The 55,828-nt window shown below is 60.0% G+C and carries 60 protein-coding genes (2 of these 60 running past the window's edge); 30 read left to right on the forward strand and 30 right to left on the reverse strand.

The window, feature by feature from the left end; all coding sequences use genetic code 11:
* The 10 genes from gcvT to FHW37_RS11150 all read left to right on the forward strand — a co-directional run.
* A protein-coding gene (gene gcvT, locus FHW37_RS11105) for a glycine cleavage system aminomethyltransferase GcvT (protein WP_145636221.1) crosses the window boundary here: on the forward strand, positions 1-377 show its 3' end. The gene continues 760 nt to the left of window position 1, outside the view; 377 of the gene's 1,137 nt are visible here — the last part of the coding sequence; its start codon lies off the left edge, out of view; it ends in the stop codon at positions 375-377.
* A 22-nt stretch (positions 378-399) separates the two neighbouring features.
* The gene (gene gcvH, locus FHW37_RS11110) at positions 400-762 is read left to right on the forward strand and encodes a glycine cleavage system protein GcvH (protein WP_145636223.1); all 363 of its coding nucleotides are present in this window, start codon (positions 400-402) and stop codon (positions 760-762) included.
* Entirely contained in the window at positions 762-3,626 is a 2,865-nt protein-coding gene (gene gcvP / locus FHW37_RS11115) for an aminomethyl-transferring glycine dehydrogenase (RefSeq protein ID WP_145636224.1), read from the forward strand. The genes gcvH and gcvP overlap by 1 nt, the downstream gene beginning before the upstream one ends.
* Positions 3,627-3,856: 230 nt before the next feature.
* Positions 3,857-4,066 (forward strand): cold-shock protein, encoded by a 210-nt coding sequence (locus FHW37_RS11120; RefSeq protein WP_145636226.1) that lies wholly within the window; start codon positions 3,857-3,859, stop codon positions 4,064-4,066.
* Positions 4,067-4,266: 200 nt separating this feature from the next.
* The gene (gene rpsU / locus FHW37_RS11125) at positions 4,267-4,512 is read left to right on the forward strand and encodes a 30S ribosomal protein S21 (protein WP_145636229.1); all 246 of its coding nucleotides are present in this window, start codon (positions 4,267-4,269) and stop codon (positions 4,510-4,512) included.
* Between the two features lie 67 nt (positions 4,513-4,579).
* Positions 4,580-4,783 carry a hypothetical protein gene (locus tag FHW37_RS11130; protein ID WP_145636230.1) on the forward strand — a complete coding sequence of 68 codons (204 nt, stop codon included), beginning with the start codon at positions 4,580-4,582 and terminating at the stop codon, positions 4,781-4,783.
* Positions 4,784-5,272: 489 nt separating this feature from the next.
* Complete coding sequence (locus FHW37_RS11135; RefSeq protein WP_145636232.1) at positions 5,273-5,515, forward strand: hypothetical protein; 243 nt, start codon at positions 5,273-5,275, stop codon at positions 5,513-5,515.
* Positions 5,516-5,678: 163 nt separating this feature from the next.
* Positions 5,679-5,846, forward strand: a complete 168-nt coding sequence (locus FHW37_RS11140) for a Thivi_2564 family membrane protein (RefSeq protein WP_145636233.1) — start codon at positions 5,679-5,681, stop codon at positions 5,844-5,846.
* Positions 5,847-6,016: 170 nt separating this feature from the next.
* On the forward strand, positions 6,017-6,943 hold the full coding sequence (locus FHW37_RS11145; protein WP_145636234.1) for a DMT family transporter: 927 nt from the start codon (positions 6,017-6,019) through the stop codon (positions 6,941-6,943).
* A 114-nt stretch (positions 6,944-7,057) separates the two neighbouring features.
* Positions 7,058-7,366, forward strand: a complete 309-nt coding sequence (locus tag FHW37_RS11150) for a flagellar basal body protein (RefSeq protein ID WP_145636235.1) — start codon at positions 7,058-7,060, stop codon at positions 7,364-7,366.
* A gap of 24 nt (positions 7,367-7,390) precedes the next feature.
* Here FHW37_RS11150 and dusA read toward each other — a convergent pair whose 3' ends face one another.
* Positions 7,391-8,437, reverse strand: a complete 1,047-nt coding sequence (dusA, locus tag FHW37_RS11155; RefSeq protein WP_145636236.1) for a tRNA dihydrouridine(20/20a) synthase DusA — start codon at positions 8,435-8,437, stop codon at positions 7,391-7,393.
* Between the two features lie 144 nt (positions 8,438-8,581).
* Between dusA and FHW37_RS11160 the strand changes: the two genes are divergently transcribed.
* Together FHW37_RS11160 and FHW37_RS11165 are read left to right on the forward strand one after the other, a co-directional pair.
* Positions 8,582-9,268, forward strand: a complete 687-nt coding sequence (locus FHW37_RS11160; RefSeq protein ID WP_145636239.1) for a fumarylacetoacetate hydrolase family protein — start codon at positions 8,582-8,584, stop codon at positions 9,266-9,268.
* Between the two features lie 23 nt (positions 9,269-9,291).
* On the forward strand, positions 9,292-9,819 hold the full coding sequence (locus FHW37_RS11165; protein ID WP_145636241.1) for a gamma carbonic anhydrase family protein: 528 nt from the start codon (positions 9,292-9,294) through the stop codon (positions 9,817-9,819).
* Positions 9,820-9,869: 50 nt separating this feature from the next.
* Here FHW37_RS11165 and FHW37_RS11170 read toward each other — a convergent pair whose 3' ends face one another.
* The 3 genes from FHW37_RS11170 to FHW37_RS11180 are packed head-to-tail and all read right to left on the reverse strand — an operon-like array spanning position 9,870 to position 12,059.
* A complete protein-coding gene (locus FHW37_RS11170) occupies positions 9,870-10,292 on the reverse strand; it encodes a Fur family transcriptional regulator (RefSeq protein WP_145636242.1) in 423 nt (140 codons plus the stop codon).
* Positions 10,289-11,116: a zinc ABC transporter permease subunit ZnuB gene (znuB, locus tag FHW37_RS11175; protein ID WP_145636244.1), complete on the reverse strand. Its 828-nt coding sequence runs from the start codon at positions 11,114-11,116 to the stop codon at positions 10,289-10,291. Before znuB ends, FHW37_RS11170 begins: the two co-directional genes overlap by 4 nt.
* Positions 11,109-12,059, reverse strand: a complete 951-nt coding sequence (locus FHW37_RS11180; protein ID WP_210249295.1) for an ATP-binding cassette domain-containing protein — start codon at positions 12,057-12,059, stop codon at positions 11,109-11,111. Before FHW37_RS11180 ends, znuB begins: the two co-directional genes overlap by 8 nt.
* A gap of 102 nt (positions 12,060-12,161) precedes the next feature.
* Here FHW37_RS11180 and znuA point away from each other — a divergent pair, with 102 nt between their 5' ends.
* Complete coding sequence (znuA, locus tag FHW37_RS11185) at positions 12,162-13,127, forward strand: zinc ABC transporter substrate-binding protein ZnuA (RefSeq protein WP_145636248.1); 966 nt, start codon at positions 12,162-12,164, stop codon at positions 13,125-13,127.
* A 71-nt stretch (positions 13,128-13,198) separates the two neighbouring features.
* Here the strand turns inward: znuA and FHW37_RS11190 are convergent, their stop codons facing one another.
* From FHW37_RS11190 to FHW37_RS11235, 10 genes are all read right to left on the reverse strand, one after another.
* Positions 13,199-13,516 (reverse strand): RcnB family protein, encoded by a 318-nt coding sequence (locus FHW37_RS11190; protein WP_145636251.1) that lies wholly within the window; start codon positions 13,514-13,516, stop codon positions 13,199-13,201.
* 153 nt (positions 13,517-13,669) lie between these two features.
* A complete protein-coding gene (locus FHW37_RS11195) occupies positions 13,670-15,280 on the reverse strand; it encodes a glycoside hydrolase family 43 protein (protein WP_145636253.1) in 1,611 nt (536 codons plus the stop codon).
* Between the two features lie 252 nt (positions 15,281-15,532).
* Positions 15,533-16,582: an L-glyceraldehyde 3-phosphate reductase gene (gene mgrA, locus FHW37_RS11200; protein WP_145636255.1), complete on the reverse strand. Its 1,050-nt coding sequence runs from the start codon at positions 16,580-16,582 to the stop codon at positions 15,533-15,535.
* A gap of 159 nt (positions 16,583-16,741) precedes the next feature.
* Positions 16,742-17,875, reverse strand: coding sequence for a Gfo/Idh/MocA family protein (locus FHW37_RS11205; protein WP_145636257.1), 1,134 nt, complete (start codon positions 17,873-17,875; stop codon positions 16,742-16,744).
* 30 nt (positions 17,876-17,905) lie between these two features.
* Positions 17,906-18,667, reverse strand: a complete 762-nt coding sequence (locus FHW37_RS11210) for a sugar phosphate isomerase/epimerase family protein (RefSeq protein ID WP_145636259.1) — start codon at positions 18,665-18,667, stop codon at positions 17,906-17,908.
* Positions 18,668-18,693: 26 nt separating this feature from the next.
* Positions 18,694-21,126 (reverse strand): beta-mannosidase, encoded by a 2,433-nt coding sequence (locus FHW37_RS11215; protein WP_145636261.1) that lies wholly within the window; start codon positions 21,124-21,126, stop codon positions 18,694-18,696.
* 16 nt (positions 21,127-21,142) lie between these two features.
* Positions 21,143-22,258, reverse strand: a complete 1,116-nt coding sequence (locus FHW37_RS11220) for an ABC transporter ATP-binding protein (RefSeq protein WP_145636263.1) — start codon at positions 22,256-22,258, stop codon at positions 21,143-21,145.
* Between the two features lie 6 nt (positions 22,259-22,264).
* Positions 22,265-23,227, reverse strand: coding sequence for a carbohydrate ABC transporter permease (locus FHW37_RS11225; protein WP_145636266.1), 963 nt, complete (start codon positions 23,225-23,227; stop codon positions 22,265-22,267).
* Positions 23,220-24,122: a carbohydrate ABC transporter permease gene (locus tag FHW37_RS11230; RefSeq protein ID WP_145636268.1), complete on the reverse strand. Its 903-nt coding sequence runs from the start codon at positions 24,120-24,122 to the stop codon at positions 23,220-23,222. Before FHW37_RS11230 ends, FHW37_RS11225 begins: the two co-directional genes overlap by 8 nt.
* Positions 24,123-24,214: 92 nt before the next feature.
* Positions 24,215-25,444: an ABC transporter substrate-binding protein gene (locus FHW37_RS11235; RefSeq protein ID WP_145636270.1), complete on the reverse strand. Its 1,230-nt coding sequence runs from the start codon at positions 25,442-25,444 to the stop codon at positions 24,215-24,217.
* Positions 25,445-25,811: 367 nt separating this feature from the next.
* Between FHW37_RS11235 and FHW37_RS11240 the strand changes: the two genes are divergently transcribed.
* Entirely contained in the window at positions 25,812-26,849 is a 1,038-nt protein-coding gene (locus FHW37_RS11240) for a LacI family transcriptional regulator (RefSeq protein ID WP_145636273.1), read from the forward strand.
* Between the two features lie 64 nt (positions 26,850-26,913).
* Here the strand turns inward: FHW37_RS11240 and gndA are convergent, their stop codons facing one another.
* The gene (gene gndA, locus FHW37_RS11245) at positions 26,914-28,344 is read right to left on the reverse strand and encodes an NADP-dependent phosphogluconate dehydrogenase (protein WP_145636275.1); all 1,431 of its coding nucleotides are present in this window, start codon (positions 28,342-28,344) and stop codon (positions 26,914-26,916) included.
* Positions 28,345-28,580: 236 nt separating this feature from the next.
* Between gndA and FHW37_RS11250 the strand changes: the two genes are divergently transcribed.
* Positions 28,581-28,985, forward strand: a complete 405-nt coding sequence (locus tag FHW37_RS11250; protein WP_145636276.1) for an SRPBCC family protein — start codon at positions 28,581-28,583, stop codon at positions 28,983-28,985.
* 3 nt (positions 28,986-28,988) lie between these two features.
* Here FHW37_RS11250 and FHW37_RS11255 read toward each other — a convergent pair whose 3' ends face one another.
* The 8 genes from FHW37_RS11255 to FHW37_RS11290 all read right to left on the reverse strand — a co-directional run bounded on the left by FHW37_RS11255 (position 28,989) and on the right by FHW37_RS11290 (position 36,335).
* Positions 28,989-29,696 (reverse strand): PAS domain-containing protein, encoded by a 708-nt coding sequence (locus FHW37_RS11255; protein WP_145636278.1) that lies wholly within the window; start codon positions 29,694-29,696, stop codon positions 28,989-28,991.
* 179 nt (positions 29,697-29,875) lie between these two features.
* Positions 29,876-30,811, reverse strand: coding sequence for a lipid A biosynthesis lauroyl acyltransferase (locus tag FHW37_RS11260; protein WP_145636281.1), 936 nt, complete (start codon positions 30,809-30,811; stop codon positions 29,876-29,878).
* A gap of 9 nt (positions 30,812-30,820) precedes the next feature.
* The gene (locus FHW37_RS11265; protein ID WP_145636283.1) at positions 30,821-31,849 is read right to left on the reverse strand and encodes a zinc-binding dehydrogenase; all 1,029 of its coding nucleotides are present in this window, start codon (positions 31,847-31,849) and stop codon (positions 30,821-30,823) included.
* 61 nt (positions 31,850-31,910) lie between these two features.
* Positions 31,911-33,197 (reverse strand): beta-ketoacyl-ACP synthase, encoded by a 1,287-nt coding sequence (locus tag FHW37_RS11270; protein ID WP_145636285.1) that lies wholly within the window; start codon positions 33,195-33,197, stop codon positions 31,911-31,913.
* 11 nt (positions 33,198-33,208) lie between these two features.
* Positions 33,209-34,411: a beta-ketoacyl-ACP synthase gene (locus FHW37_RS11275; RefSeq protein WP_145636287.1), complete on the reverse strand. Its 1,203-nt coding sequence runs from the start codon at positions 34,409-34,411 to the stop codon at positions 33,209-33,211.
* Positions 34,412-34,452: 41 nt separating this feature from the next.
* The gene (locus FHW37_RS11280; protein ID WP_145636289.1) at positions 34,453-34,926 is read right to left on the reverse strand and encodes a 3-hydroxyacyl-ACP dehydratase FabZ family protein; all 474 of its coding nucleotides are present in this window, start codon (positions 34,924-34,926) and stop codon (positions 34,453-34,455) included.
* Between the two features lie 18 nt (positions 34,927-34,944).
* Complete coding sequence (locus FHW37_RS11285; RefSeq protein ID WP_003502893.1) at positions 34,945-35,223, reverse strand: acyl carrier protein; 279 nt, start codon at positions 35,221-35,223, stop codon at positions 34,945-34,947.
* Positions 35,224-35,366: 143 nt separating this feature from the next.
* Positions 35,367-36,335 (reverse strand): nucleoside hydrolase, encoded by a 969-nt coding sequence (locus FHW37_RS11290; RefSeq protein WP_145636291.1) that lies wholly within the window; start codon positions 36,333-36,335, stop codon positions 35,367-35,369.
* Positions 36,336-36,574: 239 nt separating this feature from the next.
* On the opposite strand from FHW37_RS11290, the gene FHW37_RS11295 reads away from it, so the two are divergent.
* A complete protein-coding gene (locus tag FHW37_RS11295) occupies positions 36,575-37,360 on the forward strand; it encodes a TSUP family transporter (protein WP_145636294.1) in 786 nt (261 codons plus the stop codon).
* A gap of 33 nt (positions 37,361-37,393) precedes the next feature.
* On the opposite strand, the gene cobU is transcribed toward FHW37_RS11295, so the two are convergent.
* On the reverse strand, positions 37,394-37,915 hold the full coding sequence (cobU, locus tag FHW37_RS11300; RefSeq protein ID WP_145636296.1) for a bifunctional adenosylcobinamide kinase/adenosylcobinamide-phosphate guanylyltransferase: 522 nt from the start codon (positions 37,913-37,915) through the stop codon (positions 37,394-37,396).
* A gap of 299 nt (positions 37,916-38,214) precedes the next feature.
* Between cobU and FHW37_RS33535 the strand changes: the two genes are divergently transcribed.
* The 6 genes from FHW37_RS33535 to FHW37_RS11325 all read left to right on the forward strand — a co-directional run bounded on the left by FHW37_RS33535 (position 38,215) and on the right by FHW37_RS11325 (position 43,970).
* Positions 38,215-38,358 (forward strand): hypothetical protein, encoded by a 144-nt coding sequence (locus tag FHW37_RS33535; protein ID WP_186458226.1) that lies wholly within the window; start codon positions 38,215-38,217, stop codon positions 38,356-38,358.
* An 818-nt stretch (positions 38,359-39,176) separates the two neighbouring features.
* Entirely contained in the window at positions 39,177-40,175 is a 999-nt protein-coding gene (locus FHW37_RS11305) for an ABC transporter substrate-binding protein (protein ID WP_145636298.1), read from the forward strand.
* Positions 40,176-40,492: 317 nt separating this feature from the next.
* Positions 40,493-41,401 carry an ABC transporter permease gene (locus tag FHW37_RS11310; protein WP_145636300.1) on the forward strand — a complete coding sequence of 303 codons (909 nt, stop codon included), beginning with the start codon at positions 40,493-40,495 and terminating at the stop codon, positions 41,399-41,401.
* Positions 41,394-42,446 (forward strand): quaternary amine ABC transporter ATP-binding protein, encoded by a 1,053-nt coding sequence (locus FHW37_RS11315; protein ID WP_145636302.1) that lies wholly within the window; start codon positions 41,394-41,396, stop codon positions 42,444-42,446. Before FHW37_RS11310 ends, FHW37_RS11315 begins: the two co-directional genes overlap by 8 nt.
* Before the next feature lie 136 nt (positions 42,447-42,582).
* Positions 42,583-43,596, forward strand: a complete 1,014-nt coding sequence (gene bmt, locus FHW37_RS11320; RefSeq protein ID WP_145636304.1) for a betaine--homocysteine S-methyltransferase — start codon at positions 42,583-42,585, stop codon at positions 43,594-43,596.
* 23 nt (positions 43,597-43,619) lie between these two features.
* Entirely contained in the window at positions 43,620-43,970 is a 351-nt protein-coding gene (locus FHW37_RS11325; protein ID WP_145636306.1) for a hypothetical protein, read from the forward strand.
* A gap of 4 nt (positions 43,971-43,974) precedes the next feature.
* On the opposite strand, the gene FHW37_RS11330 is transcribed toward FHW37_RS11325, so the two are convergent.
* Together FHW37_RS11330 and FHW37_RS11335 are read right to left on the reverse strand one after the other, a co-directional pair.
* Positions 43,975-44,652: a 4Fe-4S dicluster domain-containing protein gene (locus tag FHW37_RS11330; RefSeq protein WP_145636309.1), complete on the reverse strand. Its 678-nt coding sequence runs from the start codon at positions 44,650-44,652 to the stop codon at positions 43,975-43,977.
* Between the two features lie 133 nt (positions 44,653-44,785).
* Complete coding sequence (locus tag FHW37_RS11335) at positions 44,786-46,360, reverse strand: trimethylamine methyltransferase family protein (RefSeq protein ID WP_145637979.1); 1,575 nt, start codon at positions 46,358-46,360, stop codon at positions 44,786-44,788.
* Between the two features lie 285 nt (positions 46,361-46,645).
* On the opposite strand from FHW37_RS11335, the gene FHW37_RS11340 reads away from it, so the two are divergent.
* Positions 46,646-47,347 (forward strand): corrinoid protein, encoded by a 702-nt coding sequence (locus FHW37_RS11340; RefSeq protein WP_145636311.1) that lies wholly within the window; start codon positions 46,646-46,648, stop codon positions 47,345-47,347.
* A gap of 53 nt (positions 47,348-47,400) precedes the next feature.
* On the opposite strand, the gene FHW37_RS11345 is transcribed toward FHW37_RS11340, so the two are convergent.
* Positions 47,401-47,559 (reverse strand): entericidin, encoded by a 159-nt coding sequence (locus FHW37_RS11345; protein WP_145636313.1) that lies wholly within the window; start codon positions 47,557-47,559, stop codon positions 47,401-47,403.
* A 14-nt stretch (positions 47,560-47,573) separates the two neighbouring features.
* Here FHW37_RS11345 and FHW37_RS11350 point away from each other — a divergent pair, with 14 nt between their 5' ends.
* From FHW37_RS11350 to FHW37_RS11370, 5 genes are all read left to right on the forward strand, one after another.
* Positions 47,574-48,215 carry a DUF1638 domain-containing protein gene (locus tag FHW37_RS11350; protein ID WP_145636315.1) on the forward strand — a complete coding sequence of 214 codons (642 nt, stop codon included), beginning with the start codon at positions 47,574-47,576 and terminating at the stop codon, positions 48,213-48,215.
* A gap of 55 nt (positions 48,216-48,270) precedes the next feature.
* The gene (locus FHW37_RS11355; protein WP_145636317.1) at positions 48,271-49,047 is read left to right on the forward strand and encodes a formyl transferase; all 777 of its coding nucleotides are present in this window, start codon (positions 48,271-48,273) and stop codon (positions 49,045-49,047) included.
* A 91-nt stretch (positions 49,048-49,138) separates the two neighbouring features.
* Positions 49,139-49,441 (forward strand): virulence factor, encoded by a 303-nt coding sequence (locus FHW37_RS11360; protein WP_145637980.1) that lies wholly within the window; start codon positions 49,139-49,141, stop codon positions 49,439-49,441.
* A 65-nt stretch (positions 49,442-49,506) separates the two neighbouring features.
* Complete coding sequence (locus FHW37_RS11365; protein ID WP_145636319.1) at positions 49,507-50,469, forward strand: methyltetrahydrofolate cobalamin methyltransferase; 963 nt, start codon at positions 49,507-49,509, stop codon at positions 50,467-50,469.
* Positions 50,470-50,480: 11 nt separating this feature from the next.
* Positions 50,481-52,517 carry an ASKHA domain-containing protein gene (locus FHW37_RS11370; protein ID WP_145636321.1) on the forward strand — a complete coding sequence of 679 codons (2,037 nt, stop codon included), beginning with the start codon at positions 50,481-50,483 and terminating at the stop codon, positions 52,515-52,517.
* Between the two features lie 3 nt (positions 52,518-52,520).
* On the opposite strand, the gene FHW37_RS11375 is transcribed toward FHW37_RS11370, so the two are convergent.
* Positions 52,521-53,459 carry a LysR family transcriptional regulator gene (locus FHW37_RS11375; RefSeq protein WP_432442847.1) on the reverse strand — a complete coding sequence of 313 codons (939 nt, stop codon included), beginning with the start codon at positions 53,457-53,459 and terminating at the stop codon, positions 52,521-52,523.
* A 174-nt stretch (positions 53,460-53,633) separates the two neighbouring features.
* On the opposite strand from FHW37_RS11375, the gene FHW37_RS11380 reads away from it, so the two are divergent.
* Complete coding sequence (locus FHW37_RS11380; protein WP_145636326.1) at positions 53,634-53,840, forward strand: hypothetical protein; 207 nt, start codon at positions 53,634-53,636, stop codon at positions 53,838-53,840.
* Positions 53,841-54,053: 213 nt separating this feature from the next.
* Entirely contained in the window at positions 54,054-55,082 is a 1,029-nt protein-coding gene (locus tag FHW37_RS11385; RefSeq protein ID WP_145636328.1) for a GlxA family transcriptional regulator, read from the forward strand.
* Positions 55,083-55,139: 57 nt separating this feature from the next.
* Here FHW37_RS11385 and FHW37_RS11390 read toward each other — a convergent pair whose 3' ends face one another.
* Both FHW37_RS11390 and FHW37_RS11395 read right to left on the reverse strand, forming a co-directional pair.
* Positions 55,140-55,748 (reverse strand): GGDEF domain-containing protein, encoded by a 609-nt coding sequence (locus tag FHW37_RS11390; protein WP_145636330.1) that lies wholly within the window; start codon positions 55,746-55,748, stop codon positions 55,140-55,142.
* Between the two features lie 18 nt (positions 55,749-55,766).
* Positions 55,767-55,828, reverse strand: partial view of a response regulator gene (locus FHW37_RS11395; RefSeq protein ID WP_145636332.1) — the final stretch only. It continues 787 nt past the right edge of the window; 62 of the gene's 849 nt are visible here — the last part of the coding sequence; its start codon lies off the right edge, out of view; the stop codon is at positions 55,767-55,769.

Here is a 55,828-nt window from a genome sequence, read left to right on the forward strand (position 1 = left end):
TCGAAGCCTCGCTCGAATGGGCCCTGCAGAAGGCCCGCAAGGCTGGCGGTGACCGCGAAGGCGGCTTTCCGGGTGCGGCCCGCATTCTCGGCGAACTCGCGAACGGCACGACCCGCCGCCGCGTCGGCCTGAAGCCGGAAGGCAAGGCACCGGTGCGTTCGCATGCAAAGCTTTATGCCGATGCGGAAGGTAAGAGTGAACTCGGCGAAGTCACCTCCGGCACGTTCGGACCAACCGTCGAGGGCCCGGTTGCCATGGGCTACCTGCCCGTCAGCCACGCCGCCGCCGGTACTCAGGTCTTTGCGGAAGTGCGCGGAAAATATCTGCCTATGACCGTCGCGGCCCTGCCCTTCATCACCCCCACCTACAAACGCTAAAAAGCCCTCCGGAGAGAACAAGATGTTGAAATTCACCGCTGAACACGAATGGCTCAAGCTTGAAGACGGTATCGCCACCGTCGGCATTACCCAGCACGCCGCCGACCAGCTCGGCGATCTGGTTTTCGTCGAACTGCCGGAAATCGGTGCAGAGCTGACCAAGGACGGCAATGCCGCCACCGTCGAAAGCGTCAAGGCCGCGTCGGATGTCTACGCGCCGCTCGATGGCGAAGTCACCGAAGTCAACCAGGCGATCGTCGATGACCCGTCGCTCGTCAATTCCGATCCGCAGGGTGCCGCCTGGTTCTTCAAGCTGAAGCTGAAGAATGCCGCAGACGCCGACAGCCTGATGGACGAAGCCGCCTACAAGGACCTGATTGCCTGATGTCCGACCAAACCGATTTCCACTTCACGGATTACAATCCGTACGACTTTGCCAACCGTCGCCATATCGGCCCCTCGCCGGCAGAAATGGCCGACATGCTCAAGGTCATCGGCTACAAGTCGCTCGATGCCCTGATCGACGCCACGGTTCCCTCCTCAATCCGCCAGCAGAACCCGCTGACCTGGGGTGCGGCGCTGACCGAACGCGAGGCGCTCGACAAGCTGCGCGAGACGGCCAACAAGAACCAGACGCTCGTTTCGCTGATCGGCCAGGGGTATTACGGTACCGTGACGCCGCCGGTCATCCAGCGCAATATTCTGGAAAACCCGGCCTGGTACACGGCCTACACGCCCTACCAGCCGGAAATCAGCCAGGGCCGCCTCGAAGCCCTCCTGAACTTCCAGACGATGATTTCCGACCTGACCGGCCTCGACGTCGCGAACGCCTCGCTTCTCGACGAAGCGACGGCCGCCGCCGAAGCCATGGCGCTCTGCCAGCGTCAGGCAAAGTCCAAGGCAACCGCCTTCTTCGTCGATGCAGCCTGCCATCCGCAGACGATTGCCCTCATCGAAACCCGCGCCGCACCGCTCGGCTGGACCGTCGTCATCGGCGATCCGATGACCGATCTCGATCCGGTCGACGTTTTTGGCGCGATCTTCCAGTATCCGGGCACCCATGGCGAAGTCCGTGACTTTACCGGCTTGATTTCCCGCCTGCACCAGACCGGCGCCGTCGCAGCCGTCGCGGCTGACCTTCTCGCTCTGACGCTCCTGAAATCGCCCGGCGAAATGGGCGCCGATATCGCCATCGGCTCATCGCAGCGTTTTGGCGTCCCCGTCGGTTACGGTGGCCCGCATGCCGCTTACATGGCCGTCAAGGATGCCCACAAGCGCGCCATGCCCGGCCGCCTCGTCGGCGTCTCTGTCGATGCCCGCGGCAACCGCGCCTATCGCCTGTCGCTGCAGACCCGCGAACAGCATATCCGCCGCGAAAAGGCGACGTCGAACATCTGCACCGCGCAGGTCCTGCTTGCCGTCATGGCCTCGATGTACGGCGTCTTCCACGGCCCGCAGGGCCTGAAGGCAATTGCCCAGGCCGTCCACAAGAAGGCCGTGCTGATGGCCAAGGGCCTGGAAAAGCTCGGTTACAAGATTGAGCCGGACACGTTCTTCGACACGTTCACCGTCGAAGTCGGCCATATGCAGGGGCTCATTCTTCGCGCAGCCGTCGCCGAAGGCGTCAACCTGCGCAAGATCGGCGAAACGAAGATCGGCATGTCGCTGGACGAACGTACCCGTCCGGTGACACTCGAGGCCGTTTGGCGCGCCTTCGGTGGTGACTTCAAGGTTTCAGACTTTGCCGTCGAATACCGCCTACCGAACGCGCTGCTGCGGAAATCGGAATATATGACCCATCCGATCTTCCATATGAACCGCGCCGAAAGCGAGATGACCCGTTACATCCGCCGCCTGTCCGACCGCGACCTCGCGCTCGACCGGGCGATGATCCCGCTCGGCTCCTGCACGATGAAGCTCAATGCCACGGCGGAAATGCTGCCGATCACCTGGCCGGAATTTTCGGATATCCATCCGTTCGTTCCCGCCGATCAGGCGCTTGGCTACAAGGAAATGATCGACGACCTGTCGCAAAAACTTTGCCAGGTCACCGGTTACGACGCCTTCTCTATGCAGCCGAATTCGGGTGCACAGGGCGAATATGCGGGCCTGCTGACCATCCGCAATTACCACATCGCCAATGGCGATGCGCATCGCGACGTCTGCCTCATCCCGACCTCGGCGCACGGCACCAACCCGGCCTCGGCACAGATGGTCGGCATGAAGGTCGTGGTCGTGAAGGTCCGTGACAACGGCGATATCGATCTGGAAGATTTCCGCGCCAAGGCAGAACAGCATGCGGCAAACCTCTCCTGCTGCATGATCACCTATCCTTCGACGCATGGCGTGTTCGAGGAAACGGTGAAGGAGATCTGCGACATCACCCACAAGCATGGTGGTCAGGTCTATCTCGACGGCGCCAACATGAACGCCATGGTCGGCCTGTCTCGTCCCGGTGACATCGGCTCCGACGTGTCGCACTTGAACCTGCACAAGACCTTCTGCATCCCGCATGGCGGCGGCGGTCCCGGCATGGGCCCGATCGGTGTCAAAGCGCATCTGGCAGCGCATCTTCCTGGCCATCCCCAGTGGGACGGTCGTGAAGGCGCGGTTTCGGCAGCTCCGTTCGGTTCGCCGTCGATCCTGCCGATCTCCTGGTCCTATTGCCTGATGATGGGCGGCGAAGGCCTGACGCAGGCGACCAAGGTGGCGATCCTCAACGCCAACTATATCGCGGCCCGCCTCAAGGGTGCCTACGACGTGCTCTACAAGTCGGAAGCTGGTCGCGTCGCGCATGAATGCATTATCGACACGCGCCCGCTCAATGCTTCGGCCGGCGTTACGGTCGATGACGTTGCAAAACGCCTGATCGATTGCGGTTTCCACGCCCCGACCATGAGCTGGCCGGTTGCCGGCACGCTGATGATCGAGCCGACCGAATCGGAGACCAAGGCCGAGCTGGATCGCTTCTGCGAGGCAATGCTGGCGATCCGCGAGGAAGCCCGCGCCATCGAGGATGGCCGGATGGACAAGACCAACAATCCGCTGAAGAACGCTCCCCACACGGTGGAAGATCTCGTCGGCGAATGGGATCGTCCTTACTCCCGCGAGCAGGCCTGCTACCCGCCGGGCGCCTTCCGCGTCGACAAATACTGGTCGCCGGTCAACCGTGTCGACAATGTCTATGGCGACCGTAACCTCGTCTGCTCCTGCCCGCCGCTTGAGGACTATGCCGAAGCAGCCGAGTAAGATTTTTCGCCTTTAAGTTGAGGGTCGCCCCATCGGGCGGCCCTTTATCGACCTTGGGTTTGGTTTATTTCTCCGCGACCCTTGTCTTGTCTCTAATTTTCACTATGTTCAAACTATCGAACTTTGCTTGCGACTTTTGTACGCGCCTACGGCTCTTTCAGATCTCCTCTCAACGTCGATCTACGTCGGTTCGTTTGACCGGCACCTAACACGATTGAAAGGAAATCGTCATGAACACGGGTATTGTAAAGTGGTTCAACGGAACCAAGGGCTTTGGCTTCATCCAGCCGGATAACGGCGGCCAGGACGTATTCGTCCACATTTCGGCTGTTGAACGCGCTGGCATGCGCAGCCTGGCCGAAGGCCAGAAGGTCACGTTCGACATCGTGCAGGACAAGCGTTCCGGCAAGAGCGCTGCTGACAACCTGCAGGCCGCTTAAGGTTTTGTCATTGCCGGACGTCACCACGGAGGTACTGGGACGTTTCAGGCGATGATGATGGAAGGTCGGGTCGAAGCCCGGCCTTTTGTTTTTACCCTTCACTCCGAAGGCTTATGTCGGTAAACCGCTTTAACGCGCATCCGACGCCCCTTGCGTCGCCGTGATCGATCCGGCCGCGTCCAACCATTTAAGGAGATATTTTGCAGGTACTAGTCAGAGATAACAACGTCGAACAGGCACTCCGCGTTCTCAAGAAGAAGCTTCAGAGAGAAGGCGTATTCCGTGAAATGAAGGCGCGCAGCGCCTATGAAAAGCCGTCGGAAAAGCGCGCCCGCGAAAAGGCCGACGCAATCCGCCGCGCCCGCAAGCTCGCACGCAAGCAGATGCAGCGCGAAGGCCTCCTGCCTGCGCCGAAGAAGAAAGTGATCGCCACGCGCGCTCGCTGATGACTGCTGTCCAGGCCGCGCGGCACATGCCGCGCAGCCCGCATTCCCGAAAACAACGGAGGAAGACATGACAGCGACCAAGGACGAATTTTTCAAACCCGCCAAGCTTTCCGCCCAGGCCAAGGCCGACCAGACCAATTCGGTCGTACGCGACATTCTGGCGGCGGAAGTGGATGCCCGCGAAAAGAAGACCGAAAAGCTGCGTGCGCTTCGCATGGCCCAGGTCACCCCGGAGCAGGCACCCAAAAAGCGCAGCGCTAAACAGCGCTGACAGTCACCTTGTTCTATCCCGGCTCGCCGATCCTGTTCGGGGAGATTTTGCGTTCTAAAGTGCCACAATCTCTCGGATTAGCGTGACTCAGCTGAGCTCTTCAGCTCTTCGTATGCCCCATTTATTCAGGCAGATGACCGCCTTCAGGCACATATTCTGGAACCCTTTTCCAGGCCCTTTGCCCCATCCCTCAAAGCGGGACCATCAGTTTGCCAGCCGGCTAATGGTTTGCGAGGGAACCTTTTTGCTCTCCCCGACGTTGTAAATCCGAGACCCGCAAGAGGGATCGCTCAACAACCCAATGTCGCACGCCATGATGGCGCGCTTGTTGCCTCACGGCTAAATCATGATCCCTTATTATATATTAGCATGCTCTGAGCAGGTTTTGCGTGTATAGTGCTTTGCTATGAACGTTTTCCTCGATCTTTTATCAAGCTGTTCGGGGAAACCAGACCCATTGGTGAGGTGCATATGCATCAGCAACAAATCATGTCATCCGACGTAGCCCTGACACCAGACGATCTGGAGCTTTTGGAAAAGTTTCTCGAAGCCTGGTGTGTCGAGAACTCCGTCGATATGGCCGACAATTCTGCGGCTGACATCGCAGCGGCGCTGATAGACTGGTATCAGCATGCCTTGAACGATCGCAACCTGATGAAGGGCGAGCCGCCGGAATTGCCGCGCGAGGCCCCCGAGATCGACATCCTGCTGCGCCAGTTGAGCGATGCCTGAAACTTGGCGGCACACTTGAAAGCCGCCAATGGTCTTGTTTCCTATGGATGGAACGAGGCGGCCGAAATGCAACCGATCTTTTTGCTCGCCCCTTTCCTTCGGACGTGTCAGCCTTAGTTAACTCCTTGTAGCCGAAAGGCATTCTCTCATAGGAGTGGGTATTATGGCCTCGTCCGTCCTGATCGGAATTCTGATCACATTTCTCGTCATCATCCTTGTGCTCTATCTGGTCCAGCGTCTGCCGATCGATGGCCGCATGCGCCAGATCGTGCAGATCATCGTGATCATTATCGGCATCATCTCGCTTCTGAAATATCTGGCAGTGTTCTGAGGATGCTGGCTTTGCGTCAGGCTGCTTCGGAGGGGTTTTGAAGCAGCATGTCCCAGAAGCCAGGGCCATGACACCAGACAATCAGGGGCGGATCGCCCTGCCCCTGATTTGTCCTCTTGCCTTCTGCCCAGGCTTTGGCGATAGCACGATTCCACAGCGGGGAATCGGCGATGTTTGCTTCTGAAATGCTCGCAATCGGCTCGGCCGTCTGCATCGCCTTGAGCTCGATGTTCATCAACGAATTGAACGGCCGCGTACAGCTGTTGCGGCTGGCCCGCTGGCAGCTGACATCTTCCTTCATCATGACCTCGATCGCAGCGACGATCGTCGGAGGCTGGGCAACCCTCGACATGTGGCAGATCGAGGCGTTGATCGGCTCAAGCATTGCCGGCATCGTCATTGCCAGCACCACCTATTTCGCGGCGATCTATTCCGTCGGCCCTCGCGTCACGGCATTGCTGTTCTCGCTTGCCGCACCGTTTGCGCTGGCACTCGGTTATCTCGACCTGGGCGAGACGATCACGGCGCAACAGGGTGTTGGCGTCGTTCTCGTGCTGATCGGCATCGTCATCGCGATCGGCATTCGCCGCAGAAGGCCCGCACCGATGATCCCGCTTGCGGATGCCGAGCCTATCGAACAACCCTTGCCGCCGCTTCACCGCATATCAGCGCTCGGTATCACTCTCGGCATCATCACAGCGCTTGGCCAGGCGGTCGGCAGCCTGCTTGCCCGGCCGGCCATGGCCGCCGGTGCCGAACCTTTTGCCGCCATGGCCGTGCGCGCGGGTTTTGCTACCCTGATTTTCTGGGCCATCCTGTTATTGCCTCTGCCCGGTGTCCGATCCAACGAGAGGCCGCAGCCGCGTGATCTCGGCCTTGCCGTAACGGCATCCTTCTTCGGAACGGCGCTCGGCATGTCGCTGCTTATGGCAGCGCTGCAGACCGGCAATGTCGGCCTCGTGTCCACTCTGTCCTCGATGACACCGGTGGTGATCCTGCCGATGGTATGGGTAAGAAGCGGAAAGATGCCGCGGCCGCTTGCTTGGGCGGGTGCGGCGATCGCGATCATCGGGACGGCGCTGATCAGCGTGAAGTGAGCCGATCCGGCACAAAACTCTCCAAGCCTGCCGGATTGCTTAACGCTGCCGCTTCATCCTTCCTTGAGGCCTGACGAATAGAATTCGCCCATCCATTCGGACGAGGCATTCGGCATGAGCATTTCGGCAGCGATCGGCATTTCGGTTTCGGGCATGCAGGCCCAGACAACGCGCCTGTCGGCGACCGCAAACAATATCGCCAATGCCACCACGCCAGGATATGCCCGGCAGACGACGAACCTCTCTTCGGTCGCGACCGGCGGCGTATCGGCGACGGTCACATCGTCGGGTGATCAAGGCGTCGACATGCTGACCGAAGTAACGGACATGCTCGGTGCGAAACAGGCCTTTGCCGCCAACGCCGCCGCGTTCGAAACCGGCGCCGACATGTGGCAGGTGCTGATGACGATAAAGCGCGACTGACGAACCCCACCGTCGAAACGCAGCTCAACCAGCCAGCCGCTTCTCTTCCACCTGCACTTTGGGCCCGCTTTCCAGATCGACCGCTGCAAAAGCCGCTTCGATGACGGCTGTCGTGGCGCCTGGCTTTGTCGCTTCGCTGGACAGAATCTGCCGGAAACGCCGCGCGCCGGCATAGCCTTGGAACAGACCGACCATGTGCCGCGTGACATGGTTCAACCGCCCGCCCCGCGTCATGACCTCTTCCGCGTAAGCCATCATCGTGTCGCGCAGGGAAAGCCAGTCGATATCGAAGGTGGCAACCTCTGCAGGACTCGAACCTTCGATCAAACCATCCACGCCGGCCAGCAGCCCGGTATTATGATAGGCGGCGCGCCCCACCATCACGCCATCCATGACGGCCAGGTGCGAGGCAGCCTGTTCCAGATCGGTGATGCCGCCATTGATGCCGAGAAAGACGTCCGGGTTCTCGCGCTTCATCCGGTGAACGAGATCATAATCGAGTGGCGGAATTTCCCGGTTTTCCTTCGGCGACAGGCCTTGCAGCCAAGCCTTTCGCGCATGGATCCAGATCGCATCCGCGCCAGCCCCGATCATCCGGGTCAAAAAATCCGGCAGAACCGTTTCCGGTTCCTGGTCATCGACACCGATCCGGCATTTTACCGTGACGGGAACATTCGAGACAGCCTTCATCGCAGCAACGAGATCCGCGACATGCGCCGCATCGCGCATCAGGCAGGCACCAAAAGTGCCGGACTGGACGCGATCGGACGGGCAGCCGACATTGAGGTTGATTTCGTCATACCCGTAATCGGCCGCGATCTTAACCGCTTCGACAAGCTTTGCCGCATCCGAGCCGCCAAGCTGCAACGCGACGGGATGTTCAGCTGGCGAATAGGACAGCAGCCGTTCGCGAGGCCCGAAAATGATCGCATCGGCCACGACCATTTCGGTATAGAGCAGCGCCTGGCCAGACAGCTGCCGATGCAGGAAGCGGCAATGCCGGTCCGTCCAGTCGATCATCGGTGCAACGGCAAATATCTTGCGGCCCTGTTTCAGCGCATCAGCATACATTCGAAATTCCTTGGGTTCGGCCGTCTCCATACAGCAAACCGAATTTCTTTGCCAGTTTTCCACCCGGCGGAAATGAAGGGCTTGGATTGACTGGAAAATTGAGGGACAACACCGGTCGTCACAAGTCAGTTCAGGATGCCTCTCATGCGCGCCACCGTCATCCCCGCCCCCGAACCCGTCCTTATCGATGTTGCCGGAGAAACCGAACAGTTCCCGGTTCGCCGCGTCTATTGCGTCGGTCGCAACTATGCCGACCATGCGATCGAGATGGGCCATGATCCGTCGCGCGAGCCGCCCTTCTTTTTTCAGAAGAATGCCGACAACCTTTATAACGGCGACACCTTCCCTTACCCGTCGCTTTCTTCCAGCGTCCATTTCGAAGTTGAGATGGTCATGGCGCTTTCCGGCGGCGGCAGCGATATCGCCCTCGAAGATGCCCTGTCGAAGGTTTATGGCTACGGCGTCGGCATCGATTTCACCCGCCGCGACCTGCAGGACCAGATGAAGAAGATGGGCCGCTCCTGGGAAGTGGCAAAGGCGTTCGAATATTCCGCCCCGGTCTCCGCCCTCATCCCGGCTGCCAAGATCGGCCATCCGCAGAACGGCGCGATCTGGCTCGACGTCAATGGATCGCGCAAACAGTCCGGCAATCTCGACCAGATGATCTGGAAACTGCCGGAAATCATCGTCGAACTGTCGAAGCTGTTTGTTCTTGCACCCGGCGACGTGATCATGACCGGCACGCCGGCCGGCGTCGGCCCGATCGTCAAGGGCGACAAGATCACCTGCGGCGTCGAAGGTGTCGGCGAGCTGTCGCTCAGCGTCGCCTGACATTCCGGCAGGGAGGAAGAGAAATGCCGCTTTACGCTTTGGGGGATTTCAAACCCACCCTGCCCGCCGCCGACCGTTTCTGGGTCGCGCCGGATGCCAATGTCATCGGAAAGGTCGTGCTGGGTGAGGATGTCGGCATCTGGTTCGGCGCCACGCTGCGCGGCGACAACGAACCGATCACGATCGGAGACCGCACCAATATTCAGGAAGGCGTGATGATCCACACGGATCCGCGCTTTCCCGTCACCATAGGCATCGATTGCACGATCGGCCATCACGCCATCGTCCACGGCTGCGAGATCGGTGACAATTCGCTGATCGGCATGGGCGCGACCATCCTCAATGGCGCCAAGATCGGAAAGAACTGCCTGGTCGGCGCCAATGCGCTCGTCACGGAAGGCAAGGAATTTCCCGACAATTCGCTGATCGTCGGCTCACCCGCAAAGGCCATCCGCACGCTGGATGATGAGGCCGTCGCGCGGCTGAAGGATTCGGCTCTGCGATATATCGAAAACTGGAAGCGCTTTTCGCGCGACCTCAAACCTCTTTGAGGTATTTTTGTACCGCGCAGCAAATGCGCGGTACAGTATTCCGCCCTGTCTCAGGCGGCGCAGGTCTGGCAGAGGCCGCGGATCTCGATCGTCGTTTTCGACGGCTTGAAGCCTTTCGACTTGGCCCAGTCGCCGAGACGGTGATCGACGGCGTGATCATGAAATTCCATCACCTGACTGCAGCTTTCGCAGATCGCAAAGGCGACCGTGCCATGGCCGTGGCCGGCTCCGCAGCAGGAGCTTTCCCGATGCGCGCAGGCAACAAAGGCGTTGAGACTTTCCAGCCGGTGCACCATGCCGAACTCGGTCAGCTTGTCGAGCGCGCGATAGACCTGCAGCGGCGCTCGAAAACCGTGGTCGCGCAGCTTGTCGAGGATCGTATAGGCGCTCATCGGCGCTTCGGAACGGTCCAGCACATCGAAGACGAGCGTCTGGTTCTTGGTCAATGCGGGCGACGATACCGGTGCGTTCATGATCGCACTCCCTTGTTTCCAGCCTGCCCGGCGGGGCTTTTCCCGAAGGCGGGCAACAGGCTCACGATGAAAAGTAGTAACGCAGCGACCACGATGGAAGGGCCGGACGGCGTATCATAGGTCAGCGAACCGAAAAGACCGCCGATAACGGCTGCAGCACCGATCAGCGCCGAAAACACTGCCATCCATTCCGGGCTTGCCGAAAACCGCCTTGCAGTCGCAGCCGGGATGATCAGCAAGGCGGTGATCAGCATGATGCCGACGATCTTCATGGCAATTGCGATCACCAGCGCCATCAAGAGCATGAAGAACAGCCGCGTGCGACCCGGATGCATGCCCTCCGCCTCCGCCACATCCTCGCTGACGGTCGAGGCGACCAGCGGCCTCCAGAGCCACGCAACGGCGGCCAGCACGACAATGCCGCCACCCCAGATCAGCGCGATATCCGAGCGAGTGACGGCCAGAATATCACCGAACAGAAAGGCGATCAGGTCGATACGGACCCAGCTCATGAAGGCGACGAGCACAAGGCCGATCGCCAGCGCCGAATGGGACAGGATGCCGAGCAGCGCATCCGCCGAAAGCGACTGCCGCCGCTGCAGGAGAAGCAGCAGGATCGCCACGAGAACGGCGACACCAAAGACGGAAACCAGAAGATTGACGCCGAAAAACAGCGAAAGCGCCACGCCGAGCAGCGCCGAATGCGCCATCGTGTCCCCGAAATAGGCCATGCGCCGCCAGACAACGAAACAGCCAAGCGGCCCTGCCGTCAGGGCAACACCAACACCAGCGACCAGTGCGCGAATGAAAAAATCGTCAAGCACGGCTGTTCACCCCGGTCTTTTCGTGGGCATCGGCATGATGATGGTGGCCGGCATGCTCATGCGGGTGATCATGGTGATGGTCATGATCGTGGTGGTGATCCTCACCATGGCTATGCGCATGACCATTGTGATCATGATGGTGTCCATCATCCGGGTGGCAATGGTCGGTGACCGAGCCATCCTTGTGCTGCACCCGTCCATCCGGCAGATGCGTATGGTCATGATGATGGCTGTAGACCGCCAGCTGCTGCGATGCGCCGCCGAAGAGCTTTGCGTAATCGGCGCTCTGGCTCACCGTTTCCGGCGTGCCGCGGCAGCAGACATGGCCGTTGAGGCAGATCACGGTATCCGTGCCGGCCATGACCATATGCAGGTCATGGGAAATCATCAGGATGCCGCAGCCGGTGGAATGGCGAATTTCACGGATCAGGGCATAAAGCGCCGCCTCGCCGGCAAAATCGACACCCTGCACCGGCTCGTCGAGCACCAGCAGATCCGGCTTGCGGGCGATCGCGCGGGCAAGCAGCGCCCGCTGGAATTCGCCGCCGGAGAGATGCCGCACCTCGGCATCGATCAGATGCGGAATGCCGGTCGCCTCGAGCGCGGATAGAATATCCTTGTTGTCGAGCGGGCTCGTCAGCCGCATCAGCCGGCGCACCGAAAGCGGCATGGTCCAGTCGATCGACAGCTTTTGCGGCACATACCCGATCCTCAGACCGTTTTTGCGCACGACTGACCCTTCATCGGCCTTCAGCACGCCGACCGCCATTTTGGCCGTCGTTGACTTGCCGGCGCCATTCGGCCCGATCAGCGTCACGACCTCGCCGCGTATGATCGAAAGATCCACGCCCCGTACCAGCCACCGGCCATCGCGACGAATGCCGGCCCCGTTCAGGGACACAAGCTGATCGCCGCCGGGCGCGGTCGCAACACGATTGCTCATCGCCATGTTTTTCAAAAATCCTGTTGTCAGCCCTCATGGCACACGTTATAGCATAACGCAATTGATGTAATAACATTACATTTCAAAACAAGGAAGCCTCCCATGAAATTCGTCGCCGCCCTGCTCCTCTCATCCGCCGCGCTGATCGGCGCTCCGAGTGCCTATGCGGCAACCCCGAATGTGGTCGTGTCGATCAAGCCGATCCATTCGCTGGTGGCCTCGATCATGCAGGGCGTGGCCGAGCCGAAACTGATCGTCGAAGGCGCCGCCTCGCCGCACACCTACAATATGAAGCCCTCGAATGCCGCGGCACTGCAGAAAGCCGACCTGATCTTCTGGATCGGCCACGGCATGGAATCCTTCCTCGAAAAGCCTCTTGAGGCGCTGGGTTCGAACGCCAATGTCGTCACACTGGAAGACGCGCCGGGCCTGACCAAGCTGAAATTCCGCGAGGGCGGCGTTTTCGAACCGGAAGCCGAAGAAGAAGGTCATGACCATGCTGCCGGCGCCGAAGAAGCGCATGATGACGGCGATCACGATCACGACGGCAATGACGTCCATCTCTGGCTCGACCCGATGAATGCCAAGGCCATGGCGATCGAGATCGAAAAGCGTCTCGTCCAGGCCGATCCGGAACATGCCGCCGCCTATCAGGCCAATGGCGCCGCCCTGATCAAGAAGATCGAAGCGCTGGATGGCGAGCTGAAGACCACGCTTGCGCCGGTCCAGAACAAGCCGTTCATCGTCTTCCACGACGCCTACCAGTATTTCGAGCACCGCTATGGCGTGAAGGTGGCAGGCTCGATCACCGTCAGCCCGGAAACCATGCCCGGCGCCGAACGCGTCAAGGAAATCCACCAGAAGGTCGAAGAGCTCGGCGCAACCTGCGTTTTTGCCGAACCGCAGTTCGAGCCGAAACTGGTCAAGGTCGTGACGGAAGGTTCCAAGGCGAAGTCCGGCGTGCTTGATCCGGAAGCCGGCGCGCTGAAGGAAGGCCCGGATCTCTATTTCGAGATGATGCGCGGCATCGCCAAAAACCTCAACGATTGCCTTTCAAAGGGTGCCTGATCACACACCCTGCGAATGAAAAATCCCGCCGAGGCTTTGAACCTCGGCGGGATTTTTTTTGTCTTTAGATCTTAGCGGCCGGCGATGATGCTGGAGATGATGCCGGAGGTGATACCGACCAGCAGGAACTGGTTGTCGGCGCGAACCCAGTGGTAACCGCGCGGCGGAGCCGACAGGCGGTAACGACGGTAATCCCGCACCTCCGCCATGCGGCGACGCTCGGCCGGCGACATGCGGTGGCCCTTGGTCCAGCGATGAGTGGTGACGACCCTCTTCTTCTCAACGGTCACCGTGCGGTGACGATCCGGACCATGGCGGAAATCCTGCGCCTGCGCCATCGGGGCGCCGATGACGGTTGCAGCGATAAGGGCAAGAAAAATCTTCTTCATGACTGTTTCCTCGTATTGAACACGGGAGGAAACTAGGGCGCCCGCGATGAACGCCCAATGAATTCAAGATTAAATATATGTAATGATAAGAATGGTTTGCCGGTCTAACTTCATAACAAGAATTTAATGATTAGCATTTCCGAATGCCGCCCTTCAGCGAATCTCTTCATAGGAAAACCCGCCGAAATCCGCATATTTTGCGCGGCCCGACGTGTCGAAGGCAAACATGCCGACAAAGGCGCCGGTGAAGGATCCATGCTCGCCGCGGCCGCCTTCGTCAGAAATGACGCTGGCATCCAGAACCGGCCCGAGTTCCTGCCAATCATTGGATCCGCCGTCGCGCCAATAAAATTGCAGGTCGTTATCCGTCACCTGCATCGCCAGATGCACCGGTCCGTCTGCAACTGAAACCCCGCTTCCCGCCGGAAAGATCATCCGTGCATGCGGGAAATCGCCGGGGCAGGAAAAGACGGTGACGACCCGCCCGAGCTTTTCATGCAGGGTGACGACGGCCGCGTGAAACTTGTGGCGGTTATAATAATGCGTCAGGCCCGCCGCCTGCTGATAGGTCTCCGGCTCGAAATCGACGATGGTCTCAGCCCGGAATGCATGATGCTCCTGCCGTCGCGCCACCAGCGACTGCTCGAACCATGAGCCTATGCTTTCGCGCCCATAAAGCCGCAGATGCCCCGGTCGTGCCTGAAGGCTGAAAATCCGTTCGGGCAAAGGTGTGCGCAGCCACTGAAACTCGGTCGGCAGATCCGGCCCTTCGAACAAGGTTTCCAAACGCTTCGGCTTTTCTACAGGAAATCCGCCCGATGGCGCCGGAACCTCGACATCCGGCACGACACCGCCCTGGGCGAGATAAAGCCAGTCATCCTCCCAGATACATTTTTGCAGCGCTGTCTCACGGCCGAGCGGTGAGCGCCGGCTCGGCGCAAGCGGCCGGCTGCAGAGATGCGTGTGATAGACCTCACCCTCCGACGTCTCGACATATTGGCCATGCCCTGCCCGCTGCAGAACCGCTGTCGGATGATCCTTCGAGGTGATCAGATGCGTCTGCGGGTGCATCTCGTAAGGCCCCTCGATCTGCCGCGACCGGGCCATGGTCACCGCATGGTCGTAGCCTGTGCCGCCCTCGGCGGTCGTCAGATAATACCAGCCATTGCGCTTGAAGAGATGCGGGCCTTCGACAAGCCCGAGCGAGCTGCCGGCAAAGATATTGCGGATTGGCCCAACCAGCTCCTTGGCCACCGGATCCCATTCCTGCAGCAAGATACCGTCAAAGGCCGGGTGTTTCGGGGCGCCGCCATAACTTTCGGTCCGGTGGTTCCACTGCATGTTGAGAAACCACTTTTTCCCGTCATCGTCATGGAACAAGGACGGATCGAAGCCCGAAGAATTCACATAGACCGGATCGGACCACTCGCCCTCGATCGTCGGCGACGTGACGATGTAATTATGGGCATCCTTGAAATTCCCGTCATATCGTTTGACGTCGGTGTAGACGAGATAGAACAGACCGTCCGCGAAGGACAGGCAGGGTGCCCATATACCGCAACTGTCGGGATTGCCGCGCATGTCGAGCTGGCTTGCCCGCTCCAGCGGCCGGCGCACCAGCGTCCAGTTGACGAGATCGCGCGAATGGTGGATCTGCACGCCGGGATACCATTCGAAGGTCGAGGTGGCGATGTAATAGTCCTCGCCGACGCGGCAGATCGATGGATCCGGGTTGAAACCCGGCAGGATCGGATTGCGGATCATGTTTCTCTCCTCCCGAATGAAACAGATAGGCCAGCCTCTCCCCGGGCTTCCTCTGTGTGTGTGATACGCGGCGCCGGCGCCCCTCATCCGGCTACCGCCACCTTCTCCCCGCATGCGGGGAGAAGGGTATGCCGCGCCCGCTCGTTCCTAGTTCAAAGCGTGAAGATGACCTGCCCACCGACCTTGCACTGAGCAAGTCCCCTCTCCCCGCATGCGGGGAGAGGGTTAGGGTGAGGGGCAAATCCGCTGCACCTACTTATTCCGCGCCGGACCTTCCCGTTCAGCAGATGCAGCCCAGATGTTGATATCGGCCTCCTTGGCGTGAACATCGATCTCCGCCAGCTCCTCGGCGGTGAAATCCGGCTTTTCCAGCGCCTTGACGCAATCCTCGACCTGCGCAGCGCGGCTTGCGCCGATCAGCGCCGTGGTGACGCGGCCACCACGCAGAACCCAGGCAAGCGCCATCTGCGCCAGCGTCTGGCCGCGCCGCTCGGCAATCGCATTGAGCCGAAGCAGGTTTTCGACGTTCTTGTCGTTGAGGAAGGCCGGGCGCAGCGACTTGCCCTGTGCGGCGCGGCTGTCTTCCGGAATTCCGCCGAGATATTTTGAGGTCAGCATGCCCTGTGCCAGCGGCGAAAAAACGATCGAGCCGATGCCGAGATCGTCCAGCGCATCGAGAAGACCGTCTTCCTCGACCCAGCGATTGATCATCGAATAGCTCGGCTGGTGGATCAGGATCGGCGTGCCGAGGTCCTTCAGGATCGCGGCAGCCTCGCGGCTTCGCTTCGAATTGTAGGAGGAAATGCCGACATAAAGCGCCCTGCCCGAACGAACGATATGATCAAGCGCGCCACAAGTTTCCTCGAGCGGCGTATCCGGGTCAAAACGGTGGGAATAGAAGATATCGACATAGTCGAGGCCCATACGCTTCAGGCTCTGGTCGCAGGACGCGATCAGATATTTGCGGCTGCCCCATTCACCGTAAGGACCCGGCCACATGTTGTAACCGGCCTTGGATGAAATGATCAGCTCATCGCGATAGCCTTTGAAATCCTCGCGAAGAATCTGGCCGAAGGCGAGTTCGGCGCTACCAGGCTTTGGGCCATAATTGTTGGCGAGGTCGAAATGGGTGATGCCGAGATCGAAAGCCTTGCGGCAAATCTCCACCTTGCGGTCATGCGGCGTGTCATCGCCGAAATTGTGCCAGAGACCAAGCGAGATCGCCGGAAGTTTGAGGCCGGAATGGCCGCAGCGATTATACTTCATCTTCTCGTAGCGGTTTTCCGCCGGTTGCCAGGTCATGGTCAAAATTCCTCCTATAAATATGCGGCGCGCCTAAAGCGTATCGCGATCCTTCGGATTCGCTCCATACGCTTTAGTCTTTTGTTTTAGCATGTCGTTTTCGCAAAACCGCGACACACTTTTGCGCGACATCCTGTAGCGCGCCGCATTGATACTCGTTCAGCGCAGAAGTGCCAGCGCTTCGTCGATGCCAAGCGCCGCCGGCTTGCTGCAGGTGGTCGTCATCTCGATGAATTTTCCTTCCTCACCCGATTTCAGGATCGAGGTCATGACGTCGATGCCGTGCAGTGCCCGGTCGAGCGAGCACCGCGCGTCACGCCCTTCGATCAGCGCCATCGCCATGTCTGCAAGCCCGGCCGTGCGGTAATTGGCGCGCGGCCCCTGCGGGCTCTCCTGATTGGATTTGCCGAACGGATGATCCCAGTTCTCAAGCGGCTGGATATCCTTGTTGCGGCCGCTGGCCTCGACCACACCACCAAAGAAATTCGGGTCGGGCACGTAAATCGAGCCTTCCGTGCCGTAGAGTTCCATATTGGCATGCCGGTGCGACCAGACATCCCAGCTGGCGGAAAGCGTGATCGTCGCGCCGCTGACGAATTCCAGGAGGGCGTGGATATTGGTCGGCGTCTCGACCTGGATCGTCTGGCCGAACAGGGGCTCGCTGGTGATCGTGCGGGTTTCCGTCGCCATCGTCGCCAGTGCCGCGACCCGTTTTACCGGACCGATGAGGTTGATGAGATTGGCGATATAATAAGGGCCGAGATCGAGAACCGGGCCGCCGCCTTCCTGGAAGAAGAAACCAGGATTGGGGTGCCACATTTCCATGCCGGGGCTCATCACGTGGCATGTGCCGGAGGTGATCTGCCCGACACCGCCTTCATCGATGTATTTGCGGGCCAGCTGATGCGCCCCGCCCATGAACGTGTCGGGCGCGCAGCCGACGGAAAGGCCCTTCTGCTTGGCAAGAGCCGCCAGCTCCTTGCCTTCCGCAAGCGAGATCGTCAGCGGCTTTTCCGAATAAACATGTTTGCCGGCGGTCAGGATCGCCTTCGAGACGGCAAAATGCGCCGCCGGGATCGTCAGGTTGACGATCACGTCGAGCTCGTCGTTTTTCAGGAGTTCAGTCACGGATTGCGCCTTGACCCCATATTCCTTCGCACGCGCGGTTGCCGCATCAGCATTGAGGTCCGCGCAGGCCAGGACTTTCAACCCTTTGAAAAGCGGCGCGAGCTTGAAATAGGTGGTCGAAATATTGCCGCATCCCATGATGCCGACGCCGAGTTCCTTTGGCATGGAAACCTCTCCAGTCAGATGTGATTGTTTTCAGTAGGTATTGAAGGATGCCATCGAACGGCTGGCAAGGCGCTCGATATCCTTCGGGTTGTCGTGTTCAAGGACGAAATATTTCGCCGACGTCTTGCGCAAGGCGGCCATCAGATCCTTCCACGGCACGGTTCCATGGCCGACATCGGCCCAGCCATCCTCGTCGGTGTTTTCGCCGGCCGGCGCGATATCCTTGATGTGGACTGCCGAGATCCGCTTGCCGTAGCTCTCGATCCAGCCGAAGGGGTCAGCACCACCACGCACCACCCAGGCGACGTCCATTTCCCAGGAAAGATCCGGGCCGCCGGCAAAGATTTGCTCCTGCGGTGTCGAACCATCGGCAAGCGTGACGAATTCGAAATCGTGATTGTGCCAGCCAAAGATATAGCCGGCATCCTGATACCGCTTGCCGGCCTCCGCCAGACGTTGGCCGAAAGCGAACCATCCGGCCGCATCACTCGGTCTCTGGTCGGCGACGAGGTGCGGGCAATAGATGGCATTGATGCCGAGTGTCTTTGCGATGAGCAGGGCCTGATCAGCCTCCTTCTCGAGAAGATCGATGCCAAAATGCCCGGTCGGCATGGAAAGTCCGTTTGCGTCAAGATCCGCTCGCATTGCCTTCAGGCCCGCCTCGTCCAGCGTCGCGTAAAGCCCGCCATAACCTTCGACCGATTTATACCCATTGCGGGCGACGACCTTCAGAACATCCGAGAGCGGCGGGAAATTGCGGGCGCTGTAAAGCTGAAAACCGAGATTGGTCATGGACCTGTCCTTTCCTTTGAATGAGATCAGGCTGCCGCCTGGCAGCTGTAGAGGTCGTAGATGCGAAAATCCGGGATCGCCTCCTGCGGCACGGCGGGCGTGAAGCGCAGGATGCGGGTTTCGCCGGAGGCGAGATCGAAAGCGTTGTCGGAATAGCGGCCGGCGATGTCGGTCTCGATCAGCACGAAAAGCGCCAGCCCTGTCGCGGCAACGGAAAGCTCGAACGAGCCGTCACCAGTCGAAGACACGGAGAGCTGCAGGCCCGATGGACGAAGTTCGAGCGCCTTGTAGGTGGAGACCGGAAGATTCCCCTCGCCGCGCATACCGTTCGAGGCGACAAACGTCCAGGCAAGGATCGTGTCGGCAGCAACCGTATTCATCGGCATGGTCAGAGCAGTTACGGCGGCATCCGGTCCGCAGACCGCTTCGACGCGCATCGTGTCCTTGCGCCGTCCGCCAAGATCGACAACTGAGATGTCGAGTGTCACCGAGACATCCTCGGCCGTATCATTGACCAGCGAAAACCGGATCTCGCTCCCATCCTCCGATGGAATAGCCGCAACTGATACTGGCTGGAAAAAGCGCCGGGCCAGGTAATGCAAGACCTTCCAGCTGCCGCCGTAATCGAGGCTCGACCACGACGCGACCGGCCAGGTGTCGTTGAGCTGCCAGTAGAGCGTGCCCATGCAATGGGGTTTTAGCGATCGCCAGAAATCCACCGCCGTCTTGATCGCCAGCCCCTGCTGCACCTGGCTCAGATAGACGAAATTGGCAAAATCCTTCGGGAAACGGAAATTGCGGAACATCGTGCCCGCAATCCGCTCATTGCCTCCGGCATTCTTCTGGTGATGCTCCATGACCGGCGACGCGATGTTGAAATCCTTCTCCGCCGCATAGGTCTCGATCACGGGCAGCGACGTGTAGGACTGAAATCCGAATTCGGAGCAGAAGCGCGGCTTGACCGACCGGTAGTCGGAAAACGGCTTGTTCTCGTGCCAGACCGACCAATAGTGCATGTCACCGGATCCATCCGCGTGCCAGGCATCGCCGTAATCGAGATAACCCGAAGCCGGGCTCGACGGCCACCAGAGGGCGCCGGGTGCTGATGCCTTGAAGGCGCGCTCGATCATGTGATTGAGCCGGTCATAAGAAACGAGATAACGGTCTCGGTTACCCCGCGATTCCGGAAACCAGGTGAGCGCGCCCACCAGTTCGTTATCGCCGCACCACAAAACGATGGAGGGATGCGAGGACAGCCGCCGCACCTGATAATCCACCTCGGCCGCGACATTCTCCAGAAAGTCCGGCGTCGAGGGATAGAGATTGCAGGCGAACTGAAAATCCTGCCAGACCATCAGCCCGAGCCGGTCGCAGAGATCGTAAAACCAGTCCGCTTCGTAAAAACCGCCGCCCCAGACGCGGATCATGTTCATGTTCGCTTCGACGGCGGACCGCAGGAGATCCTCGGTCTTTTGCCGGCTCGACAATGAAAACAGCGCGTCCGCCGGGATCCAGTTGGCGCCGCGGCAGAAGATTTCCCGGCCGTTGATGCGGAAGGCAAAACGGCTGCCCGCCTCATCCTTGTCGGTCAGGAGCTCGGCGGTGCGAAGACCGATCTGGCGTGTCACCGTTTCATCCGGCGTCTCGATCGTCAGGGCATAAAGCGATTGTTCGCCGCTGCCCGCCGGCCACCAGAGTTTCGGATTTTCGACATGGAAGACATGCGCCAGCGTGTTTTCGCCGGCCTTTACGCCGAGATCCAGCCGCAGACGTTCTTCGCCGAGTGACACGTAAACCGGCACCACACCCTGCCCCTCGGCATGAAGCGTTACGGTGACAGTCAGATCGACTGCATCGCCGGCATGTCTCTGCTCGGTGACGACATGCTCGATCCGCGCCACATCGAGCCGCTTCAAGGCGATATCGCCATAAAGACCGAGCGGTGCGATGGCGATATTCCAGTCCCAGCCGAAATGGCTTTGCGGCTTGCGCAGCATGTTGCCGTTCGGGATCGGACTATTGGTCGTCGAATAGGGAATGTAGAAGGGCTGTCGCGCCTGCCGCTCCGCCCCTTCGACAATGCTGGAATGGAAGAGAATGCGGATGACATTCTCGCCGCTCTTCAGCACCTTCGTCACATCCGGCCGGTAACGGCGAAAGCAATTGTCCGCGGCCAAAACCTCGATATCGTTGACGAAAACGGTCGCAACCGTATCGAGATAGGTGATGTCGAGATACCAGGAGCCATCTAGGTCATCGACCGAAAAACGCCGTTCGATCACCCAATCGCCCTGCGCCACCCATTGCACGTCGTTTTCATTGCGGCCGACATAGGGATCTGGAATGATGCCGGCCTGTTTCAGCGCCGTATGCACATCACCGGGGATCGGCATCGAAGTCCGATGCGCGCCGTCTTTCGACGACAGGTTCCAAGAACCGGTAAGGTCGATAAAGGTCATCGGAAAAAACTCACTCTCAAATACGCTCTTCGCTCACGGCATCGAAAAGCGATGCCATGCTCATGTCGAACCCGAGCCGGACTTTTGTGCCGACCGCGTAGCGCCTCTCGCCGCCGATACGAACCGAAAGCGTATGGCCGGCATGTTTCAGCCAGAGGAGATTGTCGGCCCCCATCGGCTCCTCGATATCGACGACCGCCTCATGTGTTTCACCATGGCCGATATCGCTGTCGACCTTCACATGCTCCGGCCGCAATCCGAGGATGACCTTCCGCCCCGCGGCAAGCGCTTCCGAAGCCTGATAGCCATCGAGCGAAAAGCTGACGCCATTGGTGCGGAACGCGATATGGCCACCCTCGTCGACCAGCTCGCCCTTGAGAAAATTCATCGAAGGTGAGCCGATGAAGCCGGCGACGAACTTGTTCTTCGGGCGGTTGTAGATGGTCATTGGATCGTCGAGCTGCTGGATCACGCCGCTTTTCATGATCGCGATCCGGTCCGCAAGAGTCAGCGCCTCGATCTGGTCATGGGTGACGTAGATCATCGTGTTCTTCAGCGACTGATGCAGCCGCTTGATTTCAACACGCAATTCGGAGCGCAGCTTGGCATCGAGATTGGACAGCGGTTCGTCGAACAGAAAGACATCGACATCCCGCACCAGCGCCCGGCCGATCGCCACACGCTGCCGCTGGCCGCCGGAAAGGGCTGCCGGCTTGCGGTTGAGGAGCGGTTCGATCTGCAGAATGCCGGCCGCGCGAGCCACTCTCCGGTCGATCTCGTCCTTCGCGAGACCCGCGACCCGGAGACCGAAGGACAGGTTCTTTTCCACCGTCATCTGCGGATAAAGCGCATAGGACTGGAACACCATGCCGATACCGCGGTCCTTCGGTTCCTCCCAGGTGACATTCCTGTCCTTGATGAAGATCTGGCCATCGGTCGGCTCCAGAAGTCCTGCGATGCAATTGAGCAGCGTGGACTTGCCGCAGCCGGACGAGCCGAGAAGGACAAGAAACTCCCCGTCGCGGATATCGAGATTGAGGTTTTCCAGAACCGTCACCGCCCCGAAGGACAGAGACAAGTCGCGGATCGAAACGCTGCTCGCACGATTGGCGAAACTCGAGAGGTCGGTCATTTTGGCTTACCCCTTTACTGCGCCGGCGGCGATGCCACGGACGAAAAGCCTGCCGGAAACGAAATAGACGATCAGCGGCACGGCGCCGGTGAGCAGCGTCGCGGCCATGTTGACATTGTATTCCTTCACCCCCTGGACGGAGTTGACGATGTTGTTGAGCTGCACGGTCATCGGATAGGTGTCGGGCCGGGTGAAGACGACGCCGAACAGAAAGTCGTTCCAGATGCCGGTCACCTGCAGGATCATCGCGACCACGAAGATCGGCAGCGACATGGGCAGCATGATCCGCCCATAGATCTGCCAGAACCCCGCCCCGTCGATGCGTGCCGCCTTGAACAGTTCTTCCGGCAGCGAGGCGAAATAGTTGCGGAACAAAAGCGTCAGGATCGGCATGCCGAAGATCGTGTGGACGATGACGAGGCCGGTCAGCGTGCCGTAAATGCCGAGTTCGCGCAGGATGATGACGATCGGATAGATCATCACCTGATAGGGAATGAAGGCGCCGACGATCAGGATCGAGAAGAACAGTTCCGATCCCTTGAACCGCCAGTTGGCAAGCGCATAACCGCTGACCGAGGCGACAAGGATGGAGACGACGACGGAGGGCACGAGAATCCGCACCGAATTCCAGAAGCCGCGCGAAAGACCATCGCAATTCAGCCCGGTGCAGGCTTGAGCCCAGGCTTTCACCCAGGGCTCGAAGGTGATTTCGACAGGCGGCGAAAAGATATTGCCGAGCCGGATTTCAGGCATGCCCTTCAGCGAGGTTACGACCATCACATAGAGCGGCAGCAGGTAATAGAGTGCCGCAAGGCCAAGAATGCCGTAGAGAAAGATGTTTCGCCGCGACAGCACCCGCTTCGGCCGGCGCCCTCTCGGGCCGGGATTGAGGCTGGATCGGACTTTCAGCTCCGGCGACATCGCATCGATGCCGGCCGTAGTCGCGTTGAGGGTCGAGGTATCAGACACGCTTGCGCCCTCCGAATTCGAGATAGGCCCAGGGAACGACGATGATCGCCACCGTCAGCAGCATCATCGTCGAGGCCGCAAAGCCCTGGCCGAGATTCTGGGCCTGGAACATGTAGTCGTAGACATATTTGGCAGGCACTTCGGAGGCGTTGCCGGGGCCGCCACTCGTCTGGGCGACAACGAGGTCGTAGAGCTTGACGATGCCGCTGGCGATCAGAACCAGCGTGGTGATGAAGACCGGGCGCATCATCGGGATGACGATGAAAATATAGGTCTTCCACATCGGAATGCCGTCGACCCGCGCCGCCTTCCAGATGTCCTCGTCTATGCCGCGCAGGCCGGCGAGCATCAAGCACATGACAAGCCCCGTTCCCTGCCAGAGGCCGGCGATCAGGATGCCGTAGATGACGATTTCAGGCGTATAGAGCGGATCGAAGGTAAAACTTTCCCAGCCAAGCGACCGCACCACGCCCTGCACGCCATATTCCGGGTTCAGCACCCATTGCCAGACAAGGCCGGTGACGATGAAGGAAAGCGCGAACGGATAGAGAAAGATGGTGCGAAACGTGTTTTCGAAGCGGATTTTTTGGTCCATCAGTGCCGCCAGCACGAAGCCGATCAAAAGGCTGAAGATCAGGCAAAGCACGCCATAGATCGCCAGATTCTGGATCGAGATGATCCAGCGCGACGCTGCCCAAAGCCGCTCATACTGGTCGAAGCCGACAAACGTTGCTCGCGGCAGAAGCTTGGAATTGGTGAAGGAATAGATGACCGTCCAGACCGTGCCGCCGAGGAAGATGACGAGTGCCGTCAGCATCATCGGAATGCAGGCAATCTTCGAATTGAGATTGCGCAGGAACTGGTTGGGCCGGCCGGGTGCAACGGACTTCGCCATAACGCCTCCTTGGTTCACGATGCGCGGTGACGCGCATATCCTGCACCGGCCCTGACGGTTCAGGGCCGGCTCAGATGGTCAGCCAGGCGGTATCAGTCCGCAGCCTCGATCAGGGACACGAAGCGCTTCTGCGCATCCTTGACCGAAATCGAGGTATTGAAGAATTCCGACATCAGGTCTTCCTTCTGCTTCTGCGTATCGGCAGAAATCAGCTGGTCGGTACTGGTCGCAACACCGCCCTTGGCGATGATCGCGATCCCCTTCTTCATGCAGTCATTGGCGGTAGCGAGATCCACGTCGCCACGAATCGGCACGGAGCCCTTTTTCAGATTGAAGGCGACCTGAGTCTTTGGATCGACGATGGTTGCCGCCAGCACTTCCTGCGCCTTGGACTTTTCCGCATCCTTCAGGAGCGGGAAATAGAAGGCGTCGCCGCCGGTGGTCAGGGTCTGGTTCAGTCCGAGACCGGGAAGGCAGGTGTAATCGGTACCGGCCTTCTTGTTGGCGATCTGGAATTCGCCCTGCGCCCAGTCCCCCATGATCTGGCCGCCGGCCTTGCCGGTCAGTACCAGATTGGTCGCCTGGTTCCAGTCCTGCACGTTCGATCCCTTGGCAAGCTGGCGCGCCTGATCGGCCGCCTCGAAGATCTTTGCCATGTCGGGACCGGCAGCAACCTTCGCATCCTTGTCCTTGTAGACCTTGTTGTAGAGGTCCGTGCCACCGACCGAGATCACCAGCGCGTCGAACAGGCCGTTCGCCTGCCAAGGCTGGCCGCCGAGTGCCAGCGGCTGGATGCCGGCCTTCTTCAGGGCCGGACCGGCTGCGACGAATTCGTTCCAGTTCTTCGGAACCTCGACGCCCGCCTTCTTGAAGGCCTCGTTCGACAGCCACAGCCATTGCCAGGAATGGATATTGACCGGCGCGCAATAGATCTTGCCGTTGATCGTGCAGGATGCCAGCAGGCTCTGCGGCTTGATGACGTCCTTCCATTTGCCCTTTTCGGCGACATCCGTCAGGTCACGCATCAACCCCGATTGCACCAGTTCCTCCGCCTGGCGACCGTGGTTGAACTGGGTTGCGCCCATCGGATCGCCGCCGGTAATGCGGCTGATCATGATCGGCCGGGCCGTGCCGCCGGAACCGGCGATCGCACCATCCACCCAATGATTTCCGGTTGCATCAAAGGCCTTGGCAAGCTCTGCCACGGCTGCTGCCTCGCCACCCGATGTCCACCAATGGGTGACTTCGAGATCGGTCGCATGCGCGGCAAACGGCATGGCGACGCTAACGGCCAAAAAGGCCGTGAATGCACGAATACGCATGAGTCTCCTCCCTCACTGAAACGTTGCAGTAAAAGCCTATGGGAAACTCTTCAGACAGGCAAGCGGAGGAACCGGTAAAATTTCAATCGAAACAAGAATGCAATCTTTGATAGCACATATCTGACTCAAGGGAAAAATTGCATTCCATTCGATTTCAGATATTTGCCGACAAATGGCCGCAAGTCGCTTCGCACGCGCAAAAAAGTTTGTGCGTGCGCTAAATACAACCCATGAGATGCGCGGCCGCAGCATGCTACAAAAAATATGCATCACTTCACCTGTATCGTTGCAGTTTTTACCGCTATGTAAGAGCGACAGTGTATTGAGCGGGCTTGAAAGGCAGCGCTTTGCGCGCTCGGACGGCATCATGGACGACTACGGAAAACCGAACCAAGCTGGGCCTGCGACACGCGAGCGCCCTACCCTGAAAACCATCGCCTACATGACCGGCCTTGGCATCACCACCGTTTCGCGGGCGCTGAAGGATGCCCCGGATATCGGCGCGGAGACGAAAGAGCGCGTCAGGCTCGTCGCCCGCCAGCTCGGTTACCAGCCAAACCGTGCAGGCGTGCGCCTGCGCACCGGCAAGACCAACGTCATTGCGCTTGTGCTGAGCATCGATCAGGAGCTGATGGGTTTTTCCAGCCAGATGATGCAGGGCATTTCCGAAGTGCTCGCCGGCACCCAGTACCATCTCGTTCTGACCCCGCATTCCTTCGAGAAGGACCCGATGGTGCCGGTCCGTTATATCCTCGACACCGGCTCCGCCGACGGCGTGATCCTGTCGCGGATCGAGCCCGAGGACGCGCGTGTCCGCCTTATGGACGAACGACAACTGCCTTTCGTCACCCACGGCCGCACCGACATGGGCATTACCCATGCCTTTCACGACTTCGACAACGAGGCCTATACCTATCAGGCGGTCGAAAAGCTCGTCAGCCTCGGCCGGCGTCGTATTGCACTGCTCGCACCCAATCCGAAACTCGCCTTCCAAATCCATAGCCGGATCGGCTTCGAGCGTGGCCTTTCCGATTTTAACGCGACGGAAGTGTCCATGGGCCGCGTTACCAGCGAAACATCACTGGAAGACATCCGAGCCCATACAGAACGGCTTTTGCGCGGGACACAGCCGCCGGATGGCATCATCTCGATCAGCGGTTCGGCAACCGTCGCCATGATCGCTGGCATCGAAGCATCAGGATGCAAGCTCGGCAAAGAGGTTGATCTCGTCTCAAAACAATCGGCCGAATTTTTGAACTGGATCAGGCCCGAGATCTACACGGTGAATGAGGATATCCGGCAGTCCGGCAGGCAACTCGCCAAGTCACTGCTAGCGCGGATCGATGGCGTGGCACCGGAGCTGCTGCAAAGCATCGGCAATCCGGTCTGGTCGGAACGACCCTGAAACGAAGAAAGCCGCCCCAGATGTCTGGAGCGGCTTTTTAACGTCAGAATGAAAATAGCCCGGATTACGCGAGCGTCGCCAGGCCGCTTCCCCACGGACCATGGTGCTTGTCGACACCATCGAGGCGATCGAAGCCGTGGGCACCAAAGAAGTCGCGCTGCGCCTGGATCAGGTTGGCCGTGCCACGACCGCGGCGATAGGCATCGAAATAGGACAGCGCCGAGGCAAGCGCCGGAACCGGCAGGCCCGACATCGTGGCGTAAGAAACGATCCGGCGCAGGGCGCCGTCAGTTTCCTTGACCATGTCGGCAAAGGCCGGAGTGACGATCAGGTTCGGCACATCCGGATCCTTGGTGAAGGCCGACGTGATCTCGTCGAGGAACTGCGACCGGATGATGCAGCCATCGCGCCAGATTTTTGCGATGATCGGCATGGGCAGGTTCCAATTGAATTCCTTGGAAGCGGCGGCCATGACCGCAAAACCCTGCGCATAGGCGCCAATCTTGGCGGCGAGAAGCGCATTTTCGAGATCGGCCAGGAAAGCCATGCCGTCCTGCGGCTTGGAAGCCTTCGGCAGGCCGAACAGCTTCTCGGCGGCCAGGCGCTCGGTGCGCTGCGAGGACAGAACACGGCCGGCGACGGCGGCTTCGATCGCTGTCGCGGCGACGCCCATGTTCTGCGCCTCGATGACGGACCACTTGCCGGTGCCCTTCTGGCCGGCCGCATCGACGATCACATCGACCATCGGCTTGCCGGAGATCGGGTCGGTTGCCTTCAGCACCTTCTCGGAAATCTCGATCAGGTAGGAATTCAGGCGGCCGGCATTCCAGCGGCCGAACACTTCGCCGATTTCGGACGCGCTCATGCCGAGACCATCGCGCAAAATGCCGTAGATCTCGGCGATCATCTGCATGTCGGCATATTCGATGCCGTTATGGATCGTCTTGACGAAATGGCCGGCCCCATTTTCACCAAGCCAGGCAACGCAGGGCTCGCCGTGGAATTTTGCGGAAATCGAGGTCAGAACCTTTTCCACGCGCTTCCAGCTTTCTTCGGTGCCGCCGACCATGATCGAGGGGCCGTGGCGCGCGCCTTCCTCACCGCCGGATACGCCCATGCCGATGAAGGTCAGGCCGGAATCCTTGAGATTGTCGAAACGGCGCATCGTGTCGCGGAAATTGGCATTGCCGGCATCGATCATGATGTCGCCGTTCGAGAGATACGGCTTCAGCAGCTCCATCTGCTGATCGACGGGATCGCCGGCCTTGATCATGATGATGATCGGCCGCGGCGGGCGGATGGATGCAACGAACTGCTCGAGCGTCTCGCAGGGGATGATCTGGCCCTGGAGTTCGCCGGCATCGGCGTAGAATTTTTTCGTGACTTCGGGAGTGCGGTTGAAGACCGCAATCTTGTTTCCTTTTTCGGCAATGTTCAGCGAAAGGTTCGCGCCCATGACGCCGAGGCCGATAAGACCGATTTCTGCCTGTTCCACGATAAAGCCTCCGGTTTTTAAATTTCGCGGCTGTTTTGGCACCCCAATGTGCAAACCACAAGACAGGCTTCGGCGGAAACGGCCACAATGGCGGCCCTTCAGTCCGCGGTGAATGGCCGCGGCGCGGAAACGAGGATGCGGCTGCGTTTTCGGTAGGAAGGGCGCCCTCTTGCAAGCCGGGAAGCCCTATCTAGTTCTATGGAGGTCGACGACAAGAACTTCGAAAGCGAAATCCGATGACCGTCATGGCTGCCCGCATCGTCCATCTTTCCATCGACCGGAACTGGAGGCATGTCTACGACTTCGTGCACAGGCCTGAAAACATGCCGCAATGGGCATCCGGTCTCGCCTCCGGTTTACGGCAGGATGGGGAGGATTGGCTCGGCGACGGCGGCCCGATCGGCACGATCCGCATACGCTTCGCGCCTCAAAACGCCTTCGGTGTCATCGATCACACGGTAACGCTTGCCGATGGCACGGTCGTAGAAAACGCGCTGAGGGTCGTCCCGAATGGCGATGGCACGGAAATCATGTTCACGCTGTTGCGGCAGCCCGGCACGGACGACGCCGCCTTCGAAGCGGATGCCGCGCACATCCGCAAGGACCTTCAAAGCCTCAAGGCGATACTGGAAACGCGCTAGAAATCAGGCAGCCGGCCGCCGGCGGCGATCCGCCGTTTCCTGGATGACGACAAGCGCACCGATCATCGTCGAGGACCGCAGGAAGGGCGACATGCGGCAAACCATGACCACGGTCTGGCCATCGACCTCGTCGGCATAGGTCACCGACAGGCTCTCGCCGACAAAGCACTTGTCGAGATTGGGCTGAAACTCGTTGCGGAAACGGTGCAGGCCGACAAACTCTGCGAGGTGTCGTCCAACCAGCTGCTCACGCGCCATATCGTGGCGGCGAGCATTGGTTTCGTTGGAATAGAGGATCCGATAACCCGGCGCGACCACGACGATACGGTCGGAAATCCGGTTGAGCAGGACTTCGTCGAGAATGCCACCGGCCGTTGCTTCGTCTATCGACATGTCTTCGCCACCGACGGCTTCCCGACGGGCCTGCGAAGCCTTGTTCTGCGGCATCAAGTAACGCTCGACCAGGGTCTGCAGCAGATGGGCGTTGCGGCGAACGCAGCTGCGGTCGTCGGCTTCCTCGTTGAGAAGATCGAGGGCAAAACGGAATTGTGCCTGGATGCTCGCCGTATCGGACTCTTCGCTGCCGAAAATGGCCAGCATCAGAGGGTCCAGTTCCCGGTCCAGAATGGCCATGGCCGGCTCGTCCTCGCGGTCGATTGCGCCGCGCAGCTCTCCGTATTTTGACCAGAACAGATCGATCAATGCTTCCACGAAAATGCCCTCTCAATACGAGCGCCAGACAGCAACGACAGACCTCCTACGACGCTATCCGTTTCCTATTAATACCAATCCTGTTAATTCTTGGCTGAAATAGGTCCCTTATTTATGGCCCCTCAAATACCGCAGAAAACCGGCACTCGCAATCGCCCTCAAGTAAGGGAATACCACAGTTAGCGGGCGACGGTTTTCTTGATATGCCAGCGGTCGTGATACCAGAGCCACTGCTCCGGATATTCACGGACCCAGCTCTCCACCTTGTCGTTCAAGACCTGCGACGTGCCCTCGACATCGAGATTGCCTTTTGCGTCGCGCGGCAGTTCGATCCGGGGTTCGATCTCCAGCCGGTAACGGTTGCCAGGCAGCCTGATGCAGCGCGCGGGATAAACCTCCGCGTCGAACTGGCGGACCAGTTTGGCAAGCAGCGGATTGGTTTTGACCGGCTGGCCGAAGAACTGCGTGGACAGACCTTTACGGAATTTCTGGTCGACCAGCACACCGACGCCACCGCCGGCTTCCAGCTTGCGCGCAAGCGCAAAAGACGAGCCGGCATGCGAAGGCACGAGCTGGCCCATGCGGGCGCTGCGGAAGGAAAACACCTTTTCGGCGATATAGGGATTGTTCGGCGGCCGGAAGAGCACCATCACCTCGAGGCCGAACGCCTTGCCTGCGACCGGAAGCAGCTCGAAATTGCCGGTATGGGCGGTGAAGACGATGAACGGCCGTGGATTGTCGCGCAGGTCGAGGAAGATCGGAATACCTGAGACTTCCACCCTGCCCGGCTTTTCCTGCTCCGGGTCGAAATCGAACAGCCGGTCGAGAAACACATATTCGGCGGCCATGCGGCCCATATGTCCCCAGCTGGCGACAGCAATGTCCTCTACTTCCGCGGCGCTCTTTTCCGGAAAGGCATTGCGCAGATTGGTCAGCATCAGCTTGTGCCGCCACAGGCGTGGACCGATCTTCCGCGCCAAAGCATCTGCCCAGCGGATCGCCGGATCCGCCGGCAGGATTTTCAGGAGATTGAGGAAGCCGAACACCAGCTGCGCGATTAGCCACTGGCGAAAATGCATGGCGGCCAGAACCAGCCTGGTGATGACCATCTTCACGGCTAAGCCTCAGTCCATCCGAAGCACGATCTTGCCGAAGACCTGACGGGTCTCCATGCGCGACAGTGCCTTGTCGATCTCATCGAACGTCACTTCCGTGTCGATGACCGGGTGGACGATGCCGCGCGCCATCTTCTGCATGGCGTCGGCCATGTTTTCCATACGGCAGCCGAAAGAACCGAGCAGCTTCAGCTGCTGCTGAAACAGCATCATCAGGTTGAGATCGGTCGAAACACCGGAGGTCGAACCGCAGGTGACGAGGCGGCCGCCGCGCTTCAGGCAAAACATCGAGGCGGCAAACGTGTCCTTGCCGACATGTTCGAAGACGACGTCAACGCCCTTCTTCTTCGTCAGCTTACGCACGACACCTTCGAAACGGTCGGTGCGGTAATTGATGACGTGATCGGCGCCGAGCGCCTTGGCACCCTCGATCTTGTCGTCGGAACCGACCGTCGTGATGACGGTGCAGCCGGTCTTCTTGGCGAGCTGGATGGCCGCCGAACCGATGCCGGAACCGCCGGCATGGATGAGAATTGTTTCGCCCGGCTCAAGCTTGGCATTGTCGAACAGCATGTGCTCGACCGTACCGAATGTCACCGGCGCAAGCGCTGCGGCAACCGCATCGACGCCCGGAGGCGCGGGAACGAGAAGGCGGGCCGGAAGATTGGTCTTTTCCTGCGCAAAACCGTCGAGATGGAAACCGTGCACACCAGAGACGTTTTCGCAGAGATTGTCGCGCTTCTCGCGGCAGGGCTTGCAGAGACCGCAGGTGCGCGCGCCATAGATCGACACGAGCTGGCCCGGCAGGACGTTGGAAACGCCCGGACCAATCGCCTCGACGACGCCGGAGGCTTCAGCGCCGATCGTCAGCGGCATCTTGCGCTTGGCAAAGGCCATGCCACGCCAGCCCCAGACGTCGATATGGTTGAGCGCCACGGCCTTGACGCGCAGCGTCACCTCGCCCGGACCGGGTGCTTCCGGCTCGGGAATATCGACAGCTTCGAGCCTGCGGTCATCGATCAGTTGAAGAGCGCGCATAATAGGTCATCCTTCGCCCGTTGGGGCGTTCTTATCGTCAGAAAAGTGTTGGGCGCAGGCCTTAGACCGGTTCCAGCGTCATGACAAGGCTGGCGTTCTGGCCGCCGAATCCGAAAGAGTTCGACAAAACAGCCTTGGGAGAGCCATCGCGCTTGACGTTCGGCACCACATCCAGCTCGATCGTCGGATCGGGATTGGTGTAGTTGATCGTCGGCGGCAGCGTGCCGGTCAGCATGGTCTGGATCGAGAACACCGCCTCGACCGCACCGGCCGCTGTCAGGGTATGGCCGATCATCGACTTGTTCGACGAAACCGGAATGCTTTTCAGGCTGTCGCCGAGAACGGCGAGCATGGCCCCATATTCCATCTTGTCGTTTTCAGGCGTCGATGTGCCATGGGCATTGATATAACCGATGCCGCCTTCTTCCATACCAGCATCAGCCAAGGCTGCACGGATCGTCGCAATCGCCGGCCCACCATCCGGCGAAGACCGGGTGCGATGGAAATGGTCGGCCTTCTCGCCAAGGCCCTTGACGATGCCCAGTACCTTTGCGCCGCGGGCGATCGCGGATTCCAGCGATTCCAGCACCAGCGTCGCAGCACCTTCGGCGATGACAAAACCGTCGCGGTCCTTGCTGAAGGGCTTGGATGCCTTTTCCGGCGGATCGTTCTGGGTCGAAAGCGCCGAGAGAAGCGAGAAACGCACCAGCGCTTCGACACTGACGGAGCCGTCGGTCGCAGCCACAAGCGCCTTGTCCGTACGGCCCTGGCGAATGGCTTCGACACCGAGCTGGATCGCGGTTACGCCGGACGCGCAGGCGGTCGACAGCGTCACCGGCAAGCCGCGCGTTCCGAACTGGTCGGCAAGGCGCTCGGAGATCGAGCCGAACTGGACGGCTTCAAGAAAAACCGGATCGGGACGCTCGCGCATTGCCGTCAGGAAACGGTCGTAGACATCGCCTTCCGCCTGAGACGGCGGGGCGCGGTCAGCCAGCGCGAAACGGTCTGTCCATTCCGGCTCAACCGGCGGAGCGGCGAGGAAAAGCGGGCCTTCGAAATCGCCGGAAAGACCGGCCTGTGCCAGCGCTTCCGTTGTCGTTTCACGAGCAAATGCATAGGAACGTTCGACGGCATTGTCGGCCGGAACGGCAATGAAATCGACCGTGCCGCTGATGCGGGTCGAAAGACCGTCGGTCGGGAAGCGGGTGATCTTGTGGATGCCCGAAGTGCCCGAGGTCAGTGCTGCCCAGTTGTCCTGCAGGCCCTGCCCCAGCGAGGTGATGACGCCCATGCCCGTCACCGCCACGATCGGCCGGCCGAGATGGTCCTTGAAGCGATTGTCGCTCATGATTGTCTCCTTCACGCGTCTGCAGAGAGAACCGCAAGGCCCTCGCCGCGCGTGTAACCGATCGTCGTGACCACGGCATGTTTTGCCGGCGCCGTCATCGCAGTCTCATTGCCGGCATCGAAGGCCGGCACCTTGGCGCCGCCATCGAGAGAAAAGGCCGCAAGCGCCAGTCCGAGCGGGAACTGGGCTTCAAGCCCATGCCCCGTGATGCCGGCATAACCGCGCAGCGCAGAACCCGGAAACGCGTTTTCAAGAACAGTCTTTTCGCGTGCTGCAAGATCGACCATGCCGCTTGCGCCGGAAAATACCACGGTCTCGGCCGCGGCATTCTTTGCACCGGCCTCGGCCAGGCGGGTCAGCCGCTTTTCAAGCTTGCCTTCGTCACGGGCACCGCGATCGCCTTCGACACTGTCGATGACCGCATAGATATGGGCGCCGCGAGCCTCGGCATAGGCACGCGATTCAAGCACGAGGAATGCGCCAACAGTGCCCAGAATCATGCCGCCGCCGTTTTCGGTCGTGCGCGACCAGAGCGGATGCCAGTCACCGGTCGCATGCGCGCCAATACCTTCGACGAGAAGAAGAATATCCGCGCGTTCGGCGATGAAGGCACCGCCAACGAGGCTGTGGGTGGACATGCCGCCCTTGATCCGGTGAAACGCCGTCTCGACAGCCGTGATCCCGGCCGCCTCTTCGCCCATGAAGGTGCGCGAGGAACCGGTGACTTTGTGAACGATGGAAATATTGCCGGCAACGAGGTTGGAAAGCTGGGCAAGAAACAGCGTCGGACGCAGCTCGGTCGTCAGCTTCTCGTTCAGAACCATGTCGCGATCGTTGCGCTTCAGCGCTTCTTCGACGATCAGCGAATCCACCTTGATATCGCGTTCGCCACCGCCGGCGGCAACGATCATGTCCATCGAGGCGCAGGCCTCGGCATTTTCCTTGAGACCCGCATCGTCGAGCGCAAGGCCGGCGGCGAACACACCGAGCCGCTGCCAGTTTTCCATCTGGCGCTGGTCGCCGCGCTTGGCGATCTGCGTGGACCAATCGATCTCGGGCATCGGATGCACGGGATAGGGCTTGAAGCGCTCGGTCTCGACCTTCGGCGCATCGGCGGAAGCACCGGAGAGGAACGCGACGTGCGGCTCCTTGCCGACGCCAAGGCTGGTCACGATCCCGATACCGGTGATCACCACATCATTGTCAGATTTCATCACTGTCCTCTTTGCCCCCGCAAATTCGGGGCCAGGCAAGTTCAGGCGCCGGCTTGCATCGCGGCAAGGAGGCCGACCTCTTCCGCACGCTGGCGCACGATCGGCGCAAGCGGCACTTCTGAAAACGGCATTGTCCGCAGCTTCAGCTGCGCATCGCAGACCTTCTTGCCGTTCGACGAAATCTTCGCCTTCGTCACGGCATAACCGGACCCTTCATGTTCCAGAAACGCCTCGATGTCGAGAACGGCATCCGGCTCGACGAAAGCGCGCATCTTGGCGCCATCGACGGACATCAGGAAAGGCATCGCGGCGAAATTCGTGGCGGCAAGCACCAGGAAACCGGAGGCCTGCGCCATCGTCTCGATCAGCAAAACGCCCGGAACGAGCGGCATGCCGGGAAAATGCCCTTCGAAGACAGGGCTTTTCGACGGCACGACCGAACGGGCCTTCAATGTTTTTTCAGAAAGATCGAGCGTTTCCACCCGATCGATCATCTGGAAATATTCAAGCAGCATGGCAAGCGCCGGCGGGCATCAGCCCTTTGCCGCCCTCAGCTCGTCGATCTTGGCACAGAGGTTCTTGAGGACGAAATATTCCTCGGTCGAAACCTTGCCTTCGTTGACTTCCTGCGTCCACTGCTCAAGCGGGATCTTGATGCCGAATTCCTTGTCGATCGCGAAAACGATGTCGAGGAAGTCCAGGCTGTCGATACCGAGGTCGTCGATCGTGTGGCTTTCCGGCGTGATGGTTTCGCGATCGATTTCGCTCGTTTCAGCGATAATGTCGGCAACTTTGTCGAATGTAGCGGTCACGCCATAGTCCTCTAAGAATTAGTCTTGTTGGATTTCCACATAGGGAAATCGGGGTGAAATGCCAATGGCCTGATAAAAGGCCCGGCGCGTTTTATCGCCCGACTGTTGCGTAAACAGCCGGAAATCTGCGGTGAATGTGGTCCTTACCCTGCGGAAGGCGTCGTTACAAGCGTGTCACGAATGAGCTCGAGCACCTTTTGCGGCTGAACGCCCACGGCAACCAGCTGGCTCGGCTGCCCATCCCAGGCGCTTCCCTCGTATTTGCGGCCGCTGTCAGGCGCCTGGATCGTCTTGCCGTCGGCAATCCCGCCGCAGACCACACGCACCGGACCCGAGCGGTATTCGAAAAGCTCAGGCGCGACAACGTATACGCAGGCACAGCTGTCATGGACCGCCATGCCGTCGAGCCCGACCCGCTGGCGATAGAAATCGATATAGAATTGCGAAAGGTCCGACAGGAGCCGCAACCCCTTGTCGCCGCCCTTGGCCATGGCCGCCATGAAATCGGCGGACATCAGCGTTTGCATCGTCACATCGAGCCCGAAGAGAACGACCTTCCACGGCGCCGTAAAGACGATATCGGCCGCCTCCGGATCGCCAAAAATATTGGCTTCAGCAGCGGGCGTGACATTGCCGTTGACATCAAACGCGCCGCCCATGACGACGACCTGCTTGACGAGGCCGGCAATCTCCGGATCCGCCTTGAGGGCCAGCGCCAGATTGGTCATGCGGCCGACAGCGACCAGCGTCACCTCGCCCGGATTGGCCTTGACCGTCTCGACGATGAAGGTCGCGGCATCGCGCGGATCGAGCGGCAGGTCGATTTCGAGCGGCACGCCGATATTACCGAGCCCATCCTCGCCATGCACCACGGCTGCGGAATGGTCGCCGTTACGGGCCGGATCATAGGCATGACCGGCACCCTTGGCGATCGGCGCTGCGATCCCCCATTCGCGATGCAGAAACTGCGCATTGCGGGTCGTCAGTTCGATCGAGGCATTGCCGAACACCGTCGTGACGCCGATCAGGTCGATCTTGGGGTGGCGATGCAGGAAGAGCAGCGCCATCGCATCGTCGACGCCCGGATCCGTATCGAAGATCACCTTGTTCATGTCTGACCAATCCTGAAATTGAAATTCCTGAGCCCGCCCCCCGGCACGGAGAAGTGCAGGAGCATGTCTGGCAAACGGGCGCGAACCATAACGCCAAAAAGACGAAGCGCAATGCCGCCACCAAATCAAGGATCGGCACCTTTCGCCGCAGGCCTGTTGCCGAGGCAAGGTTTCGGTGCCAAAAGCGCTGGCCTCGCCGCGGCTCTCGCGGCGCATTCATTTTTCCGCGAGCCCCGACCGTGCACGATCTTGCCGCCAATCTTCTCCTGCTTCTGTTCCTCGCTGCGATCTTTGCCGGCTTCGTCGATTCGATTGCCGGTGGCGGCGGCCTGATCACAATTCCTGTTCTTCTGATCGCCGGCATTCCGCCACTGGAATCGATTGCGACAAACAAGCTGCAATCTCAATTCGGCTCGGCATCTGCGACAATCGCCTACGCCAGAAAAGGTCACGTACAGCTGAAAACACAGCTGCCCATGGCGGCGATGGCGGTCATCGGCGGTGGAATCGGTGCCCTTCTCGCCTCCCTCGTCCCGGCAAGGATCCTTGCCGCCGCAATCCCTTTCCTGCTGATTGCGATTGCACTGTTCTTTGCCTTCAAGCCCAATCTCAACGATGCAGACAGTCACCGACGGGTGACGCCCCTGATTTTCGGGCTGACGGTCGTGCCGATCGTCGGATTGTATGATGGTGTATTCGGCCCGGGCGCCGGATCATTCTATATGCTCGGCTTCGTGCTTCTCGCCGGTTTCGGCATGCTGAAGGCGACGGCCCATACCAAGCTGATCAACCTCGGTTCGAATTTCGGTTCGTTCCTGGTATTTGCAGCGACCGGATCGGTTCTCTGGAAGATCGGCCTGCTGATGGGCGTCGGCCAGTTCATCGGCGCGCAGATCGGCTCGCGCCTTGCCATGCGTAACGGCGCCAAGATCATCAAGCCGCTTCTCGTCCTGTCCTGCCTGGCGCTCGCGACAAAACTGCTGGCCGACCCGACGCACCCACTTCGGATCTGGATCGGCATCTAGCAAAAAGACGGGGACGGAGGCTGGGAAAAAATCTCAGCCCTTCATCTTCAAGGGAAGCCCGGCTGCGACGAAAAACACCTCGTCCGCCTCCGCCGCGATCCTTTGATGCAATCGCCCGGCATGATCGCGGAACTCCCGCGCCATGCGGTTCTCGGGCACGATGCCGAGCCCGACCTCGTTGGAAACGAGAATGACGCGCGCAGAACATTCGCGAAGATGCGCCAGAAGCGACGCGCCCTCTGCATCGATGTCGGCATCTTCCATCATGAGATTGGTGATCCAGAGCGTCAGACAATCGATCAGGATGACGTTGTCCGGCGCGTTTATCGACCGCAACGTGCCGACGAGATCAAGAGGCGTCTCATGGGTCTCCCACCCCTCGCCCCGATCCGTACGGTGAGCCGCGATCCGCGCCTCCATCTCCGCATCATAGGCGCGCCCGGTTGCGACATAGTGCTTTTCGAGGCCGGTCGCGATTGCGACCCGTTCCGAATAGCTCGACTTGCCGGAACGCGCGCCGCCAAGCACGAGTGAAACATGTCCGGAACGCGTCATGAGGGAATTTCCGTGGCGCCAGAGGGAGCCGGACGATTCGTAGATAAAAGAGGCGTCCGGCCCTGTTGGTTGTTGCTCTGGATTCGCATTGCAATCCGATGGTGCCGCCTGGAAAGCACGACGTCAATCCCGTCTTGCTTCCATGGGAATAGATCGCTGGCAGCCGCCGTACAAAGATTCGTCTGTTTGCGACATTTGACGACGACTTATCCCATTGCGAGACGTCGCAGTCAGGATTATTTCAGCGCTCAAGAAAACACCGCGCCTTCCCGGTGAAGGAAGGCCCTGAGGAAACACCCATGCTCTACATCTTCAAGAACAATGACGGCGTCCAGATCGCCTGGAATTCCGCGCTGCCGAAGCGCGATCGCCAGAGCCGCAAGCAGCAGCTCGACACCCGTTTCTCGCTGCTGGGCTTCATCCGCACATCCAACGCCGGCTGAACGACAAGTGGTATATGCCTACCGCCGCCAATCAGCGGCCAGCATATGCCGACATCTTGCCCGCGGGCGACATGCTCCAATCATTGCGGAAAAGACCAACAAGGCCGGAAAGCATTTCCGGCCTTTTGCATGACTGGACCAGGCGTAGCACTTTCGCGAAGCGCCGCAATTGCGGCCGCCACATGAAATGCAACCATTAAGAGAATTTTGATTTTGAAACAAAAGGCCAGATCTGGCCGAAGCTGACGGTAGCCGGTACGCAATACTAGACCCGGCACCCGAGGCAGACACACTGTCTACCCGCAAAGCATTAGCCGGACATTCTTACCGGATAGTTATCGGACGACCCAAGAGGTTGTTATTTTCAATTTCTTGCGTCGTTTCCCAAAAAAAATTGCGACGCCGTCGAAGGCGCTAATCGAATACTAAAGGTCAAATCTGGGGCGTGACATCCGCCGCGCCTCCCGCTCCCTGTCGAGCATTCAAGGCTGCAATCGCGCATATTGAAGGCATTTGATCATTTTTGCGCCCATTCTGACGAGGAAATGAGCCGTTACAACCACTTGGTATTTGCCCGATTGCCGCAGCTTTGCCCAGCTGCTGTTGATTTCTGCAACGGAAAACGTAGGCTGACCTCGCTGACATATAAATGCGCCCTGTCCGTGGCAATGTTTGCCCGATGGTAAAAAAGACGCATCACCTCAGTGGATCGATGTGAACACAGCTGCCGGTTGATCACATTGCAGATGCCATCGGATGCCGGACGACCGCCATCCTCAGATGAACTCAGGAACGATAAGACTGGGAGGTCTTAAACGATGAAAAAACTCCTTGCATCCGCCGCCTTCGCCGCCGGCCTCTATGCTTTCGCCGGCACAGCCAGCGCCGCTGACTGCGGCTCGGTCTCGATCGCGGAAATGAACTGGGCATCGGCCGGCGTTGCCGCCAATGTCGACAAGATCATTCTCGAAAAAGGTTATGGCTGCTCCGTCGAGCTCGTCACGGGCGACACCATGCCGACCTTCACCTCGATGAACGAAAAGGGCCAGCCCGACATGGCTCCGGAATTCTGGGTCAATGCCGTGCGCACGCCGCTCGACGCAGCAGTCAAGGAAGGTCGCCTGATCGAGGCCGCCGAAATCCTCGCCGATGGCGCGGTCGAAGGCTGGTGGATCCCGAAATTCCTCGCCGACGCCCATCCCGACATAAAGACCGTTCAGGACGCCCTGAAGCATCCCGACCTCTTCCCGGCTCCGGAAGACGCGTCGAAGGGCGCCGTCACCAACTGCCCGGCCGGCTGGAACTGCCAGGTTTCGACCGCCAACCTCTACAAGGCGCTCGACGCCAAGAGCAAGGGCTTTGACCTCGTCGACAGCGGCTCGGCTGCCGGCCTCGACGGCTCGATCGCCAACGCTTTCGAAAAGAAGAAGGGCTGGCTCGGTTATTACTGGGCTCCGACCGCCATCCTCGGCAAGTACGAGATGGTAAAGCTCTCCTTCGACGTGCCGCATGACAAGGCCAACTGGGACGCCTGCACCGCCGTTCCGGATTGCGCCAATCCGAAGGTCAACTCCTATCCGACCTCGCAGGCCTTCACCGTCGTGACCAAGCAGTTCTCCGAAAAGGCTGGCGTCGCGATGGACTACATCAAGAAGCGCAAGTGGGGCAATGCGACCGTCAACGGCATCCTCGCCTGGCAGACCGACAGCCAGGGCACCAACGAAGATGCAGCCAAGCACTTCCTGAAGACGAGCCCGGATATCTGGACCAAGTGGGTCAGCGCCGACGTCGCCGAGAAGATCAAGGCTTCGCTCTGAGATGACTGGAAGGAGGCCGCAATCAGCGGCCTCCTCTCCTCCAAAACCGAAGCCGGTGAGATCCGGCGGGTTGCCGGCAAGCCGGCTCGATGAAATTGGCGGGCTACGAGATAAGGCCCGGCCTGCAAGGTCCTGATATGTGGACAGGTCGTATTTGCGACCTCAATCCCGGACCGCTGTCATGTAGATGTCGCGCAGCTATGCTTGAGCGACGCAAATTTCTCCGCCTTGCCGTCCGAAACTGGTACAATCGGAACTGGCAGGCCCGGTCAGCCATGGCGGGCAAATGCGAAAATCCAACCGATAAGGGGAACATCATGGCAACCTGTAACTTCTTGCCGGACGCTCTCTGTAGCTTTCCGGCGATCGGCGACCAGTATATTCGCGAGACGCGCAAGGTCGTCGACGACGGCTTCAAGGGCATCGTCCGCGAATACGGTTATGTCATCGACGCCGTTACCCAGCCGCTGCAATGGTTCCTGAACTATTTCGAGCGCCTGTTCACCAATTCGCCGTGGATCGTCGTCCTCGTCGTGTTGCTGGCCATCGTCTATCTCGGCAGCCGCAGCATCAAGATCACCATCGGCACGGCGGTCGCCATGTGCGCCATCGGCATGATCGGTCTCTGGAACGACGCGATGATTACGCTGGCGATCACCACAGTCGCCACCTTGATAGCCATTGTCATCGGCATTCCGATCGGCATCCTGATGGCGCGCTCGGACCGGATCCAAGGCACGATCAACCCGATCCTCGACGTGATGCAGACGCTGCCGAGCTTCGTCTACCTCATCCCCGTCGTCGTCATCTTCGGCATCGGCAAGGTACCGGGCCTGATCGCCGTCGTCATCTATGCCGTGCCGCCGATGATCCGCCTCACCAATCTCGGCATCCGCCTGGTCGACAAGGAAGTGCTGGAAGCGGCCGACGCCTTCGGTTCGTCCTCAAGCCAGAAACTCTGGAACGTGCAGCTGCCGCTCGCCCTGCCCACCATCATGGCCGGCATCAACCAGACGATCATGATGTCGCTCGCCATGGTCGTTGTCGCATCCATGGTCGGCGTCGGCGGTCTCGGCAAGAACACGCTGCAGGCCATCGCCAACCAGTTCTTCACCTACGGCTTCATGAACGGCTTTGCCCTCGTGGCGATCGCGATCATCTTCGATCGTACCAGCCAGGCCTATGGCAAGCGTCTGCAGAAACATTCGGAGGTGGTTCATGGCTAGTCACGGCATCGAAATCAAAGGCCTCTACAAGATCTTCGGACCGAACGGCCGGCAATATATCGACGCCGTCAAAGGCGGCATGTCCAAGGCCGAGCTGAATGCGACGCACGGCCATGTGCTCGGCCTGAAGGACATCAACATCTCCATGCCGGCGGGCGGAATCACCGTCGTCATGGGCCTGTCCGGCTCCGGCAAGTCGACGCTGATCCGCCATATCAACCGGCTGATCGAACCGACCTATGGCGAAGTCGTTTATGACGGCGCCGACATCTGCCAGATGAATGCCAACGCATTGCGCGAATTCCGCCGCCACAAGACGGCGATGGTGTTCCAGAAATTCGCGCTCCTGCCGCACCGTACCGTTATCGAGAACACCGTCTACGGCCTCGATATCCAGGGCGTGCCGCGGTCGCAGAGCACGAAACTCGGCCAGAAATGGATCGAGCGCGTCGGTCTTGCCGGTTTCGAGAACCACTATCCGAACCAGCTTTCGGGCGGCATGCAGCAGCGTGTCGGCCTTGCCCGGGCGCTCACCAACGATGCGGACATCCTCTTGATGGACGAAGCCTATTCGGCGCTCGATCCGCTGATCCGCGTCGACATGCAGACCGTGCTTCTCGATCTCCAGCAGGAATTGAAGAAGACCGTCGTCTTCATCACCCACGATCTCGATGAAGCGCTGCGGCTGGGCGACAAGATCGCCATCCTGCGCGACGGCCAGGTCATCCAGCAGGGCACCGGCCAGGAAATCGTGCTTTCGCCCGCCGACGACTACATCACCGCCTTCGTCAAGGAAGTGAACCGCGGCCGCGTGCTGCAGGCCCGCACCATCATGAAGCCTTTCGAAGGCGGCAGCGATGGTTTGAAGCTCAGCGGCTCGACCACGATCGAGGCTGCCGCCAAGCAGATCTGCGAGGCCGGCCAGACCCGTGCGACCGTCATCGATCCGGCCGGCCAGCCGATCGGCACGCTCGACCTGCACACGATCATCTCGGCCATGGTCTCACCGGCCGTGAACGAGTCGGCGCAGATCGCAGCCGAGTAGTTGCAGTATTCCCGTCGCGGCTCGATCAGGCCGCGACGGAATGAGAAGCATCCGCGTCGCATTGCACACGCTACCCAAACTTGAACCCATATAAAGAAAGCTTTATATGATTTGTTCATTCGCAGAGGAGATGGCGATGCCGAGTGCCAACAAACTGACCGAACTTCTCGCCGAAAAAGGCGTGCTTCTGGCTGACGGCGCGACCGGCACCAATCTCTTCGCGGTCGGCCTCGAAGCCGGCGAAGCGCCGGAATTGTGGAACGAGACCGCACCGGAAAAGATCGTCAAGCTGCATCAGGATTTCGTCGATGCCGGCGCCGACATCATCCTCACCAATTCCTTCGGCGGCACCCGCCATCGCCTGAAACTGCACAAGGCGGAAGGCCGCACCCACGAACTCAACAAACGTGCCGCAGAGATCGCCCGCTCGGTTGCCGACAAGGCAGGCCGTCCGGTCATCGTCGCAGGCTCCGTCGGCCCGACCGGCGAACTGCTGATTCCGCTCGGTGCCCTTTCCTATGAAGATGCAGTGTCGGCCTTCGCCGAACAGATGGAAGGCCTGAAGGCCGGCGGTATCGATATCGCCTGGATCGAGACCATGTCCTCGGCAGACGAGATCCGTGCTGCGGCGGAAGCCGCCGTCAAGGTCGGCCTGCCCTATACCTATACCGGCTCCTTCGACACCGCCGGCAAGACGATGATGGGCCTCGACCCCAAGGATATTCACGCCGTTGCCAAGGATATCGGCGAGGGCCCGGTCGCGGTCGGCGCCAATTGCGGCGTCGGCGCATCCGATATCCTGTCCTCGCTGCTCGACATGACGGCATCCGCCCCCGATGCGATCACCATCGTCAAGGGCAATTGCGGCATTCCGGAATTTCGTGGCTCGGAAATCTATTATTCCGGCACGCCGCCGCTGATGGCCGAATATGCCCGCCTTGCCCGCGATGCCGGCGCAAAGATCATCGGCGGCTGCTGCGGCACGTCCTGCGAGCATCTGGCCGCCATGCGCGCCGCACTCGACGACTATACGCCGCGCCCGCGCCCGACCATCGAGGAAATCGTCGACAAGATCGGCCCCCTGCGCAATAAGACCGCAAGCGAGTCGGGTGGCGATGGCAGCCGTGAAAGGCGCCGCCGCCGGGGCTGAGCCCAAGCGGAGATTTTTAAGAGATGAGCAGCGTTTCGCCGATCGGCAACCGGGAAACCGTGGCAGAGGGTCTGAGCACCCTCTCCCGCGAACAGCAGGACTGGCTGATCCTCTTGATGGACAACCCGACCTCCGACGACATTCTGGTGAACGGCCTGCACCTCTATCTCGACCAGGCATCCGAAGCGCCTTTCCTCAACTCGCTGAAGCTGAAGAAATGCGGCGAATGGATCGGCAATGCCGCGCCTGCCCGTCTGCAGATCCGTCTTGCGGAAGCCGCAAGATCCAGCCAGCACCCCGCCTATCAGGCGTTTCGCGATGGCCTGACGGCTTCGGGCGGGATGGAACGGGCATACCCGAAGGCCAATATCTGATTTTTCAGAGCGCCAGTGCCTGCATGTGAAAGGCAAGCTGTTCGGCGGGGTAGCGAAATTCGGCCCCGACCGGACAGGCATTGCGCGCCCGACAACCTTCGACCATGCAAGTCGCCTGCCCGACATCGCTGCGCAGATAGTTTCGGCAGGCCGCGACATCGAACCCCGCCGCCGTGACCGCCCCCGCCGGACAATGCGTCAGGCAGGGCTTCTCGCGACAGTGATCGCAGGCATGAAAGGTCGCAGCCTGGGGCACGTCAATCGCCTCGGCAAAACCAAGAGCCCCACGATAACCGTGCCATAGCCCATATTGCGGATGGATGAATATCCCGAGCGGAGAACCCGACATGCCCTCCGCCCGCTTTGCCCATTGCTGGAACGGTTGCCAGGGCGGATCGGAGGGAAAATAGGCGGTCGCACCCATTTCCTTCGCAAGCGGCAGAATCATCGCCTTAGAGAAAGCGTCGAGCGGATCGGGACCATCGTAGGTCTTCCGCCACTCCGAAAACGGCGGCCAGATCGAACCGCCGATATTTCCGAGCAGGATGACAGCCGCCGCATGACGGCCATCGGAGAGTACTGGCCCCCCGCCTGCTTCAAAATTGACGACACCGCGCAAACGAATGCCATACGGCGAAAGCGCTTCTTCGATCCATTGAAGCGTTTTCGCCGGGCCGCTCATCACGGCTTCTTTCGTACATCATGACCGCTCATCGCAGCCCCTCATATTTGTAATGCGGACGCCAGACGCCTTCCTGAATGAAGTCGGCCACCATCCGCGCACCGCCTTGCTCCCTGGCGACATCGGGCTCCCTTCAAGTGAAGGCGTCGGGCATCGAATCCTTGCGATCCTTGATGAAGGCAAGCAGCGCCTCGTCGATCGAGGCGTCGAGTGCCGGCGCCTGATAGCTGTCGAGCCAAGAGCGGCAAAGCGCATTGGCGCGATCCTCGATCCGCTTCTGGCCTTCGATTTCCCACTGTTCGAAGGAATTGTTGTCGGCAAGCTGCGAGCGATAGAAAGCCGTCTGGAAATGCGCCTGCGTATGGGTGCAGCCGAGATAATGGCTGCCGGGTCCGACTTCACGGATCGCATCAAGCGCCTGGCCTTCGGTCGACAGATCGACACCCTCGGCCATTTTCTGCATCATGCCGAGCTGGTCCTGGTCGATCATGAATTTTTCATAGGACGAGACGAGGCCGCCTTCCAGCCAGCCTGCCGCATGCAGCACAAAATTGGTGCCGGCGAGCAGCGTCGTGTTCAGCGTGTTCGATGATTCGTGAGCGGCCTGGGCGTCCGGTACCTTCGAGGCGCAGAGTGAGCCGCCGGTACGGAACGGCAGGCCAAGCCGGCGGGCCAGCTGCGCCGCACCATAAGAAACCAGCGATGGTTCCGGCGTACCGAATGTCGGCGCACCCGACTGCATCGAGATCGAGGCTGCAAACGTGCCGAACAGGACCGGCGAGCCGGGACGGATGAGCTGCGTCAGCGCAGCGCCGGCCAGAACTTCGGCAAGGATCTGCGTCAGCGTGCCTGCCACCGTGACCGGGCTCATCGCGCCGGACAGGATGAAGGGCGACACGACCGAAGCCTGGTTATGCCGCGCATAAACCTTCAGCGCGCCGAGCATCGTGCCATCGAACACCATCGGCGAATTGGCGTTGATGAGGTTCAGCGTCACGCAATTGTTCTCGACGAACTCATCCCCGAAAACCAGCTTTGCCATGGCGATCGTGTCTTCTGCGCGTTCCGGCGCCGTGACCGAGCCCATGAACGGCTTATCGGAATATTTGATATGGCTGTAGACCATATCGAGATGGCGCTTGTTGACCGGGATATCGACCGGCTCGCAAACGGTGCCGCCCGACGAATGCATGGACGGCGCCATATAGGCGAGTTTCACGAAATTACGAAAATCCTCGATCGTCGCGTAGCGCCTGACACCTTCGAGGTCGCGCACGAAGGGCGGTCCGTAGACCGGGGCAAACACCGTGGCATTGCCACCGATGCGGACGCTGCGTTCTGGATTGCGGGCATGCCAGGTGAATTCGCTCGGCGCGGTTTTCAGCAGTTCGCGGCAAAGCCCTTTCGGAAAATGCACGCGCTCGCCGCGCACATCCGCACCGGCCTTGGCCCAAAGCTCGAGCGCTTCTGCATCGTCACGGAATTCGATGCCGATTTCCTCGAGAATGAGGTCGGCATTGCTCTCGATCAGTTCCAGACCTTTTTCGTCCAGAACCTCATAAACGTTGATCTTGCGGGTGATATAGGGCAGCGAGGAGCCCGGACCGCCGCCGGAGCGCGCTGCGCGACGTCCAGCAGCACCGCGCTCGCCACGCCCACGCCGGCCTGCGCCGCCGGTTACTTCCGCATCCTGAATGATCTCGTCCATGATGTTCCTCGCCTGTGCCCCGTTATGGGCATCTTCCTCTGATACGGCCATGCTAGGCGCATGCTGTTGCGAGGTCGGCCATTCTGCGCCGCAAGCCTCGTCTGTCTGCGCCAAAAGCCGCTGCAGACAGACATATCGGACATCGCGCCGGTCGTCACGCTCAGGTTCAATTCCGACGCCGGACTGTCGCAGACGAAAGAAATGGCGAACGATTTTGCAGCTAGAAATGAGAAGAGGGAAATGTCAGGCTTCGGCCGGCTAGCCTTTTTGAACCGGGAGAGAATCATGTCCGACGACGAAATCATTCTGGCGGAGCTTTCCGACGAGGAACTCGTGCAGCAGATGCACGACGACCTTTACGACGGAATGAAGGAAGAGATCGAGGAAGCCACTCAGATCCTGCTCGATCGCGGCTGGGCGCCTTATGACGTCCTGACCCAGGCGCTCGTTGAAGGCATGCGCATCGTCGGCATCGATTTTCGCGATGGCATTCTCTTCGTGCCGGAAGTGCTGCTGTCCGCCAATGCGATGAAGGCCGGCATGCATATTCTGCGGCCGCTTCTGGCAGCCACTGGCGCGCCAAAACTCGGCAAGATGGTGATCGGCACCGTCAAGGGCGACATTCACGACATTGGCAAGAACCTTGTCGGCATGATGATGGAAGGCGCCGGCTTCGACGTCGTCGATCTCGGCATCAACAATCCTGTCGAGAATTATCTGGAAGCGATCGAGCGTGAACAGCCGGATATTCTCGGCATGTCGGCGCTTCTGACCACGACCATGCCCTATATGAAGGTCGTGATCGACACGATGAAGGAAAAGGGCATTCGCGACGATTACGTCGTCCTCGTCGGTGGCGCGCCGCTGAACGAGGAATTCGGCAAGGCCGTTGGCGCGGATGCCTATTGCCGCGATGCCGCCGTAACCGTCGAAACGGCCAAGGATTTCATCAAGCGCAAGCATAACAGCCTCGCTGCCGGCGCCTGATCGACCTTGAGGATCGAAGAAGCGCCGGAAGCCCGGCGTGAAGACAGGGCCGCTTAATTGGCGGCCTTGGCAACCTTATGACCGGCGGCCTGCGTCGCGTTGACGGTGTTTGCCGTATCCTGGCCCATGCCGCGAATGGTGTTACCACACGAGCTGAGCGAAACCGTCGTTGCGAAAAGTGCTGCGATCACCGTGACTGTCTTGGCCGTCATGATAGAATACTCCGATGGATGAAGATCAAATTGTTCCGGAAAGTGATTTTCCGGACAAGGAACGTTCAACTCGCGAAAAGGTTCACGTGATCGCGTGCGGCGCGATCGCTAGGGAAATTCTGGCCGTCTGTCGCCAGCATGGCCTTGCCCATATCGACCTCAATTGCCTGCCCGCCATCTGGCATGCCTATCCGCAAAAAATCGTGCCCGGGCTGCGCCAGGCAGTCGCGGAAGCGCGGCATTCAGGTTTCGAAAAGATCTTTTTCGCCTATGCCGATTGCGGAACCGGCGGAGACATCGACCGGCTCTGTGAAGAGGAAGGCATTGCCCGGATCGAAGGTCCACACTGTTACTCCTTTTTCGCCGGCAATGCCGCCTTCGCGGAAAAGGCCGACGACGATCTGCTTGCGTTTTTCCTCACCGATTTCCTAGCCCGCCAGTTCCGCGCCTTCGTCATTGAGCCGCTCGGCCTCGACCGGCATCCCGAGCTGAAAGACATGTATTTCGGCAATTATCGGAAGCTCGTCTATCTTTCCCAGGAAGAGGATGCCGAGCTTCAGGAAAAGGCGCGCGCCGCTGCCGATTATCTTGGCCTGGAATACGAATACCGTTTCACCGGTTATGGCGACCTGACCTCGGCGCTGCGCTCGGCTTAACGCTTTCTTTTCGGCTTCCGACCAACAATTCGCTCCGGCATTTTGGGAGCGACCGATGCAGCAGAAAAATTCTTCGCGGATCGTCGTGATGACCGCAGGCGGAACCAATCCGCACGTGATGATCAATGCGCTTGCCCGGCATTTTCCGGATCTCCATGTCATCGAGGAACAGCCGGAATCGAAGATGACGCTTCTAAAACGCCGCGCCCGCCGTTTCGGCTGGTTCACGGCGCTTGGTCAGCTGGCGACGATGATCGCCTCCCGTCTCGGCAAAGGCGTCGCCGCCAAACGCTCCGAAGAGATCATTCGCGAACACGGCCTGTCGGGCGATATCGATCCGAAAATCCCGGTCACCCATGTGGCCTCGCTGAACGACCCCGCATGTCACGCCGCGGTGACAGAATTAAAGCCGGCCGCGATCTTCACGATTTCCTGCCGCATCCTGTCTCCCGCGACACTGGCCGCCATCCCCTGGCCGGTCATCAACTTTCACGCCGGTATCAATCCGATGTATCGCGGCCAGATGGGCGGCTACTGGTCGCTGGTCGGCAACGACGCCAAAAATTTCGGGCCGACCGTGCATCTCGTTGACAAGGGTATCGATACCGGCGGCACGCTTTACGAAAAGCGGCTGACGCCCGCCAAAAACGACACCATGGCCACCTACCCGCTGCTGATGACGGCCTCGGCGACGGATATCGCCGTACAGGCGCTTGAAGATGCCGTCTCCGGAAATCTGAAGCCATTCCAGCCTGTGGGCGCATCTGCTTTGCGCTTTCCGCCGACGATCTGGACCTGGATCTATTACGGGATTACCAAACGTATCTGGTAGCACGTCGCTTTTCGCGGCATGCGACGTCGTGGCAAGCGCAGTCTGGCTCGGCCGGCCGGTGCATGCTGGCGTGATCGGTACGGAGGAATTCATGGCAGACCGCATCATCGTCTACTGGCGCGACATCCCCGCTCAGGTGATCATCAAGAAGGGTCGCCAGAATGCGAAGCGGGAATTGTCGCTACGCTTTACCGAGGCGATAGACATGTGCGCCATGCGCACCGGCGCTGCCGAGACCGACGATTATCTCGCCGAATGGCGCAAGGCCGATCCGGTCCCGGTCTCCGACGATCTCGAAGCAGAAGCCGACACGGCCGCAGCGGAGCTGGAAGCTGCCTATGACAGGGAACGGCTGGTCGCGCTGGTCAAGGCCGGCGGCCGCGAAGCCGCCTGAGATCCGAACAGACATCCAAGAGAAGCCCCAATACACAACAAAGGGCCGCCCGGCCGGAGGAAGACATGACCCGCACGATCGTCGCATCCGCCACCCGAGAAATCATCATTGGCTTCGACCAGCCCTTCTGCGTCATCGGCGAGCGGATCAACCCGACGGGCCGCAAGAAGCTGGCGGCCGAGATGGTCGAGGGCAATTTCGATACGGTCATCAAGGATGCGCTGGAACAGGTCGCGGCCGGCGCCACCATGCTCGACGTCAATGCCGGCGTCACCTCCGTCAATCCGAACGAGACCGAACCGGGCCTGCTCGTCCAGACGATGGAAATCGTCCAGGGTCTGGTCGATGTGCCGCTGTCGATCGACAGCTCCGTCACCGCCGCGATCGAAGCAGCATTGAAGGTCGCTAAGGGCCGCCCGCTGGTCAATTCGGTGACAGGCGAGGAAGAAAAGCTCGAAGCCATCCTGCCGCTCTGCAAGAAATACGACGTGCCGGTCGTCGCCATCTCCAATGACGAGACGGGCATTTCCATGGACCCGGACGTGCGTTTCGCCGTCGCCAAGAAGATCGTCGAGCGCGCCGCGGATTACGGCATCAAGCCGCATGATATCGTCGTCGATCCGCTCGTCATGCCGATCGGCGCCCTCGGCTCCGCCGGTCTGCAGGTCTTTGCGCTGCTGCGCCGCCTGCGTGAAGAACTGAAGGTCAACACGACCTGCGGCCTCTCCAACATCTCCTTCGGCCTGCCGCACCGCCACGGCATCAATGCCGGCTTTATCCCGATGGTGATCGGCGCCGGCATGACCAGCGCCATCATGAACCCCTGCCGTCCCCAGGAAATGGAAGCCGTGCGCGCCGCCAACGTGCTGAACGGTACCGACCAGAACTGCGGCAACTGGATCATGACCTATCGTGATTACAAGCCTGCCGAAGGCGGCGCCGTAGCAGCAACTGCAGCACCCGCCGCTTCCAGCGGTCGTCGCGGCGGCCGTGCGGCCCGCGCGGGTGCTGGGGCACGGACGGAATAAGCAGACCCAGCATGGCCGATATTTCCGAAAGAGATCCCCTCGTCCTCTTCATGCCGTCCGGCAAGCGTGGCCGGTTTCCGGTTGGCACACAGGTTCTGGAAGCCGCCCGGCAGCTTGGCGTTTATGTCGAGAGCGTCTGTGGCGGTCGCGCCACCTGTGGGCGCTGTCAGGTCTCCGTGCAGGAAGGCAATTTTGCCAAGCACGGGATCACCTCGTCCGACGATCATCTTTCGCCCGTAGGACCGAAGGAAGAGCGCTATGACCGCGTCCGCGGCCTGCCCGCCGGACGCCGTCTCTCCTGTTCGGCGCAGATTCTTGGCGATCTCGTCATCGACGTGCCTCAGGATACGGTCATCAACGCCCAGGTCGTCCGCAAGGCGGCCGACGAGCGCGTCTTCGACCGCAATCCGGCAATCCGCATGTGTTATGTCGAGGTCGAGGAACCCGACATGGAAAAGCCGCTCGGCGATCTCGACCGGCTGAAAGTGGCGATCGCCACTGACTGGCATTTCGACGAGATCGAGGTCGATTTCCATCTGATCCCGGAAGTCCAAAAGATCCTGCGCAAGGGCGAGTGGAAGGTGACGGCCGCGATCCACCATGATCGCGGCGGCCTGCCCGCCCGCCTGGTTGCCCTTTATCCAGGCCTCAAGAACGAGGCCTATGGCATTGCCTGCGATATCGGCTCGACGACGATCGCCATGCATCTGTCCTCGCTCCTGTCGGGCCGCACGGTCGCCTCGTCCGGCGCCTCCAACCCGCAGATCCGCTTCGGCGAAGATCTTATGAGCCGCGTCTCCTATGTGATGATGAACCCGGACGGACGCGAGGCGATGACGCTCGCAGTCCGGGAAACGCTGAATGGCCTGATCGACAAGGTCTGCGCCGAGGGCGGCATTTCCCGCGCCGACATTCTCGACAGCGTCTTTGTCGGCAATCCGATCATGCACCACCTGTTTCTCGGCATCGATCCGACCGAGCTCGGCGGCGCACCCTTCGCGCTTGCCGTCTCCGGTGCCGTGGAAGTCAAATCTTCGGAAATCGGCCTGCCGATGAATGAAGGCACCCGCACCTATATTCTCCCCTGCATTGCCGGCCATGTCGGTGCCGATGCGGCGGCAGCAACGCTGTCGGAAGGCCCGCATCGCCAGGACGAGATGATGCTGATGGTCGATATCGGCACCAATGCCGAAATCGTGCTCGGCAACAGCACGCGCGTCGTTGCCGCCTCTTCGCCGACCGGCCCTGCCTTCGAAGGCGCGGAAATTTCCTCCGGCCAGCGCGCGGCACCCGGCGCGATCGAACGCGTCCGCATCGATCCCGTGACACTGGAGCCGCGTTTTCGCGTGATCGGCGTCGAGCCGTGGTCGGATGAGCAGGGTTTTGCCGAAGCGGCAAGCTCCGTCGGCGTGACCGGCATTTGCGGTTCCGGCATCATCGAGGTGATCGCCGAAATGTATCTCGCCGGCATCATCTCGGAAGACGGTGTCGTCGACGGCTCACTGGCCGAACGCAGCACCCGCATCCTGCCGAACGGCCGCACCTTCTCCTATCTTGTGCATGAAGGTCAGCAGAGCATTACTGTCACCCAGAACGACGTGCGTGCCATCCAGCTCGCCAAGGCGGCACTGTATGCCGGCGTAAAGCTGCTGCTCGACAAGCAGGGCGTCGATCATGTCGACCGCATCGGCCTTGCCGGCGCCTTCGGCACGTTCATCGATCCTAAATATGCGATGGTTCTCGGCCTCATTCCCGATTGCGACCTCGACAAGGTCAAGGCCGTTGGCAATGCGGCCGGAACCGGTGCGCGCATGTGCCTGCTCAACCGCGACTATCGCCGTGAGATCGAGGAGACCGTCACGCGGATCGAAAAGATCGAGACGGCGCTCGAATCGAAATTCCAGGAACATTTTGTGGCTGCGATGGCACTGCCCAACAAGGTCGATGCTTTTCCACATCTAGCCGCAGTCGTCACGCTACCAGAGAAGAAGGCAGGTGGCGGAGATACCGGCGACGGTGGCCGCCGCCGGCGCAGAAGCCGCGATTGATCCTCAGGCCGCAGCCGCGATCATCGATCCGAACGCATCCCGCATGCTTTCCGCCACGGCCTTGGCCGGCGCAGAAAGCTGCGGTGCGGTCAAAAGGCGGATGTCGAAGCTGATCAGCTCCGGCAACCCTTCCTTGGCGCCAAGAATCTGCATGTCTTCCGTTACGTATGAGCGCGGCAATGGCGCGATCGCCAGATCCGAAACCACGGCCGCGCGCTGCGCCATCGTATGGGCGCTGGCATAGGCGATGCGATAGGCACGCTTGATCTTGTCGATCTGCGCAATCGCATCCTGACGCCAGACGCAGCCCTCTTCCCAGACGGAAATCGGCAACGGATCGCGCAGATAAGCCGTGCCGCACTTCGCCCCGACCCAGACGAGCTTTTCCGTGTGGATCACCTCGCCGATCGTCGGAAACGGCCGTGTCGCGCAGTTGATCAGCGTCAGGTCGAGCCTCTGCTCCTCCATCCGCTTCCTGAGCTGCAGGCTCTGATCGACGGTGACATCGATCATGATGCTCGGAAAACTCTCGCCAAAGTCCTTGAGCAGTTTTGGCAGGATGCGCTCGGCAATGTCATCCGGCGCCCCCAGCCTGACGACACCCGACATTTCCGGCATGACGAAACGCGAATAGGCCTCGTTCGAAAGCGCAAGCATCCGCCGGGCATAGGATAAAAGCAGCTCGCCATTCTGCGTCAGCGTCACCGAACGGGCATCGCGCAGAAAAAGCGTCGTCTTCAGCTGCTCTTCGAGCTTCTTGATCTGCATGGAGACGGCGGACGGCGTGCGCAGCACCGCGTCGGCTGCGGTGGAAAAATTGCCTGTCTCGGCAATCGCCACGAAGGTCCGCAAAATGTCGTTATCGAGCAGCGGAAGCGGCGAACGAAACGGAACGGTCATGACCTTCTCCATCAAAAATTCTGAATTTAAAGACCATATCATTTCGTTTGATTGAAAGTCAAACACAACCCATATTAGCAAGCATCAGATGAAGAGCGCCACAAAGCGCAACAGAAATTCATAAGAGACATCACGTCCATCTGATTGATTGATGAATTGCCGGTGTTCATTCTCCCAGTCGGACATCGCGCATGGATACACCCAAGGAGAACTGCCATGACCATCATCACCCTTCGGGAAGGCGGCCGTCTGCCGGTCCAGGCTTCGTCCCCCTCCTATGGCGCAAAGCTGCATGCCGCCGCTCTGCGGTTGATCGACAACTGGAATCGCCGCAAGACGGAAAGGATGCTGGAAGGCCTCCCCGTTGACATCCGCAAGGATATCGGCTGGCCTGCCAGCGACGAAGTCACGCTGCGGCACTGATCGAATAAGCCCTGCCGGTTCCGGCTGCACTCTGCAACCGGACCGTGCAGGACGATCATTCGCCTCGTTAAAAAATGCCGCCCCTGCGACCTCCCCATGTCGCAAAAATGTAATCGGCCTGTCGTCAAAAGTCCTTCTCCGCCATCTTTTTCCATGGCAATGTCGTTTTTAAAGAAGACAGTCAGCAAATGACCGTCAAAGGGGAACGACGACATGGACGTAACAAGCAGAGGTCCGGGAAAGAAGCGCTCGCTGGTGTTTTTCCTGGTGCCGCATTTCACCATGCTGCCTTTCTCGGCTGCCGTCGAGACGCTGCGCATTGCAAACCGCATGCTCGGTTACGAAGCCTATTCCTGGCGGCTCTGTTCCGCCGATGGCGAGAAGGTTTACTCGTCGAGCGGTATCGGTATCGAAGTCAATTCCTCGCTCGCCGACGAGCGCCGCCATCTCGGTGGCGAGAACCGTCCTAACATGGTTCTCGTCTGTTCCGGCATCTATGTCGAGGAATTCCAGAACAAGTCGGTCAATGCCTGGCTGCGCGAGACCTATAATCGCGGCATCGCCGTCGGCAGCCTCTGCACAGGCGCCCATGTCTTGGCCCAGGCAGGCCTGCTGAACGGCAAGCGTTGCGCCATTCACTGGGAAAACCTGCCCGGTTTTGCGGAAGCCTTTCCGCAGGCTGAAGTTTATGCCGATCTCTACGAGGTCGACAGCAATCTCTACACCTGCGCCGGCGGTACCGCCTCGCTCGATATGATGCTGAACCTGATCGGCCAGGATTTCGGCGAGAACCTCGTTAACCGCGTCTGCGAGCAGCAGCTGACCGACCGCGTCCGCAACCCGCATGACCGCCAGCGCCTGCCGCTGCGAGCACGTCTCGGCGTACAGAACTCCAAGGTGCTGTCGATCATCGAGCTGATGGAAAACAATCTCGCCGAGCCGCTGTCTCTGGTAGAGATCGCCGACGATGTCGGCCTGTCGCGCCGCCAGATCGAACGCCTGTTCCGCCAGGAAATGGGCCGCTCGCCGGCTCGTTATTATCTGGAAATTCGCCTCGACCGCGCCCGCCACCTTCTCGTGCAGTCATCCCTGCCGGTCGTGGAAGTGGCGGTTGCCTGCGGCTTCGTTTCGGCCTCGCATTTTTCCAAATGCTACCGCGAAGTCTATAACCGCTCGCCGCAGCAGGAGCGCGCTGAACGCAAGCTGACGATGAACACGTCACGCACCGGCGTCGTCGTCTGATCGGGTTTTCGAAAGCGAGATAGCCATCGGCATGGAAATGCAGATGGCTATTTGTTATCAGTGCATCCCGGCCAGCATCGTGTGGTCGGAAAAGACCTGATTGCGGCCGTTGCACTTGGCCATGAACAGAAACTGTTCGGCGGCATTCAGATAGTTGTCGAACGTTTCCGGCCCATAGATTTCAGCAACGCCGATCGACACGGAAACGGCGACATCCGCATCACCCGCATTCACCGTGATCCCGGAAATATCCCGGCGCAGCGTCTCGCAGAATTCCGTCGCAGCAGCATCGTCGCAACGAACGAGCAGAAGGCCGAACTCTTCCTCGCCAAGGCGGGCGACGAGATAGGGCGTCCGGGCCACAGCCCCCTTCAGATGCCGCGCAATCGACGTGATAACCCGATCCCCGACATCCATGCAGTGACCGTCATTGATCCGCTGCAAGTGGTCGATATCAACGATCGCGACAGCCACAGGCTCGCCTGCCGCCAGACAAGCCTCAACGATGGGAGCAGCCTGGCGATAAAATTCCCTGAGCGTCGGAAGACCTGTCAGGCAATCTTCGGCAGGCGATCCGCCTGCCGTGAACGCGCCGGCCGTTTGCGATAACACGCCGCCAAGATCGGCACTCACGTCTCGCGGCAACTGGCTCTCGATATAAGGCATTGCAAAATTCCGCGATGATTACGCGACGTTCTTGACAGCCGGAGCTGCCTTCTTGGAGCTGTGCGACCAGATCTGGATCA

It is taken from the genome of Neorhizobium alkalisoli, from assembly GCF_007829835.1.
Lineage (GTDB): Bacteria > Pseudomonadota > Alphaproteobacteria > Rhizobiales > Rhizobiaceae > Neorhizobium.

Coding starts and splice junctions, on each gene's coding strand:
- FHW37_RS11280 (WP_145636289.1), bottom strand. CDS start 34,926: ATGCTGCTTGAATATTTCCAGATGATCGATCGGGTGGAAACGCTCGAT.
- FHW37_RS11190 (WP_145636251.1), bottom strand. CDS start 13,516: ATGAAGAAGATTTTTCTTGCCCTTATCGCTGCAACCGTCATCGGCGCC.
- FHW37_RS11160 (WP_145636239.1), top strand. CDS start 8,582: ATGCGCGCCACCGTCATCCCCGCCCCCGAACCCGTCCTTATCGATGTT.
- FHW37_RS11195 (WP_145636253.1), bottom strand. CDS start 15,280: ATGATCCGCAATCCGATCCTGCCGGGTTTCAACCCGGATCCATCGATC.
- FHW37_RS11130 (WP_145636230.1), top strand. CDS start 4,580: ATGACAGCGACCAAGGACGAATTTTTCAAACCCGCCAAGCTTTCCGCC.
- gcvH (WP_145636223.1), top strand. CDS start 400: ATGTTGAAATTCACCGCTGAACACGAATGGCTCAAGCTTGAAGACGGT.
- FHW37_RS11390 (WP_145636330.1), bottom strand. CDS start 55,748: ATGCCTTATATCGAGAGCCAGTTGCCGCGAGACGTGAGTGCCGATCTT.
- FHW37_RS11270 (WP_145636285.1), bottom strand. CDS start 33,197: ATGAGCGACAATCGCTTCAAGGACCATCTCGGCCGGCCGATCGTGGCG.
- FHW37_RS11315 (WP_145636302.1), top strand. CDS start 41,394: ATGGCTAGTCACGGCATCGAAATCAAAGGCCTCTACAAGATCTTCGGA.
- FHW37_RS11235 (WP_145636270.1), bottom strand. CDS start 25,444: ATGCGTATTCGTGCATTCACGGCCTTTTTGGCCGTTAGCGTCGCCATG.
- FHW37_RS11165 (WP_145636241.1), top strand. CDS start 9,292: ATGCCGCTTTACGCTTTGGGGGATTTCAAACCCACCCTGCCCGCCGCC.
- FHW37_RS11275 (WP_145636287.1), bottom strand. CDS start 34,411: ATGAAATCTGACAATGATGTGGTGATCACCGGTATCGGGATCGTGACC.
- FHW37_RS11365 (WP_145636319.1), top strand. CDS start 49,507: ATGACCCGCACGATCGTCGCATCCGCCACCCGAGAAATCATCATTGGC.
- cobU (WP_145636296.1), bottom strand. CDS start 37,915: ATGACGCGTTCCGGACATGTTTCACTCGTGCTTGGCGGCGCGCGTTCC.
- FHW37_RS11350 (WP_145636315.1), top strand. CDS start 47,574: ATGGATGAAGATCAAATTGTTCCGGAAAGTGATTTTCCGGACAAGGAA.
- FHW37_RS11340 (WP_145636311.1), top strand. CDS start 46,646: ATGTCCGACGACGAAATCATTCTGGCGGAGCTTTCCGACGAGGAACTC.
- FHW37_RS11170 (WP_145636242.1), bottom strand. CDS start 10,292: ATGAACGCACCGGTATCGTCGCCCGCATTGACCAAGAACCAGACGCTC.
- znuA (WP_145636248.1), top strand. CDS start 12,162: ATGAAATTCGTCGCCGCCCTGCTCCTCTCATCCGCCGCGCTGATCGGC.
- FHW37_RS11220 (WP_145636263.1), bottom strand. CDS start 22,258: ATGACCGACCTCTCGAGTTTCGCCAATCGTGCGAGCAGCGTTTCGATC.
- FHW37_RS11310 (WP_145636300.1), top strand. CDS start 40,493: ATGGCAACCTGTAACTTCTTGCCGGACGCTCTCTGTAGCTTTCCGGCG.
- FHW37_RS11385 (WP_145636328.1), top strand. CDS start 54,054: ATGGACGTAACAAGCAGAGGTCCGGGAAAGAAGCGCTCGCTGGTGTTT.
- FHW37_RS11325 (WP_145636306.1), top strand. CDS start 43,620: ATGAGCAGCGTTTCGCCGATCGGCAACCGGGAAACCGTGGCAGAGGGT.
- FHW37_RS11355 (WP_145636317.1), top strand. CDS start 48,271: ATGCAGCAGAAAAATTCTTCGCGGATCGTCGTGATGACCGCAGGCGGA.
- FHW37_RS11345 (WP_145636313.1), bottom strand. CDS start 47,559: ATGACGGCCAAGACAGTCACGGTGATCGCAGCACTTTTCGCAACGACG.
- FHW37_RS11240 (WP_145636273.1), top strand. CDS start 25,812: ATGGACGACTACGGAAAACCGAACCAAGCTGGGCCTGCGACACGCGAG.
- FHW37_RS11120 (WP_145636226.1), top strand. CDS start 3,857: ATGAACACGGGTATTGTAAAGTGGTTCAACGGAACCAAGGGCTTTGGC.
- FHW37_RS11330 (WP_145636309.1), bottom strand. CDS start 44,652: ATGAGCGGCCCGGCGAAAACGCTTCAATGGATCGAAGAAGCGCTTTCG.
- FHW37_RS11230 (WP_145636268.1), bottom strand. CDS start 24,122: ATGGCGAAGTCCGTTGCACCCGGCCGGCCCAACCAGTTCCTGCGCAAT.
- FHW37_RS11290 (WP_145636291.1), bottom strand. CDS start 36,335: ATGAACAAGGTGATCTTCGATACGGATCCGGGCGTCGACGATGCGATG.
- FHW37_RS11135 (WP_145636232.1), top strand. CDS start 5,273: ATGTCATCCGACGTAGCCCTGACACCAGACGATCTGGAGCTTTTGGAA.
- gcvP (WP_145636224.1), top strand. CDS start 762: ATGTCCGACCAAACCGATTTCCACTTCACGGATTACAATCCGTACGAC.
- bmt (WP_145636304.1), top strand. CDS start 42,583: ATGCCGAGTGCCAACAAACTGACCGAACTTCTCGCCGAAAAAGGCGTG.
- FHW37_RS11210 (WP_145636259.1), bottom strand. CDS start 18,667: ATGACCAATCTCGGTTTTCAGCTTTACAGCGCCCGCAATTTCCCGCCG.
- FHW37_RS33535 (WP_186458226.1), top strand. CDS start 38,215: ATGCTCTACATCTTCAAGAACAATGACGGCGTCCAGATCGCCTGGAAT.
- FHW37_RS11250 (WP_145636276.1), top strand. CDS start 28,581: ATGACCGTCATGGCTGCCCGCATCGTCCATCTTTCCATCGACCGGAAC.
- FHW37_RS11370 (WP_145636321.1), top strand. CDS start 50,481: ATGGCCGATATTTCCGAAAGAGATCCCCTCGTCCTCTTCATGCCGTCC.
- dusA (WP_145636236.1), bottom strand. CDS start 8,437: ATGTATGCTGATGCGCTGAAACAGGGCCGCAAGATATTTGCCGTTGCA.
- FHW37_RS11180 (WP_210249295.1), bottom strand. CDS start 12,059: ATGAGCAATCGTGTTGCGACCGCGCCCGGCGGCGATCAGCTTGTGTCC.
- FHW37_RS11145 (WP_145636234.1), top strand. CDS start 6,017: ATGTTTGCTTCTGAAATGCTCGCAATCGGCTCGGCCGTCTGCATCGCC.
- FHW37_RS11335 (WP_145637979.1), bottom strand. CDS start 46,360: ATGGACGAGATCATTCAGGATGCGGAAGTAACCGGCGGCGCAGGCCGG.
- FHW37_RS11360 (WP_145637980.1), top strand. CDS start 49,139: ATGGCAGACCGCATCATCGTCTACTGGCGCGACATCCCCGCTCAGGTG.
- FHW37_RS11215 (WP_145636261.1), bottom strand. CDS start 21,126: ATGACCTTTATCGACCTTACCGGTTCTTGGAACCTGTCGTCGAAAGAC.
- FHW37_RS11305 (WP_145636298.1), top strand. CDS start 39,177: ATGAAAAAACTCCTTGCATCCGCCGCCTTCGCCGCCGGCCTCTATGCT.
- FHW37_RS11150 (WP_145636235.1), top strand. CDS start 7,058: ATGAGCATTTCGGCAGCGATCGGCATTTCGGTTTCGGGCATGCAGGCC.
- FHW37_RS11205 (WP_145636257.1), bottom strand. CDS start 17,875: ATGCCAAAGGAACTCGGCGTCGGCATCATGGGATGCGGCAATATTTCG.
- FHW37_RS11375 (WP_432442847.1), bottom strand. CDS start 53,459: ATGATATGGTCTTTAAATTCAGAATTTTTGATGGAGAAGGTCATGACC.
- FHW37_RS11380 (WP_145636326.1), top strand. CDS start 53,634: ATGACCATCATCACCCTTCGGGAAGGCGGCCGTCTGCCGGTCCAGGCT.
- mgrA (WP_145636255.1), bottom strand. CDS start 16,582: ATGACCTGGCAACCGGCGGAAAACCGCTACGAGAAGATGAAGTATAAT.
- FHW37_RS11140 (WP_145636233.1), top strand. CDS start 5,679: ATGGCCTCGTCCGTCCTGATCGGAATTCTGATCACATTTCTCGTCATC.
- FHW37_RS11265 (WP_145636283.1), bottom strand. CDS start 31,849: ATGCGCGCTCTTCAACTGATCGATGACCGCAGGCTCGAAGCTGTCGAT.